Source organism: Rhizobium sp. BR 317 (assembly GCF_047445835.1).
GTDB classification, from domain to species: Bacteria; Pseudomonadota; Alphaproteobacteria; order Rhizobiales; family Rhizobiaceae; genus Rhizobium; species Rhizobium paranaense.
On sequence record NZ_JARWLB010000014.1, the window covers coordinates 115,344 to 172,594 of the forward strand.

Genomic DNA, 57,251 nt, shown 5'->3' on the forward strand with positions numbered 1-57,251 from the left:
CTGAGATTGAAGTGCCAGTTTGTGTTTTCTCAGTTGTGGTATCCGCTCTTCGCGCTGTTCATGTGCCTGATGTTCGTGATGCCAATTCTGGCGCTTGCCTTCCATCAGAACTTCGTTGCAGTCACCTATCCCGAATTTTTCGCTCACTGCGCGCCGCTCTCCATCGTGTTGATGCTGTTGGCCTATCGGTGGCGCGCCAGCGGCTCATTCCGGCCGTTCGATGCCAAGATCTTGAGCTGGGAGGGAGTATTTTTCCTCTTCGCCCGCTGGCCCTGGGCGGTCGCTGGAACGGTCGCTGCTGTCAGGGACTGGATGACCGACTCCTATGTCGATTTTCGCATCACGCCCAAAGGTGCGTCTGAAGTGGATCCGTTGCCTTGGCGAGTTCTATTGCCCTACGGGTTTCTGTCCGTTGCTTCCGTTCTGCCGGTTCTGCTTGTCGATAGGGCTGGTGACACGCGGGGTTTCTATATCTTCGCGATTATCAACTCCGTGCTCTACACACTTCTGCTGCTGATCATCGTCACCCAGCACGCTCGGGAGAATGTCGTCAGAATTCGAGCAAGACTGTATCGGCCGGCAATGGCTGCGGGCCTTCTTTGCCTCATCGCGGCCCCTGGCTTTGCCACCATCGAACGCGGATCGGAAGGGCTGGCGTCCCTGACGTGGGGCACCGGGCGCTTCCGGCTCTATGAAACGCGATATGCGGTGGCCGGTGCCGGCTGCGGGCGGCAGGACCTTCAAAAGCTGACGTTCAAGCCACACTGGTTGGCCGACACGTCGAAAATCGACCTTTCGCAAGATGAAACATCAGATCCGAGCTAGTCGATCAGACTAGTGGGCAGACGTTGCCGGTGTGTTGTTGACAGGAGGAAAAACCAATGAGCAACAGGAAAACCAAAGCAGCAGTAATCGCCTTATTCGTAACCTTGGCGACGACGGGAACAATCTTGGCGGCGAGCATACCCCGCGGCATCCCGGTCGGCGGAGCGGCTCATCCCGAACCGATCACCGACAAGCGGCCGCTGATCGGTCCTGACTCGGTTACCTTCGGCGCATATGATCCGCATGGTGACTTCAAGGACGACCCGAATTCGAAGATCGAACATATTTTCCTTCCTTGGGAAGATGTCGACCTGGGAACTTTGTCGCTCGCCGATGATTACGCCCAGAAGCGAGGTCGGAAGCTTTTGATTACGGTGGAACCGTGGTCTTGGGCGTCGGATTGGCGATCGACATCCGAAGCGCTGCTCCAAGGCATTCTGGCCGGCAAGTATGATAGCAACATGGCTGCCGTCTGCTCGACTGCAGCCTCGCTAAAGAGCGAAGTGACCATTCGCTGGGCGCAGGAGATGGACGAAACCKACAACCAATTCACCTGGTCGCACTGGAAACCCAGCAGCTATGTCGCCGCTTATCGGCGGATGGTGAATGTTTGCCGCCAGCACGACAAGTCGGCGGAATTCATGTGGTCGCCCAAAGGCGAACCCGGCCTTGCCGCCTTCTATCCCGGCGACGATGTTGTCGACGTCATCGGCCTTTCGGTGTTCGGCTTGCAGCAGTTTGACCGGGATCATTTCGGCGTAGACCGGACGTTTGCCCAATTGCTGACGCCCAAATACAAGCTGGTCCAGGCCTTCAACAAGCCTGTCGCGGTCGCTGAACTCGGCTATGAAGGCGATTCCACCTATGTCGCCAACTGGGCCGCGAACGCTGCCAAGCGATATGCGGAATTTCCGAAGCTAACGGCCGTTGTCTACTTCAGTGACAAGGAACTCTATCCTTGGCCGAAGCCCTATGGACTTCCCAATTGGCGGGTGGTCAAAGAAGCGAGCTTCTGATCGTGAAGTTTTTCGACTTAAGCGCGCAGGATGATCTTTTACGCGAGGCTCCGATCTATCATAATATATAGGTGTCGGGGCCTCCACTTTTGGTCATCTTGGTTATCGATCAAAATTTTCGTAGAAGGCAGGTGTGATCGTTTTGACGTCGAAATACCTGCTTGTAGTAACGGAAGCTGACCGTGATGAAAATCGAGCAACTGTCTAATTACGACGACAATTCGATCATTGCAGCGGACCTCGTAATCGTAGGGGCTGGCCCCGCCGGGCTGACGATCGCAGCCCAATGTGCGAAAGCAGGCAGAAAAGTACTCATCGTCGAAAGCGGACTTGAACTTGAAAATCCGGCACATTCGGCGCTGAACGAGGTCGAGAGCGTCGGCCAGCCTCAGTCGGAGGCGCAGTCCCGCAAACGGATCGAATTTCACAGCCCGCAAGCCAGGTTCTGGTCCCAGGAAGCCCAGCCCTTCGGCGTTCGCTGTCGCGCGCTTGGCGGATCGACCCATGCCTGGGCCGGGAAGTCTGCACCTTTTGATGGCATTGACTTCAAGGTTCGCTCCTGGGTTCCCAATTCCGGGTGGCCGGTCGATCGCGAACAAATGGATTCTTATATTCTACGCGCAATGGATGTGCTGAATCTCAGCCCCAAAGAGCCGCCGGGCCGTTTCGACAAGGAGGGGCTTCATTCCTTCTATTGGCAGTTTGCCCGCTCGCGCGTGGATCGGCTCGACGTCATGCGCTTCGGCAGCGAATTCATGGCGCAACGCCCGGACAACGTTGACGTTCTTCTGAATGCGACCGTGACGCGTGTCGGCCTGAGCCCGGACGGATCGCGTTTCTCATACCTCGATGTCGCAAGCATTGAAGGCAAGCGCGCGCGCATCCGGGCCACACAATGCGTGCTGGCCGCAAGCGGGATTGAAAACGCCAGGTTGCTGCTGGCGTCCAACGACGTGCATTCAAATGGAATTGGCAATCACCACGATGTCGTCGGGCGATATCTCATGGATCATCCCGGAGCGCGCGTCGGTGCCATCCCGCCCGACCAGATAGCCGTGCTCACCAAGCTCTTCGGCTTCTTCGGTGTTCATCACAATGGCCGGGCGCACATGTTCATGCATGGCTTGGCGCTGACGCCGGAGATACAGGAGCGCGAGAAGCTGCTGAACGCCGCTGTCTATTTCTCCACGGAGCGCGCACCCGACGACCCATGGGATGCTTTGAAGCGGCTGGCCCGCCGACATAGTACAAAAGTCGGACGCGATCTGCTTACGGTTGCGGCGGGCTCCGGACTTATCGTCAAGGGACTCGGAATGAAGGTCCTTTCTKACGGCCGAACGCCGAAGGCCCTCAAGGATATCGTCATCAACACCGCAATCAGGATGTCCCCGAACTTGGTCGCCAATGAATTCCAGGATCATGGCGTGCCGCATAAGCTGGTCGGCCTGAGGATCGAGGCGATCTCCGAACAAATTCCAAATCCGGACAGCAGGATCAGTCTCAGCTCCCGCAAGGACCGGTTTGGTGTGCCGTTGGCGAAAGTCGCCTGGCAGATCAACGATGTTGAACGTCAGACGCTGCTCAGAACCGCTGAGCTTTCACGCACAGCCCTGGTGGGCGCGGGCTTGCCTGCTCCTAGACTTGAGGATTGGGCGCTGGAACGGCGGCCAGAGGACATCGTCATCATCGACATGGCCCATACCCTTGGCACGACCCGAATGTCGGCCGACGCGAAGACGGGCGTCGTCGACCAGAATTGCAGGGTTCACGGCTTGCCTAATCTCTATGTCGCCGGCGGATCGGTGTTCCCGACCAGCGGCCACGCAAATCCGACATTAATGATCCTGGCCTTTGCGATAAGGCTGGCCGATCATCTGAATTCGAACGTCGCAGGGTTTGAAGCTTCGGCGTCGGGTTGGGATAGAACGCTCGAAACGCATTAGAGCGATTAAGCGCTCCGTCGCTCTACCTCATTGTTTTTACCCAATTTCCGGACGGAAAACGGCTCACGCACGTTTCCTGGAATTGCTCTAATCAGCCGCCTTCGGCTGTCTCTGCGCGTCGATATAGGCATCGATCCTGTCCGGATCGAACAAGCCGCCGTCGAAGAAGCCATCGGGGCCGAGGGTCAGGCTGGCGTCGGTGGAACCAACCGGCGTTTCCACCCGAAGAGCACCTTCGACCTTGGCGCTGGCGCCGGGCAGGGGCACGCCAAGCGCCTGCAACGCCGATCGGTATATGTCCGGCCTGTAGGTATTGCGGGCAATGGTCTCGTTGTGTTCGTCGTGGGCGACCTGTCCCCAGCGCACCATTTGCGTATAGAACCACAGCGCATGGCTTTTCCACGGGAAGGTTGCCGCCTTGGCGCGGGGAACGAAGAAATCCCTGACGCTCGTGATATGACCGCCTCCGACCTGCAGATCGCCGGAAAGGGCTGGCAACAGCCAATCGACGGGCCGGCCGATGTAGGCGGGCTTGGCAAGGACCGATGCCAAGGTTTCCCTATTTTGCGGGTCGGAGCACCAGACGGCAGAGCGGTACAAGGCCCTGAGAAGAGCGGCCAGCGCGTCGGGGTAATCGTCCGCCCAGCCGGCATTGGCGCCGAGCACTTTTTCCGGGCTGGACTTCCAGATGGCCGCCTTGACCGTTGCCATGTGACCGTTGCCACTGACGACGCCAGCCGTATTCCACGGCTCGCCGACGCAATATCCGTCGATCTGGCCGGCTCCGAGCGCATCCGGCATTTCCGGCGGCGGCAGGATGATGATTTCCATCTCGCGATCGGGATCTATGCCGCTGGCCGCAAGCCAATAGCGCAGTTCGTAGTTGTGCCCGGAATGGGGGTGGACGACGGCGAAACGCAGCGGGCGTTCCGTGCGGCCGAGAACGACCTGATGCAGGGCTTTGCCGTTGCTGCCGGCATCGAGATCATCCGTTGCGCCGGCAGCGGCCATTTCTGCCCAAAGCGCTGACGATACCGTCACCGCGTTGCCGCCGAGGCCGAGCGCCATCGGCACGATCATCCACGGCGCAAGCGGCGTCAGCCCGAGATTGCAGGCAATCGGCATCGGGGCGAGCATGTGCGCCACATTGTAGCGGCTGACCGCCAGCCGGTCGCGAATATTGGCCCAGGAGACCTCCCGCACGAGCTGGAGGTCGATCGCCTCGGCCTCGGCGAAACCCTTTTCCTTGGCGATGACGAGCAGGGCGCTGTCGAGAAGGGGCAGGAACCCGGCGATGATCTCGTGTTTCTGCGTCATGCATTTTCTCCTGGATCGAGCAGGCCGATCGCGGTTACCAGACTTTGCGCAATGTCTATGATCTTGCGGTTCTGGTTCATGGCCGTCCTGCGCATCAGCGCATAGGCCTCGTCTTCCGAAATGCCCCGCGATTTCATCAGCAGGCCTTTGGCGCGGTCGATCACCTTGCGGTTCTCAAGTTCGCCCCGGGTCTCTTCCAGCTCGCGATTGAGGCGTGCGAACGCGTTAAAGCGGCTGATGGCCATCTTCAGGATCGGCCGCACTCGCTCCTGCTTCAGCCCGTCGACGATATAGGCGGAAACGCCGGCATCGACGGCCGCTTCGATCGAGGCTTCGTCAGACCTGTCGACGAACATGGCKATCGGCCGTTTTACGGCGCGCGAGAGCTGAAACATGTTTTCGAGCATGTCGCGATTGGGATTTTCCAGATCGATGACAATCACATCCGGATTGATCTCGCTGATCCTGCGGGCGATGCCATTGATGTCATGGACGACCGTGACGTTCTCATACCCGGCCTCACGCAACCCGGCCTCGATGATCGAGGCGCGAATGCGGTTCTCGTCTATGACCAATACGGCAAGGGTATGGGATTTCATCGTCGCATATCGCCTCCGGCCCAAGCTCACAGGTTGAAGCGTCATTCAACTGCTAGAGCCGCCGGTGCTTCCTTACGATCGGTTCGCCGCAATCGCAACGGCAAAGGGGGCCGATAAGGTCCAATGCCGGGGAATTTGTACGTCAATGTATTAAAGTGAAGAACGAGGATTGCATCCGGCAATCCTCGTTCCTTTGGCATATATTACCACTTCTTGCTGAGCTTGAAGGTGATAGTCCGCGCATCGCCGTAGCCGCAGACATTTTCTCCGGCGCAACCCGAGACGTATTCCTTGTCGAATAGGTTGGCGACGTTGAGCGAGGCGCCCCAGCCCTTCTTCTCGTAGCGGATTGCCGCATCGAAGAGTGTTGCCGACGGCACGCGCAGCGTATTTGCCTCGTCCGCCCAGGATTTGCCCTGATAACGGACACCCGCTCCGACGCTCAGGCCCTCGAACGCGTCGCTGGTGAAGGAATAGTCCAGCCACAGCGATGCGGTGGAATTCGGCACGAGATAGGGCGAGTTGCCGACGACGGTGGGATCGATATCCTTTGTTATTTCCAAGTCTGTGTAGGAATAGGAGCCGAGCAGCTTCCAATTGTCGTCGAGATTGACCTTGCCTTCGAATTCGACACCGCGCGAGCGCACTTCGCCGATCTGCCGCTGCAGGAACGTGACGGGATCGGTCAGCGCCATATTCTTGCGGTCGATCTGGAAGATCGATGCCGTGAACAGGCCGTCGATGAAATCCGGCTCGTATTTGACGCCGGCTTCATACTGCGCGCCTTCTTCCGGAACAAGGCCGCCGCCGGTGACGCTGGTGCCGACCTTCGGATTGAAGAAGGTGCCGGCGCTTATATAGGGCGTGATGCCGTTGGCGAATTCGTAGGCGAGACCGGCACGGCCGCTCGCCGCCTGGTCGGTGGAACGATAGGTGGTGCCGACGGTGGCGTCGGAGTTGGTATCGACAAAGTCGTAGCGACCATTGAGGGTAACAAGCCAGCCGCCGCCGAAGCGCATCTGGTCCTGGGTATAGATGCCGATCTGCTGCTGCGTCAGCACCTGATCGAGATAGACGAAATTTGCGCCTTGCGGCGTGCCATAGACCGGGTTGGTGGCGCTGATCGGATTGGAGCCGCAGCAGGCCTGGATTTGGTCCAGCCGATAGATCGAATAGTCCGAGCCGATCATGAAGTTATGGCTGACCGCGCCGGTATCGAATTCGTTCTGCGCGCGCGTATCGACCGAGAAGGTATCGACCTTCGATCGCTCATAGAAACCGATACGGTTGAGCATATAGCTCGGATCGTCATAGGAGGCATCGAGCGGATTGCCGTCAACATAACCGTTCAGATACGGGCCTTCCTCGCGCTTGTAGAGATGGCCATAGCGGGCATTCTGCGACACGGTCCAGCCGCCGTCGAATTCGTGCGAGAACTCGTAGCCAAGCATCTGCTGGGCGTATTTCAGGTTGTCGATATCCGGTTCGCCATAAAAAGCCTTGCGATCGATCTTGCCGAAGGGAGCGTTGACCACCGTTCCGACATAGGGAAAGAAGCCGTTGCCGCTATGAACCTCATCGAGGCCGCTGACCATGCCGTAGACGGTGAGCTTGGTGGATTCATCAGGCGAAATGGTGAGCTGCGGCATGATGAAGCCGCGCTTGTCGTGGGTATAGTCGCTATAGGTATCGCCGCCCGCGATCTTGCCGGTCAGCCGGTAGCGATAGACGCCGTCGGCCGAAAGCTTGTCGGAAAAGTCGAAGCCCAGGAAGGCGTTGCCGATATTGTTGATGCCGATCTCGGTATGATAGTAGGGATCGTCGGTCGGCTCCTTGCGCACCATGTTGACGATGCCGCCCGGATTGGCGCCGCCATAGAGCACCGAGGCTGGACCCTTTAGCACCTCGACGCGTTCGAGCATGAAGGGATCGATCTGGAAGCCGCCGAACCCATAGCTGTAGAGCGTCAGCCCGTTCAGGAAGACGCCGGTCTGCGTCGCATCGAAGCCGCGGATATAGAACCAGTCGGTATCGCCGTCATTGCCAAAGGGCTGCGTGGTGACACCAGGCGTATAGCGCAGCGCCTCATCGACCTTGTTGGTGATGCCGCGATCATTCATTTCCTGCCGGCCGACAACGGAGACCGCTTGCGGTACCTCGGTGATCGGCATATCGGCCTTGGAGCCGGTCGTCGTCTTTTTGGCGACATAGCCTTTGACCGGGGCGGTGCCGCTCGCTTCGGTGTTGTCCTGCCCGGATTGGACGACGAGTGGTTTCAGCTCTGTCGGGCTCTCCCGCGCCGCAGCCTGCGAGCCCAGCATTAGTGCCGCGATGGCAACGCCCATTGCCAATGCCCGTTTCATCGATACGTCTTCAGTCATTCCCTGCATTTCCGTCGCCAGCTCCAACTTCGCAACATCCGGCCGAAGCCAGGTGGTCTTCCTTCACAATAAGATGAGCAATTAACTCATATTAATCGTGGCGGCTTGTCTCGAATGCGGGAAATTGAACGTTCTTGGGCAATTCTCCACAATGCCGGCAATTGCCCGCAGGATGTGGCTTTTAGGCAATCCGGCTGCGTTTCCAGTTTGCCGGAGTAGTGCCGACATTCTTGCGGAAGACGCGGGTGAAATGCGCCTGATCGGCAAAGCCGGTCTCGACGGCGATGTTGGTGAGCGGCGTATCGCCGTTCAGCAGCAACTGCTTGGCCCGCTCAAGCCGCGCCTTGGTCTGCCATTGGTGCGGCGGCAGGCCGGTCGACGCCTTGAAGGCGTGGCTGAAATGCGATTGTGACAGGCCGGTCAGCGACGCCAGCTCTTCCAAGCGGATGTTTCGGAGGCAGTTTTCCTCGATGTAATCGACCGCCCGGCGCAATTGCCAGGTGGCGAGCTCGCTTCGCTTGCGCGGCTGGGATCTTCGAAGCTGCAGCACATCGATCAGCAGCGAAAGCGTCAGGCCATCGCCATAGAGATCGTGCAGAGGCTCCGGATTCTCGCATTCGGCAGCGATCAACTCTGCGAACGCCATGAGCCGAGGGTCGGAGAAATGCAGGCGCGGGCTGTCGAGGCCGGACGGATCGATATCCCCCATCAGCCGCTGGCTGATGACCTCGGCGTCGAAGTGAATATCGAGATGGCGGACGAAATCGATATCGGCGAGATCGGCCCAAAGCTCCATCCCCGCCGGAATGTAGGAAATCCTTTCACGCTCAAACTCTTGCTGCCGGTTTTGGACGCGTGGCGAGAGCCTGACGCTGCTGGTGCCGGAGCCGCGCTGATCGAGCAGAATGAAAAGCCTCGGATCGTCGGCGATGTAGTAGCCGCCCGCGCGGGCCGCACAATTGACGTTCCAGACGTCGGCAACGATACCGTTCCATCGGCGTCGACGAACGCCGCCAATGACGGAGAAGCCGCCGATCTTGTTTTGCATCCTTGGCTGAAACGTCATCTGAGCTGCCAGTTCCACCTTGCATTAAAATCCTTCGTGACAAACTCAAGTTATTATATCAGCGAAATTCCCATGGCAATGCGCGCCGATTGCTGAAGGCCGGCAGGGAGGACGACACTCGCTACCAGAAAACACCCCAATTTTGAGCCTTTGGGCGATCGGACTTTGTCTCGTGTTCGTAATGGCTTGCCGATAGTTTTGCGGTAGCAACGTGAGTCTCACGCCTGCCGCTGACAAAACAGCACACAACCGACGCTGACCAGGACCTCTCCATGAAAAAAACGCTTCTCATCGCCGCGGCATTCGCAGCTTTCCCGCTTCTTGCTCACGCCGAAACCATACAGTTCCCAAGCGAGGAACCGATCGCCGAAGTTTCGATTCCACATACCTGGGGCCCTAAGGAAACGGAAACCGGCGTTGACGCAACGTCACCGGACTCCGCGATCTATTTCTCGATCGATATCGCCAGCGACAAGACGATTGATAAGACCCTCGACGACGTCATTGATTTCCTGTCGAAAAACGGCGTCGAGATCGACGCCAAGTCCAAGCATGAATTTCCGGATTCCGTGCTCAACGGCATGAAGATGGCGCATCTTGAATGGGATGGCAAAGACAAGGACGGCCCGGTCGATGTCGAACTCGGCCTGCTCGCGCCGTCCGAGCACAAGCTTCTGGTCGTCACCTACTGGGGATCGAAGGAAACTCAGGACAAGCATGACGAAGCGGTGCAGGGCATCATGCATTCGCTGAAGCCGCTCAACGACTGAATCGTCGTAGGCAAATGATGGCAAAGGCAGCGGCATATGCCGTTGCCTTTGTTTTTTCGCGGTCATGTGGGTTCGCCCTTCGAATGTTGCTGTTGCGATGAGGCGGTCGCCCGTTCAGTCTGCGGAGTCCTGTTCCATCGGAGGGCCCAGCGCTTCCAGTCGTTCCAGGAAGGGCAGTTGGCTGCCGAGGATCTTCCGGCGGGCATCGGCAAGAGCGAACCATTCGGCGCGATCGACCTCGGGAAAAGACTGAAGGCGGCCGCTTCCAGGTGGCCATTCGATTTCGAACAGATTGCTGCACAGGGTCGCCACGTCGAATTCGCCTTCGAGGGCAAAGGCGGTTACGTGTTTTCCACCCTTCTGACGCAGTTCGCCGAGCGGCTGCAACTGGCCTTCGGGAAGATCACCCATTTCCTCGGCAAATTCGCGTCGGGCGGCAGTCTMGGCCGCTTCGTCCTCCGGATATTCGCCTTTTGGAATGGACCAGGCGCCGTCATCCCGTTTGCTCCAGAAGGGACCGCCGGGGTGAACGAGCAGCACCAATATGTCGCTTTGCGTCCTTCTATACATCATGATGCCGGCGCTTTTCTTCATCGACGCTCATTCCCGCAACTGGAGCCATAGCGGTCCTTTTATCGAACGCCACAACAGCTTCATCGCCACGTTGCCGAAGCAGCTTACCAGAACTCTTGTTTGCCGGCCGGACCGGCCCGTCCGTGATTCAGGTCGCTGTCAGACGGCGGCTATAGGTTACCGCAGATAACTAGGTAGATCGATGAAAATGGCACACCAGATCGTCGACAGCTACGAGATGAAGACGATTGTCCTCGGACCGGATATGCGGACCATCTACGTCGTCAGCGGCGCACTGCCGGAAGAAAGCGCAGTATTCCCGCACTGGGCGAATGAACGGGTTGTCATCGCGCAGGTGATGATAGCCTATATCCAAGGAGAGGCGCATCGTCTCGATATGGTCCAGGGTTATTTCGAGGATCTGGACGAGACCGGCAAGCTGAAAAACAATTCGCAACTCAACCTGTTCCACACGATCGCCAAACAATTTTTCTCGACGATTTCGGGTTCACGGCCGGCAGCGATTGGCGACGTGCTGGAACAAGCGATGTGGCACTGCAATCCGCGAGAGAATGCAAAGATTTACGAGCGGCTGCTGGCCTATTTCGTTTATGGCCGAAGAGATCCGTTTATCAGGCAATTTCCTACCGCAGGGTCCATCCAGCCAACACTTCATTGAGATGCAGGAAAAAAACCGCCAGGCAGACGAATTGCGGCCGAAATCGGCGGGCAGTTCGCCTGCTAGCACGGATGACGCTCTTGAATTTTTGCGCTTCTTCCGCCACCTCTTCCGCGCGACTTTCAATATTCTCAGGAGATCAGACGCCCATGACGACGACCACCGCAGAAAATCACGCTGAGAGCCACGTCTTCGAGGCCGACGTCGCCCGCCTTCTGCACATGATGGTTCACTCGGTCTATTCGGATAAGGATGTTTTCCTACGAGAGCTGATTTCAAATGCGGCCGATGCCTGTGAAAAGCTTCGATATGAGGCAATCGCCACGCCTGCGCTGCTGGCGAACGATCCCGACAGCCGCATTGTACTAACGCTCGATGAGGAAGGCGGCAGGCTTCTCGTCGAGGATAACGGCATCGGCATGAGCCGCGACGAGATGATCGAAGCGCTCGGCACGATCGCTCGCTCCGGAACACGGGCGTTCATGGAGCGCATTGAGGCCAACAAGCAGGGCGAGGGCGCGCAGCTCATCGGACAGTTCGGCGTCGGCTTCTATTCCTGCTTCATGGTCGCCGAGCGCGTCGATGTCGTATCCCGCCGTGCGGGAGCGGACGATGCCTGGCTCTGGTCCTCCGACGGCAAGGGCGGCTATAGCGTCAGCCCGATCGATGTCAGCGAGGCGCCGGCGCGCGGCACGCGCATCACCTTGCATCTGATGGACGACGCCAAGAATTTCGCGTCTCGCTGGACCATCGAGCGGATCGTCAAGGAGCAGTCGGGCCATGTGCCGGTTCCGATCAGGATCGCGGAGAAGCCCGGCGCTGAAGCAACGCAGCTAACCGACGGCACCGCGCTCTGGACCAAATCCAAGAATGACATCACGAGCGAGGAATACACGGACTTCTATCGCGGGATTTCCGGCCAATACGACTAACCGGCCCTGACGGTGCATTTTCGCGCTGAAGGCCGTCATGAATATTCCGCGCTCGCCTTCGTGCCCGGCTCCCAGCCGTTCGACCTCTTCGACCCCGATCGCAAGGGTCGCATGAAGCTTTACGTGAAGCGGGTCTTCATTACCGACGACGCGGAATTGCTGCCTCGTTATCTCCGCTTCGTGCGCGGCCTTGTCGATACTGCCGACCTACCGCTTAATGTTTCGCGCGAAATGATCCAGGAAAGCGCAATCCTTGCGTCGATCCGCAAGGGCGTCGCCAACAGGATCATAACGGCCATCGAAAAGCTCTCCGAAAGCGATAACGACGCCTTCCTCAAGCTTTGGGAAGCCTTCGGAAGCCTGATCAAGGAAGGCATCTACGAAGACTTCGAGCGGCGCAGCCAATTGATGGCACTGTCGCGTTTTCGCACGACCGCGTCCGGCGAGGGCTATCGCTCGCTTTCCGATTACGTCAAAGACATCAAGGACGGCCAGCAGGCGATTTATTATCTGGTCGGCGACAGCCTGGAGCAATTGAAGGCATCGCCGCAGCTCGAGGGTTTTCGCGCACGCGGCATCGAAGTTCTACTGCTGACGGATTCCGTCGACAGCTTCTGGGTCACCAATGCCCCGGAATTCGAGGGCAAGAGCTTCAAGTCGATCACCCAGGGTTCCGCCGATCTCGCGCAATTCAGCAAGGTCGAGCAGGGCACGCCGGCAAGTGAGACGGCACCCGCGGAGGTTCAGGCGTTCATCGATTTTGCGAAGGAGAAGCTCGCCGATCAGGTATCGGACGTGCGCGCGTCGGATCGCTTGATTGAAAGCGCCGTCTGCCTGGTCGCTCCCGAGCAGGGCTACGATCGGCAACTCGAAAAAATTCTACAGGGCGCCGGCCGTCTGCAGGGCGGCGCAAAGCCGATCCTGGAAATCAATGGCGACCATCCGGTCGTGAAAGCCGTTGCCGCCAGAACCGATCAGCCATCCCTGCGCGATGACGCTGCGTTCCTGCTGCTCGATCAGGCACGCGTTTTGGACGGCGACAAACCGGCCGATCCGCGCGCTTTCGCCGAGCGGCTGGCGCGGCTGATGGAAAAAGCGCTGCGGTAAGTGAGAGCGTAGCGGTTTCCGCTATCAAAGGTTTCGCAGCGGGTAGGGTCGTTTTTCCATCCGCTGCGGATTTATAGGCCGTATGGCTAAGCCGATTTGAGGCCGCCAAGAAGCGTCGGAATAAGTTCAGACACGGTGGGATGGATCGGCACGGCCCATTTCAGCACCGGATAGGGCGTGCGCGCATGCATGGCGTCGATGAAGCCGTGGATCGCCTCGTCGCCTTCGACGCCGAGGATTGCGGCGCCCAGGATCTGTCCGGTTTCAACATCGGCGACGACCTTCATCAGGCCTTGCGTTTCGCCCTTTTCGATGGCGCGTCCGACCCGGCTCATCGGCATGGTGGATGTGGAGATTGATCGTCCCTTTGCCCGCGCCTCTTTCTCCGTCATTCCGACGCGTCCGAGAGGCGGATCGATATAGAGCGCATAGGCAGGAATACGCTCGCTCAGCTTCCGGTCTTCGCCGTCGAGGAGATTGGCCGCGACGATCTCGAAATCATTGTAGGAGGTGTGCGTGAAGGCGCCGTGGCCGTTGCAATCGCCAAGTGCCCATATGCCGTCGACATTGGTGGAGAGGTGATCGTCGACGACGATATAGCCCTTGCTGTCGAGTGCCACACCGGCCTTTTCGAGGCCGAGATCGTCGGTGTTCGGCCGCCGTCCGGTGGCGATGAGAAGATGGCTTGCTTCGACATCCGGATTGCCGTTTGCGGTCGAGATGCGGATGCTCTCGCCGCTCTTCGACAGTTTGATGTCTTCAGCATTCGTATGGATCGATATGCCTTCGGCGCGAAGAACATCACCGATCCCCTGGCAGATATCGTCATCCTCTCGCGGGGCCAGGCGCGGGCCGCGTTCGATGATGCTGACATCGGTGCCGAAGCGCCGGTACATCTGCGCGAATTCGAGGCCGATATAGCCGGCGCCGATGATGGCAAGATGAAGGGGCAGGGCCGTCAGGTGGATGATGGAGGTACTTGTCAGGTACTCGATGTCCGAGAGCCCAGGCAGATCGGGAATGGCCGGCCTTGCGCCGACGTTGAGAAATATGCGCGGCGCAGTCAGCGTTTCATCGCCGACGCTGATGGTTTTCGCGCTCTCGAAGCGGGCATGTCCCCGTATCAAGGAAATTCCATCGGTGGATGTGAGCCAGGCGGTGAGCGAATTTCTGGTGTTGTTGGTGACGGCTGCCGCACGCCTCTCGACGGCCGCCATATCCGTCAGCATCCCGCCACCCCTGCGGATGCCATAATCCGCGCTTCGCCGTATCACATGGGCGGTGCGGGCGCTGGCGACCAAGGTTTTGGTCGGCATGCAGCCGGCATTGACGCAGGTCCCGCCGACGAATTTTCGTTCTATCAGAGCCACCGTCATGCCGGCGGCCGCAAAACGCCCCGCCAGAGCCGGCCCCGCTTGCCCGGCACCGACGATAATTGCGTCGAAGGTCCTCATGCTCATCCMTCCCGCAGTTTGATGTCTGTTTTTAATGTCCGGTTGAACTGGATGCCGACGCCCAGCMTCTTCCAGTTTAGCAGAGTTGGGCGGACTCAGGTCGAAAACCTGGAAGGGCGGCGGTAATGAATTTTGAAGAGGCCCCTTTCTGCGGCAAATCCACGCAATGACCGCATCCCGGTCTGCACTTAAGCGGTGCGCAGCCTTGACGACGAGCGCCGCTAGACCATGTCTGGCCGCATACCTGCCGTAAGGGAACACATGTGCCGTAAGGAAACAGAGTGCGAAACGCTAGACATCCGGCAAGAGAAAGGCCTCGACAAACTTTCAGGGCATCTCTGCTACGCGCGACGATAACGTAAGGATTTAAGCAACGTGCTTGCTGTCCCGAAAGAACCACCACAAAAGTTCATCTCGCTGATGCTGTCTTCCCTTCGAAAGGCGTTTTTCAGCATTGCCATTGCGAGCGCCGCGATAAACATGCTGGCGCTGACCGGCTCCTTTTTTATGCTGCAGGTCTACGATCGGGTTATTCCGGGCCGCAGCCTTCCAACGCTCGCCGGCCTCGCACTCATCGCTGCGACCCTGTTCATATTCCAGGGGGCCCTGGAATTGCTGCGTTCGATGCTGCTCGCGCGTGTGGGGGTCGCTCTCGATGAGCGGCTGAACCAAAAGGTTTTCGGCTCGCTGATTTTTCTGCCAACAAGAATGCAGGCGCCCGATGATGGGCTCCAGCCCGTCCGTGATTTGGAACAGGTCCGGTCGTTCTTATCCGCAGGCGGGTCGACGGCGTTGTTCGATCTGCCCTGGATGCCTTTCTATCTCATTCTATGTTTTCTGTTTCATTTCTGGATCGGCTTTACCGCCCTTTGCGGCGCCATCCTGCTCATCGTCCTGACGGTGCTGGCAGAGGTGCTGTCTCAAAAACCAGCCCTGCAGGCTGCGAAGTCTTCCGCCGCTCGTCTCGGCTTCGCACAGGCGGCGCGGCGAAACTGGGAGGCCGTGGTCGCCATGGGCTTCAGCGGCCGCCTGACCGAGAAATGGACGGCAATGAACGAGGAGTATCTGGGAAACCAGCTCTCCGCCGGCAACATCGTTGGCACGCTCACCACGATCGCAAAAATTTTGCGGATGATGCTGCAATCCACCGTGTTGGCGGTCGGCGCCATCCTTGTCATCAAGCAGGAGGCGACGGGCGGCATCATCATCGCCAGTTCGATCATGGTCACCCGTGCGCTGGCTCCGGTGGAGCTTGCAATTGGGCAATGGAAGGGCTTCGTCTCCGCCCGCCAAAGCTGGTCGCGCCTCGCCAAGCTGCTGGATGTCGCTCCTGGCGAACACCGGGCCGTGGCTCTGCCGGTGCCGCAAAAGGAGCTTTGCGTCGAGAATATAAGCCTCACATCTCCCGGCAGCCGCGATTTCATCCTCCGCAATATCGCATTCAAAATATCGGAGGGGACGGTACTGGGCGTGATCGGCCCCAGTGCTTCGGGAAAATCGTCGCTTGCCAGAGCCATTACCGGATTGTGGCCGGTCGTGATCGGCTCAATCAGGCTCGATCAGGCGGCTCTATCGCAGTGGGAACAAAGCGATCTCGGACGCCATATCGGATATCTGCCCCAAGATGTCGGTTTGTTCGACGGCTCGATAGCAGAGAATATTTCCCGCTTCGCAAAGGACATGCAGCCCGGACCGATTATCGCGGCGGCAAAGGCGGCCGGCGTATACGACATGATTGTCAAGCTGCCCGAAGGGTTCGACACGGTCATCGGTGAGGGCGGCTCGCGACTTTCCGCCGGTCAAAGGCAGCGCATTGCCTTGGCTCGAGCCCTTTATGGCGATCCGTTCCTGGTGGTTCTTGACGAGCCGAACTCCAATCTGGACGCCGAGGGCGAGGCATCCTTGACCAAAGCCTTGATGGGTATCCGGGCACGCGGCGGCATTGCCATCGTCGTCGCTCACCGGCCGAGCGCTCTGGCCGCCGCGGATAAAGTCGCGATCATTGCCGACGGCAGATTACAGGCATTCGGACCCAAGGATGAGATTCTTGGTCCATCCACGAGGCATTTAGGGACTGGTCCGGTGCGTTTGATGATAGCCGGCGAGGATGTGAGCGGATGAAAAACACGGGCTTGTCTTCCACGGAACGCGCGATCCGCCGCCTTTCGATTTTTATAGTAGCGACAATTCTTCTTCTTTTCGGCGTGCTGGGCGGTCTTGCGGCAGCAACGAAGATTTCGGGGGCAGTCATTGCCTCCGGCACTCTCGTCGTCGACAGCTATGTAAAGGCCGTCCAGCACCTCAAGGGTGGGATCGTTGGCGAAATCCGTGTGAAAAATGGCGACCACGTCGATGCCGACCAGATATTGATCCGGCTGGACGATACGCAGACCAGAGCCAATCTCGGCATTATCAGAAAGCGTTTGAACGAGCTTTCCGCCAGAACGGCGCGTCTGGTTGCAGAGCGCGACGACAAGACCGCGATCACCTTTCCGGCAAATCTGTTGTCCAATGCCGGTGACGATAGCGTCGCGAGCGTACTTGCCGGCGAGCGGCAACTGTTCAGCGACCGATTGGCATCGCGACAGGGCCAGAAGTCTCAGTTGCGCGAGAGAATCCAGCAGTTGAAGCAGGAAGTGGACGGCCTCGTTGCGCAGGAGAAAGGGAAGCGGATCGAGATCGAGCTCGTCAACAAGGAGCTAGGCAGCCTTCAGCGGCTGTTCGATCAAGGCATCGTTCCGGCGGCAAAGGTCTATTCGCTGCAAAGAGACAGCGCCCGCCTGACGGGAGAGCTTGGTAACCTTGTTTCGTCGATTGCCCAGATCAATGGCAAAATTACCGAAACCGAACTACAGATCATTCAGATTGACACCGACCACAGCTCCGAAGTCTCTGACCAACTGCGGCAGGCCGAAAGCGATACCGGTCAATTTTCCGAGCGGTTGATCGCTGCTGAGGACGATCTCAAACGCGTGGATATACGGGCGCCGCAGGCAGGCATTGTCGATCAGTTGAATGTCCACTCGGCAGGTGCGGTCATCGGGCCGAAAGAAGCCATCATGCAGATCGTCCCCGACAAGGATGCGCTCGTCGCCGAACTTAAGCTTCCGCCGCAAGATATCGACCAGATCGCCGTCGGGCAGGTGGTGGCATTGAGATTTTCCGCCTTCAACCAGCGCATCACACCCGAACTGAACGGGCATGTTGAAACCGTTTCGGCAGATCTGACGACCKACCAGCACTCGGGGCTCGGCTATTATATTGTTCGCACCAAAGTGCCGAAGGAAGAATGGGATCGGTTGGGAAAGCTGGCGCCTCTTCCCGGCATGCCGGTGGAAGCATTCATGCAGACCAGCCAAAGAAGCGTTCTCGCCTATCTGACCAAGCCGATGACCGATCAGATAGAGCGCGCCTTTAGAGAGGATTAGGACACTCCTCTAAGGTGTTGCATAAGCGAATGTGCCAAGTAGAAGCGCAGCCGTTATGAACGACTGCGCTGAGCTTAAAGCCCTATCAGATATGCCAGTCCGGAGTATGGGCAGCCGCAGCCGCGGCTGTCTGGGTGAGATGGTCGTTTAGCTGATAGGCTTTGATGTAGTCGATTTTCATTTCCGAGTCTGTCAGGCTGGCCGTCGGAGTGCCGGCTGTGCCGCCAACGGCTTGATCCACCAGCATATACATTGGGCTGTGCATATCGGCCGGCGTTGCGGTGTGCGCGATGGCCACGTCGTCGAAATACCAGACGATCTGATCCTGATCCCACAGCACACCATAATTGTGAAAGCCATCGGTGCTGGGAACTTGCACTGGAATGGATTGCTGCGTGTGCTGACCCGTTTCGTTCGTATGAAGCGTGACATTGACCGTGTTCGGATCCTGCCCGCGCATTTCCACCACATCGAGTTCCGGCGGCCAGGAACCGTCTTCCGGCAGAAGCCAGAAAGCCGGCCATGTGCCTTGATCATGCGGCATCTCGGCTCGCATCTCGAAATATCCATAGGTCTGGGCAAACGTAGAATGGGTGGTCAGGATGCCGGACGTATAGTTATGGTTGTCCAGCAGTGATTTCAGTGAATCGGGCGTCGGTTGAGCTGAAATCGTCAATACACCGTTCGAAACGGAAAATGGGTTGACCGATGCGGTCGGGCCGTAAGACGGATTGATATACCACTGCAGCTCGCCGGTCATGCTGCTGCCCTTATCGGGCGCCCACCAGTATTTCGCATCCCAGGTGCCTTGCGTTCCCTGATGGAGCGAAAGCGTGTTGAAATCGTCCGAAAAGGTTTGCGTGAGGTCGGAGCGGTCGAGCCCGAGCTGGAACTGGTCGGCATGCAGGTCGGCAGCGGTCTTATTGGCGAAAACCAGGCTCTCCCCGTTGCCGAGATCCAGATGCAGATTGGCGCCCTGCTGCGCAAGATGACTGAGGACCTGATCGAAGGATGTCAGCCCGTATTGGTTCAGGCGCACCTTGTCGTCGCTGCTGAAATCGGTGATCAGGTCGCTGCCATTACCCTTGGTGAAGATGAAGGTGTCTGCACCGCCGCCGCCGGTCAGAACGTCGTTGCCCGCCCCGCCATCGATGGTCTGGCTGCCTGTGCCCCCGGTGATGATGTTGTCGGCGCTGTTGCCGAAGGCGTGGCGGTTATTGCCGGTCACCGTAAGATTCTCGAAATTATCGGGTAGCGTGTAGTCCATCCACGTGTTGATGGTATCTACGCCCCCTCCAGGCGCCTCGGACGCATGGTTTAAGCTCGAATAGAGATAATAAATATCGTCTCCAGTGCCGCCGACCATCGTCACGTTAACGGACGCGTCACCCCATATCGAATCATTTCCAGCCGTGCCGTAAAGCGTCGGGCCAGAGCCCGTGGCGGAAAACCAACTTGTCGACGTGCCGCTGTAATAGAGCGTTTGGCCTAGGGCATTGAGAACTGAATTGGGCATCGGAAACCTCTCTCCGTTGTGCTTGGCTGTCTCCTCCACAGAGCCAACATTCCTTCGCGCTTACGTTAGAAAGATAACATTTTCCGCGTCGCAGCATAGCCCCCTGCGACGTTAATTTCAGCTTTGCGTAATGTTTGTCCGGCTAAAGATCTCTGCGCTCAATCTCAAGCTGTGCTGGCCCATAGCCATAAATAAAAGCCCGCCGCAGACCGGGAGTCGAGTGTCGCGGCGGGCTCACGCTCCAGCGGCCGGCGTGGTACACCGTGAGCTGCGGGCAAACGTCCCGCTGGCATGAAACCAAGAGGAAGCGTTTAGGTTCCCTGAGTCGTGATGCCTTGCGACAATTCGTAGCAGGCCGAAGGTCGCGCGCGACGTAGCAGACCGCTCCCCAGAAGATGAGGAGCGGCTTAAGACCTCATTGCAGCAGAGCTACGCCGGCCTCTTCCGCCGCCTTGATGAATGCTTCTCGCGCGGCTTCTACACAGACCACACCCATTATCGCATCAAGGCATATTCGTACCGCGGTCACATATTCTTCGCCGTCTTCAATCGGCCAGTGTTCTAGCAGCGTCTCCGTCGCATCCTGTACCGAATTGATCCGCCGATACCCCTCCGCGCCTCCCATCACGAGCGTCACGGCGGAGAAGGGCCGCAAAGTGTTTCGTTTCAAAACGCACTACCTCCGAAACATATAGACTTCGGTAACCTTGCAAAAAGCGTTCCGCGGAAGGCGGCGCGATCTATTCGCCTCCGCGTAGCGGGCGAAATTGCCAGAGCATGGTATCGGGGGAGCCGAACATGCCCACGCCAGAATGCGACGACAGGCAGGGCATGGCGCGGCTTAGGGTGACCAAAGCGCTAGCTCTGTTGGGGAGGGATGTCGGTGAAGCCTAAAGCGGCTTGCCGTGCTCCGCGTCGTGGGTGGCGAGGAGCGATCGGCAAATAACCTCAGCGGCGAGCCAGAAGCGCCTCGAGGGAGGCCATTTCAAAGGCGTCACGCGCTTCGCTCGCCGTACATTCGTGCTCGAGTGCGGCGCTGCAGACCTTCTTGGCTTCCCTTAGAAAGACGCCATCGGCAATCGGCCATTCCCTTTCCAGGCATCCCACAGCTTCGGCCGGGCTTTTGACGGCCTTGTGTTTCCCACTGCTGACAATGACGGAAACGGGTGCCGTCCATGCGAGAGCGCTCATTCTGATCCTCCTTTGTCTTTCATGTGAAGTTAGGCAAACGATGGTTTTGTCACTCGGTTCCAAGAGTGAGATCAAAAAGTTCCATCTGCGCACGAAAAAAACTGCACAGAGAAGCAAAATTCCAATCGGGATACCCCGCGATGCCCTGTCAAAGAGCATCGATCATTGGACGGCCGGACTTAAGGCTACTGGCGTCCAGATTTTCTGCGATGATGCTTGCAAGCACAATGTCAGTGCTGGCGACTGTGGCTATATTACGCGCCGTCGGCTCGCCTGTGAAGCTGTCAAAACTCCGCGACCTCGCCCCAGACCGAGCCATTCAGCCGATMCGGATGATAGGGCTTCGGGTCGACGATCGGCTTCGCGCCGGTGACGAGATCGGCGACGAGATGGCCGGCGCCCGGGCCGATCCCGAAGCCGTGGCCGCTGAAGCCTGCCGCCAGGATCAATCCGCGCAGCATCGAGATTTCGCCGATCCCAGGGACACCGTCGGGTGTGCTGTCGATATAGCCGGCCCATGCAGCGGAAACCGGCGTATGGGCAAGCGCTGGAAGCAATGCCCGCGCCCGCTCAAGGGTCAATTCGATCTGCTTGTGATCCGGACGGGGATCGAGAATGCGGTTCCGTTCCATCGGTGTCGGCCGATCGAGCCGCCAGCGCGACAGAGTTTCATGCCCGTTCTTTAAACCTTCGAGACCACCGGGAGCGAGGCTGCGCCAGCGCTTGGCGAACATCGGGACAAAATGGCGGGCGAAACGAAGCTGCTGCAATGTTGGATCGATGCGGGCGCGGCCGCTGATCGCCAGAGTATAGCCGCCGTCGCCTCTGCGTGTGGCCGAGACCGCGGCAGTATGCAGGGCCGCCGGCAGGCCTTCGGCACCGGGCGCGACCGAGAGGATCGAGGCGCGGGTCGATGCCTGCGGAAAGCGAATGCCGAGCTGCCGGCAAAAGGACGATGTCCATGCGCCGCCGGCCATCACCACCGTTCGGGTACGGATCGTACCGGCCTCGGTCACGACGGCGCTGACATGGCCGCCTTTGGTCTCAAGACCGCGGGCTGCGCACATCTGATGAACGCTGCTGCCGAGCGCCATAATGGCGCGGGCGATCACGGGGGCAGCGCGAGACGGATCGGCCGTGCCGTCGGTCGGCGAGAAGACGCCGCCTTTCCAGCGCCGGCCGGTTGCGGAGCCGAATTCACTTGCCTGTTTTTGGTCAAGCATATGGGTGGTGACACCGACACCGCGGGCGAACTCGCCCCAGCGTGCCCAACCGGCAAGTTCCGTGTCGTCATTGCTCAGATAGAGCAGGCCGCAGCGGCGGAAGCCTGTGTCCTCTCCACTTTCCTTGCCGAATTCTTCCCAAAGGGCCAGGCTTTTGGTTGCCATCGGCAGTTCGCGCGCATCCCGGTTCTGCTGCCGGCACCATCCCCAGTTTCGGCTGGACTGTTCGGCGCCGATCCGCCCCTTTTCGAGGAGCGCGACCTTCAAGCCTCGCCGCGCGAGATAATAGGCGGCAAAGGTCCCGACAATGCCGCCGCCGATCACCACGACATCAGCCTCTTTGGGTAGCGCTGGGGTGGTTTCGATATGAAGAAGGGGGGCAGGCATGGCACTCTCCGGTTACAGGCGAGCATTTTAGTCGAGGTTTCCCAGGGCAAATGCTGCAGATCGCCGTCAGACAGCATTTCCTTCGGTCGAATACGGCCATGGTGAATACTTGTGCTAAGATGCGGATTTTACGAGGTTATATTGACGTTATAGGGTTCGATTTCGCTTGCTATGCAAGGCTTTCCGCATAAAATGACAAAAGATTATTCCGCCATGCAGCGCTTCGCTGCCCGCGAAATGGAGCGCGCCGATGAAACTCGACCGGATCGACATCAAGATCCTTTACGAATTGCAGAAAAACGGCCGCATCACCAATGTGGAACTCGCCGAACTCGTCAATCTCTCGCCCAGCCCCTGCCTGATGCGGGTCAAGAAATTGCAAGCCGAAGGGTATATCATCGGCTATTCGGCGCAGATCAACATCGCCAAGCTCGGGCAGACGCTGACGGTGTTCACAGAGGTCACGCTCAAGAACCATCGCCAGATCGATTTTGCTCGATTCCTCGCGGCGGTCGAGAAGGTGGACTCGGTGGTGGAATGCCATCTCGTTTCCGGCGGCTACGACTATCTGGTGAAGTTCGTGACCGCCGGCATTGCCGAATACCAGACGACCATGGAACGGCTGATCGACATGGAAATCGGTATCGACAAATATTTCAGCTTCGTCGTGCTGAAATCGCCGATCGTCAAAGCGCATATGCCGCTCACCAGCCTGTTTCCGGTCTAATCCCTTTTCCCGGCTGTCTATTCGCCGAACCGCGGCTCAGCGTTTCGCAAAGGCGCCCACCAGCTCGGGATTTTGTTCCAAACTATCCAGCCAGCCGGTGCTGAGCTTCGGCACCGAGGAGAAGAGCAGTTTGGAATAAGGATGCTTGGCGCCGCGGGCGAGATCGGCGGATGCGAGTTGCTCGATCTTCTCGCCTGCATACATCACCGCAATCTCGTCGCAGATCGCTTGCACGGTCGATAGATCGTGGCTGATGAAGATGTAGGAAAGCCCGAGCTCGCGTTGCAGTTCCTTGAGAAGGTCGAGGATGGCGGCGGCAACGACCGTGTCGAGGGCCGAGGTGATCTCATCGCAAAGGATGAGCTTCGGCTCGGCCGCAAGTGCGCGTGCAAGGTTGATGCGCTGCTTTTGGCCGCCAGACAGTTCCGGCGGGCGCCGATGCTTGAGAGCCTTGGGCAGGTGGACCATGTCGAGTAGCTGGTCGATGCGCGCCTCACGCTCCCTGCGGCCGAGATTGTGATAGAAGGCAAGCGGCCGCCCGAGTATTTCACCGATCGACTTGGCAGGATTGAGCGCCGTATCGGCAAATTGAAAGACGATCTGCAGCTTTTGCAGCTCTTCGCGCTGGCGATTGCGGGCATCGGCGGCAAGCTGTTTTCCGTTGAACACGACGTTCCCGGAAACCGGCGGCAGGATGCCGGCTATGGCGCGGGCAAGCGTCGATTTTCCGCAGCCGGATTCGCCGATGACGCCGAGATTGCGGCCGGCTTCGAGCCTAAGGCTCACGGATTTGAGGGCGGTCGCAGCCGGTAGGCCGTTCGGCTGGATGGGGCCATAGCCCGCCACGACGTTGGTCACCTCCAGTAGGGCGGGTGTCTTTTCCGGTTCTGTCGACGCAGGCGAGGCATAGAGTTTTGGTTCGAAGGCACCCAGCAACTGGCGTGTATAAGGATGCGCGGGTGCGGAGAGGATCTGTTCGGTCTTGCCGATTTCCTGGACTTCCCCGCCCTTCAGAACGACGATGCGGTCGGCGACTTGCGCCACGACGGCGAGATCGTGAGACACATAGACGCCGGCAATACCGCCCTTTTTCATCACCGATTTGAAAGCCCGGAGAACCTCGATCTGCGTCGTGACGTCGAGCGCTGTCGTCGGTTCGTCGAAAATCATGAGTTTCGGATTGCCGATCAGTGCCATGGCGGCTGAAAGGCGCTGTAGCTGGCCTCCGGACACCTGATGCGGATAGCGCGCGCCGATCGTATCCGGGTTCGGCAGGCTCAGCGCCTTGAAGAGCTCGACGGCACGCGTCTTTGCCTCCTCGGCCGGCATCAGGCCGTGGATGCGGGTGATTTCGATCACCTGCTCCATGATCGTCTGCGCTGGATTGAAGGCTGCCGCAGCACTTTGCGGGACATAAGCGACCTCGGTTCCGCGGATGCGAGCCCTGGCCTTTTCGGGCAGGCTTGCCATGTCCTTGCCGGCGAGCAGGACCTGGCCGCCGCTGATCCGGCAGCCCTGCCGGGTATAGCCCATCAGGGTCAGTGCGATCGTGGTTTTACCCGAGCCGCTCTCGCCGATCAGGGCAACTATTTCCCCTTCCTGGATATCGAAGCTGACGCCGCGGATGATGTCGACCTGGCGGCCGGCATCCGTCTTGGCCTCGACCTTCAGGTCGCAAATTTCGACGAGTTTGGCCATCAATTGCTCCGGTCTCGGATCTTCTGGGGGAGGTTGTCGATCAGCAGGTTAACGCTGATCGTCAGACTGGCGATCGCGATGCTCGGGAACATCACTGCCGGCGCGCCGAAGGGCAGGCCGCCGATATTTTCGCGCACCAGCGCGCCCCAATCCGCATTCGGCGGCTGCACGCCGAGGCCGAGGAAGGAGAGTCCCGACAGGAGCAGCACGATGAAGACGAAGCGCAGGCCGAGATCCGCCATGACAGGCCCAAGGATGTTGGGCAGGATTTCAGAGCGGATGAGATAGAGCGCCCCTTCGCCGCGGGCGCGGGCGACCGTGATGAAATCCATGGTGTTGATATTGACCGAGAGTGCCCGCGAGAAGCGATAGGCGCCGGGCGTGTAGATGACGGCGAGCGTTATGATCAGCACCGGGATCGACGAGCCGACGCCGGCGACGACCACGAGGCCGAACAGCTTGCTCGGGATAGAGTTCAGCGCATCGAGAAAGCGGCTGAGCACACTGTCAAACCAGCCGCCGATCACCGCTGCGATCATGCCGAGCGCGACGCCGACGAAGCAGGCAATGCAGACGGCGGCGAGCGAGATGCCGACGGTGTAGCGCGCACCCATGAGGATGCGGGAGAAGATGTCCCGACCGAGATAATCGGTGCCGAGCCAGAACTTGGCGGACATCGGCCCGAAATAATCGAAATCGACGATGTCGCCGATCGGGTAGGGGGTCAGCAGCGGCGCGAAGATGGCGACCAATGCCCAGGCGAGGATGACGGCTAAGCCGAGCATGCCGACGATATTGAATCGGAAGCCGAACCGGCGAGGGGTGAGTGCGGTAAGAGCCATGGTCAGCGCAGCCTCGGATTGGACATGATAGCGATGATGTCGGCAATGGTGATCAGCAGCAGATAGACGAGGCAGAAAATCATGGCGCAGGTCTGGATGAGCGGCAGATCCCGGGTGGCGACAGCGTCCACCATCAGCTTGGCGATGCCCGGATAGTTGAAGATGGTCTCGACGATGATGACGCCGCCGAGCAGGTAGGAGAGCGAAAGTGCCACGGCATTGACGATCGGGCCGAGTGCGTTCGGCAATGCGTGTTTCAGGACCATGCGCGGGCGCGAGGCGCCTTTCAGGAGCGCCATTTCCACATAGGGTGTGTTCAGCGTCTCGATGACGGCTGCGCGGGTCATGCGGATCATCTGCGCCGAGATCACGAAGCTCAGCGTGATGACCGGCATCGCGAATACACGCAGCATCTGGGAAAAGGAGTGGATCTCATTGGCGAAAGCGAGTGCGGGCAGCCATTTGAGATAGACGGCAAAGATCAGCACCGCAGAAGTCGCGACCATGAATTCGGGCACGGAAATCACGCCGATCGAAACCACGGTAACAATGCGGTCGTAGAGGGAGCCGCGCAGCATGGCCGCGGTAATGCCGAGCGTGAGAGCGATCGGCACGGAAAACAGGGTCGTGGCCGCCGCAAGCTTCAGCGAGTTTCCGAGCCGGGCGCCAATCAGATCGGCGATCGGCATGTTGTTGGCGTAGGAAATGCCGAGATCGCCCGTGGCAAGGCCGGCGAGCCAGCGAACGAAACGCAGGATGGCCGGGTCGTTCAGATGCATGGCGGCGCGCAGGCCCGCGACTGCTTCAGGGGTCGCGGCTTGACCAAGGAGGATCTGGGCCACGTCACCGGGCAGCATTTCTGTTGCCGCAAACACCGTGAACGATACGATGAGCAGCGTGATCAAGGCTACGATCACGCGGCCGAGCACGAGAGAAAGAACGTGGCGGTTCATGACAGATCCCCATCGCGAGAACGGAAGTGCCGACTATACGGCACTGTACCCGACAAGTGGTGCCGAGGCACCACCGGTCGGGTACGAAGGCAGGGATCAGGCTTCAAGCCAGACATATTCCGCGAAGGCATAACCCATCATGCCGCCGAGCGGATTGGCCTCCAGGCCGTGCAGCTTCGAAGAAATTGCGTCGACGTTGGAGATATAAGCCGGGATGGCAGTGCCGGCCTCTTCCGCGATCATCGCCTGCATGTCGCCGTAGATCGCCTTGCGCTTGGCCTGATCGAGCAAGCCACGCGCCTCGATCAGCATGCTGTCGAATTTCTCCGACTTGTACTGGCTTTCGTTCCAGGGAGCCTGAGAGGAATAGAGCAGCGAGAAAAGAATATCCGGAGTCGGACGCGGATTGATGTTGCCGAAGTGCATCGGCGCCTTCAGCCAGTAGTTCGACCAGTAACCGTCGGAGGGCACGCGCTGGACATCGAACTTCATGCCGATCTCGGCGCCGGCCTGCTGCAGCACCATCGCCATGTCGACAGACGAGGTTGCGGCCTCGGAAGCGACCACGGGAATGGACTGGCCGAGCAGACCCGACTTCTGGAAGTGGAACTTGGCCTTCTCCGGATCGAAGGCTTTCGGCTTCAGATCGGCATTATGGTAGATGTTGGAAGGAGGCACCGGCTGGTCGTTGCCGATTTCGGCAAGTCCGCGCAGCGCCGACTTCTGGATGACTTCGCGGTTCAGGAGATATTTGACGCCTGTCACGAAGTCCTTGCTGTTGCCTGGGCTCATGTCCAGACGCATGTTGAGGTCGGTGTAATTGCCGGAGGTGGTCTTCGACAACGTCACGCCCTTCTGGCTGTCCAGAAGCCGCATGGAGCGCGGATTGATGGAGGCAGCGAGCTGGATATCGCCCGAAAGCAGCGCATTGACGCGCGCGGAGTCGTCCTCGATCGCGAAGAACTCGAAGGAGTCGAGATGCGCACCACCCGACTTCCAATAGTTCTTGTTCTTGACGGCGACGGAGCGGACGCCGGGTTCGAAGCTTTCGCAGACGAATGCGCCGGTGCCGTTGGCCTTGCTGAAATCCGTCGTGCCATCGGCAATGATCATGAAGTGATGGATGGCAAGGATGGTCGGAAGGTCGGCGTTCGGATTGGCAAGGGTGATCTCGACTGTCTGCGGATCGACCGCCTTGATGCCGGTCATCTGCTTGGCGATCGCATTGACCTTCGAGCCAACTGCCGGATCAAGATGGCGGTTCAGCGAATAGACGACGTCGGCGGAAGAAAGCGTCTTGCCGTTGTGGAACGCCACGCCCTTGCGAAGCTTGACGGTCCACACTTTGGCGTCGGCGCTTTCGATGCTTTCGGCAAGTTCCATCTGCGTGACGCCGTCCTTGTCGAGGAAGGACAGACGGTTATAGAAGGCGCAGCAGCGGACATAGTCCGTCGAAAGCGATGCCTTGGCCGGATCGAGCGTGTCGGCCGTCGACGACGACCAACCGGCTGCTTTCAGCGAGCCGCCCGAGACCGGCGTTGCGGCGAAAGCCGCCGAGGCGCGGCCGAAGATTGCGCCGCCGGCTGCGGCAGCGATGCCGCCGGCAAGGAACATCTGCAGGAGATCGCGGCGGGTGGCACCGCGGCGAATGGCATTTTCGACCATGGCATCGTCTGCGCTGGTCCAATTCGTGATCTTGTCTTTCATTTGCGTTCCCCTTGTTAAGGTTTGATTGGTGCGCCTCGTCTTTTCACGCGAGGTCGGTACCGGATAGTCGTCGCTCAGGCGGCCCTGACGGCCTCCACCGCATCGGCAAGCCCTGCCATGGAGGTGAAATGGAAATCGGGCCTGGTGAACTCCTTGGGCTCGATCGTGCCGCCATAACCCTTCTGGGCATGGCGTCGCTCGATCCAGCAATTGGTCATGCCGAGCCGGCGCGAAATGCCGATGTCGTGATACTGGCTCTGCGCAACATGCAGAATGTCGTCCTTCGAACCGCCTTCCTTCGCGACAAAGGCGAAGACCTGCTCGAAGAAGGCCGGATCGGGTTTTTCCGTGCCGGTATCGTCGGCGGTGAATGCGGCATAAAACGGGTTGCCGAGTTCTTTGGAAAAGTGCTCGAAGGCCCAGCGGCGGGCATTCGTCATGGCGATAAGCTTGTAACGTTGCGAAAGGCGCTTGAGAGCTTCGGCGCTGTCGGGAAAGCCTTTCCAGCTCTTGCTGGAATCACGCAGGCGCTMGCCATATGCCTGTTCAACCGGCAGCCCCAGCTTCGGCGCGATGGCCAGATAGACACGGGCCAGATCGTCGGGAAACAGATCGGCATCGTCGGAATAACGTTCGGCGCGATAGAGGGCGAGCGCTTCCTCGCCATCGACGGAAACACCGGCTTCGTCGGCGATTGCCGCCAGGCAATCCTTGATGCCGCCTTCGAAGTCGATCAGCGTTCCGACGACGTCAAAGGTGAAGTATTTGAAATCCGCTAGGCTCTTTGCCAAGTGTCTGCCCTCGCCAATGTCTGTTCTTGATCGAGTGCATCCAGTTCCGATCGCCGGCTGAATGCAGAAGAAAATGCTGTCCTCATTCTGGTTGGGATTTTCGCGAATCTCCCGAAAATCCCGGTTTTTCGGCCTTTGAGCATCTGCAGTCAGCTCAGTTTCGCAGTAAAGGCTCACCGGATTCTCTGAATGGGAGAGCTGCGGCGGCACAATATTGCGAATATGAGCGCAAAGCGGTATTTCGCCGCTCCCTGCGAAGGCCCGTTTTCGCACTCAAGCGTGCACCGCGCGTACATCAGGGTCTTCCAGGGTCTGGTCCAGCGTCCTGCGCGTGCGTTCGATGATCGCATCGATCTCCCCATCGGTGCAGCAGAGCGGCGGTGCATAGCCAAGAACACCGTTGCCGAAGGCGCGAATGACGAGCCCGTTGTTCCAGGCACGATCGAAGATCCGCCGCGCCGGCTCGGCAGCCGCGGGCAGGGGCGTCTTGCGCGCCTTGTCGACCACCAGTTCTACGGCCGCGAGCATGCCGCGCCCGCGCACGTCGCCGACCAGCGGATGCGAAGAGAGATCGCGAAGACCGGCCATCAGCCGCGCTCCGGCCTTGACGCCGTTTTCCAGCAGACCGTTCTCGTAAAGGCGTAGCACTTCGAGACCGACCGCGGCGCTGACGGGATGCGCGGAATAGGTATAGCCATGGCCAACCGCAGCGGCGCCGGCACCGTCGGCAATCGTGTTATAGACCCGCTCCGTCAGGAAGACGGCTCCCATCGGCACGTAGCCGGAGGTAAGCCCCTTGGCGGTGGTCATCAGGTCGGGGACTATGTCGTCATCCGAACAGGCAAACAGCGGACCGGTGCGTCCGAAACCCGTGATCACCTCGTCGGCAACGAACAGAATGTCGAGTTCGCTGCAAAGGTCGCGCATTGCCTTCATCCACCCGGCCGGCGGCACCAGTACGCCGCCCGAACCMTGGATTGGCTCGGCGTAGAAAGCCGCCACGCGCTCGGCGCCGAGTTCCACGACCTTAGCGCGCAGTGCGGCCACTGAGGCGGCGATAATCGCCTGCGGATCGGTGCCGACGGGGTTGCGATAAGCATAATGCGAGGGAATCTTGTGCTGCCAGTCGAGCGGCATGCCGAAGCCGGCATGGAAGACCGGAAGCGCCGTCAGGCCGGCACCGACGGTGGATGAGCCGTGATAGCCCTGTTCGAGGGAGATGAACTGATCCTTCGTGGGCTTGCCGAGCGCATGGTAATAGTAGCGGATGAAGCGGACCGTGCTGTCGACGGCATCGGAGCCGCCGAGCGTGAAGTAGACATGGTTGAGGTCGCCGGGTGCGCGATCGGCCAATTCGGCGGCGAGCCGGATGGCTGGTTCGGAGCCGAGGCTAAAGTAGCCGGTGGCATAGGGCAGCTCGCGCATCTGGCGGGCGGCCGCCTCCACGATGCTGTCATGGCCATAACCGGCATTGACGCACCAAAGACCGGCAAAGCCGTCGATCATCTGATGGCCCGACGCATCGGTAACGGTCGCGCCCTTGGCGGATTTCAACACGCGGACGCCGGCCTGCTCATGCCCGCGATAGGAGGCGACGGGGTGAACGAGGTGGGCGCGATCAAGTTCGATAAGGGAATTGCTCAGCATGATGTCTCTCTTCAGCCCAGAGCCTGGCTGGCCAGGGCAAATGTGTGAACGCTGGGAATGGATGAAGGGGCAGATKACGCTGCGCGGCACATGGTGATGCCGCCGCCGACATGGGCCAGACCATGTTCGAGGAGGAACGGAGCAAGGCCGGTTTCACTCCCGGTATCGACGCGCATGAATGCGCCTGACCGGGCGGCGAACAAAAAGCTCAGAAGGTCCTCTGCATTAGCAGCGGTTTCCGCGACGACCGGGCCGCAGAGTTCGCCACGGCCGAAGGACCGCAAGGCCGCATAACCGCGGAGTGTGTCGGCTTCGCGGAGAGCCGCCAGCCGACCCGCCTGGAAAAGAGCTTCGATAAGTGCGTCGCGATCAACCCCGAAAGCGATGCGGTCGAGGGCGACGATCTGGTCGAGATCGGCAGCCGTTGCCCAATCCACCGTCGATGGCGCAATGCATGCGCGCAGCGGGCCTTGGTGTTGAACGATGGTGCCGGTCTTTTCGAAGCCGAGACTTTCATAAAGAGGCAGACCATCGGCGGTCGCAATGAGCCGGCACTCACGGTCACCGACGATCTCCAGAGCCGCCTGCATGATCCGGCGGCCGATGCCACGCCCACGCATCGATTCGTCGACGATCACCATGTTGATCGTTGCGACGTCGTCGCCATAGGGAGTGACGAAGATTGTCGCAACGACCTTGTCGTTCTCGATAGCCACAAGGCCGCGGCTGAGTTCCAGCAGCATCTGCCACTCTTCCAGCCGGTGTGGCCAGCCTGCCTGACGCGACAGTGCCAGGGCCGATTGAAGGTGAGAATGGTCGAGGGGGCGAAGATCGATCCCGGTTGCCTGCACAGGCTTTTTCTCCCGTTCGTTGCTTTTCTTTTTGATAGACCCGTAGCGGAAGAAGATCGTCCCGACGAAAGGGCGGCAGCGGTATCTTCCACCGTCCGCCGGCATGCGCGCCGCATCTTATGCCGGGCGGCCGGCGTCGCAGGCTGCGATTACGGATTTCGGCGGCAAGGCGCCTGTGACGACGCGCAACTCTCTGCCAAACCAGAGCGGCGATACAAAACATTCTGCTTCGTGACGGCTTAAATGCGGTGAACCGATGGAAGAAGGCTGCCTATGATGTCCTCATTCATCAGCGCCTGCGCGGCATTCATGCAAGGACCAAAGACATGACGAAGTTCCGGCCGAAATATATCACCTTCGACTGCTATGGCACTCTGACGAATTTCCAGATGGCCGAAGCTGCCCAGAAGATCTATGGCGGCCAGCTCGATCAGCCGCGCATGACGCAGTTCATCAAGAATTTCGCGGCCTACCGGCTGGATGAGATTCTGGGGGACTGGAAACCCTATAATGAAGTGCTCCACAATGCCGTCGAGCGGACCTGCCGCAAGAATGGCGTTGCCTTCCGTGCCGAGGATGCCCGTTCGATCTATGAAACCGTGCCGAGCTGGGGACCGCATCCGGACGTGCCGGCAGGCCTTGCAAAGGTCGCCAAGGAAATCCCGCTGGTCATCCTGTCGAATGCGATGAACGAGCAGATCATGCACAATGTCGAAAAGCTCGGTGCGCCTTTCCATGCCGTCTTCACGGCGCAGCAGGCCAATGCGTACAAGCCGCGCTTCAAGGCGTTCGAATATATGTTCGATATGCTCGGCTGCAATCCGGAAGACGTGATGCATTGCTCCTCGTCTTTCCGCTATGATCTGATGTCGGCCTATGATCTCGGCATCAAGCACAAGGTCTGGGTCAACCGGGGTCACGAGCCGGCCAATCCCTACTATGAGTATACCGAGATCAAGGATATTTCCGGTCTGCCCGGCGTCGTCGGGCTCTGACGGGAGGCCGCCATGCAGTTCAAATCCTATTGGCACGACACAGCCCCACGCTTTGCAAAGCAGTGCACCGCGCCGGTCGAAGGTCACTACGACGTTGCCGTGATCGGCGGCGGCTTTACCGGATTAGGGGCGGCGCTTCAGCTCGCCAAGGCCGGTGCTAAGGTGGTCGTGTTGGAGGCGGGCACGGTCGGTTCCGGCGCGTCCGGCCGCAATGGCGGTCATCTCAACAACGGCATCGCCCATAGTTTCATCGCGGCGAAGCAAGAGCTCGGTGTCGAGCGGGCGAAGGCACTCTATCGCGCCTTCGACGATGCCGTCGACACTGTCGAACGGATCGTCACGGAGGAGGGGATCGACTGCAATTTCCGCCGTGCGGGCAAACTGAAGCTTGCCTCCAAGCCGGCACATTTCGACAGCATTGCTCGCAATTTCGAAGTGGTCCATCGCGAGATCGATCCGGATACGGCACTGTTGACCGCTGACGATCTCAAGTCGGAAATCGGATCGGCATCCTTTCATGGCGCCATGCTCTCCAAGAAAAGCGCCATGATGCATATGGGGCGTTATGCGGTCGGTCTTGCTGAAGCCGCAGTACGCAGCGGCGCGGTGATCTTCGAGAATGCCGCCGTGACCGACAGGAAGGTCAATGGCAGCCGGCATGAATTGACGACCGCCCGCGGCAAGCTATCGGCAGACAATGTTTTTGTGGCAACCGGTGCCTATACTCCCGGCATCTTCAGCTATTTCCGCCGTCGCATCGTTGCTGTCGGCAGCTTCATCATCGCGACCCGTCCGCTGACCAAGGCGGAGATCGCTGCGACCATGCCCGGCAACCGCACTTGCGTTACCTCGCTCAACATCGGCAATTACTTCCGGCTCTCGCCGGACAATCGCCTCATATTCGGCGGCCGGGCGCGGTTTTCCGCGACGTCGGATCAACAATCCGATGCCAAGAGCGGCGAGATCCTGCGCGCCAGCTTGGCGGAAATCTTCCCGCATCTGGCTAAGATCGAGATCGATTATTGCTGGGGCGGCTTGGTCGACATGACCAAGGATCGGTTCCCCCGTGCCGGCTATGTCGACGGGCTTTGGTATGCGATGGGCTATTCTGGCCATGGCGCCCAGATGGCGACGCATATGGGCATGATGATTGCCAATGCCATCTTGGGAAAGGCCGATCGCAATCCGGTCAAGGACCTCGAATGGCCGGCGGTGCCGGGGCATTTCGGCAAGCCCTGGTTCCTGCCGCTCGTCGGCATGTATTACAAGACGCTCGACCGGTTCCAATAGCCAAGCTTTCGAAAATCATGCCTTCGAAGGGATACGGGCGATAACCTTGATCTCGAAGTCGAAGCCCGCAAGCCAATTCACGCCGACGGCCGTCCAGTTCGGGTAGGGCGGACCGCTGAAAATCTCTTGCTTGACGGCCATGATTGTTGCGAACTGGTTTTCCGGGTCCGTGTGGAACGTCGTTATGTCCACGATGTCATCGAACGTACACCCCGCCGCGTCCAGCGTAGCCTTGAGGTTTTCGAAAGCCAAACGGACCTGATGTTCAAAATCAGGTTCCGGCGTCCCGTCGGGACGGCTGCCGACTTGTCCTGAAACGAACAGGAGGTCCCCGGAGCGAATGGCGGCCGAATAGCCATGCTCCTCATAAAGGGCATGCCTGCCGGCGGGAAAAATTGCCTCGCGTTTGGTCATTCTCGATCCTTTCTTCATTGTCCTTGCCGGTAGCGGATGAGCATGACGCAATCCGCTTCACACACTGCCGCATCTCATATACGGTACGTATGTGAAGTAACCGACATACGTACCGTATGTCAAGTCCACATACGCAACGTATATGAAATTCGAGGGCAAGATGGCGAAACGACGTGTCGATACGATGGAGGAGAACCGTGCCAAACTCATCGCGGCCGCGCGAAAAGCCTTTGCTGACAAAGGGTATTCGGCTGCCTCGATGGACGAGCTGACCGGAGAAGTCGGCCTGACACGCGGGGCGCTCTATCACAATTTCGGAGACAAGCGCGGGCTTCTCGCGGCAGTTGTCGATCAGATAGACTCGGAAATGGCATCGCAGGCCCAAGAGATCGGCGCACGGGCGGGGGATGATTGGAAGGGCCTGCTTGCCGAAGGCGCCGCCTATATCGAGATGGCGCTGGTTCCGGAAGTTCAACGTATCGTTCTGCTCGACGGACCCGCCGTATTGGGTGATCCATCAAGATGGCCCAGCCAGAGCAGTTGCTTTCAGGACACCAAGCGGACAGTAGAACGTCTTATCGCCAAAGAGATTTTCAAGCCTCTCGACGCGGAGGCCGCCGCTCGGCTTCTTAGCGGCGCCGCGCTCAACGCCGCTCTTTGGGTCGCAGCCAGCGACGATCCGAAGCATGTGCTGCCAAAGGCGATCGAGACCTTCCATGCGTTAGCTGCCGGTCTTCTCGCAAAGCCCGCGTGAATTCCTGTCAGGCGAGGAAGCCGTCAGGATGTCCGCGCTGCATGTCGGTAGGGCGCCCATTTTGGCGCGCCCTTTTTGTTGTCTTTGGCAGGCTCAGGCGAGACCACCGATGTGGAAGGTCTTCAGTTCGAGATATTCCTCGATGCCATGTTGGGACCCTTCACGGCCAAGTCCGGATTGCTTGACGCCGCCGAAGGGGGCAACTTCCGTTGAGATCGCGCCGGTGTTCAGCCCCACCATGCCGAATTCCAGGGCTTCGCCGACGGCCCAGGAGCGCTTGAGGCTTCCGGTATAGAAATAAGCCGCAAGCCCGAAGGGTGTGCCGTTGGCAATGGCGATTGCCTCCTCGTCGGTCTTGAAGCGAAAGAGCGGCGCGACCGGCCCGAAGGTCTCTTCGCTGGCAAGAAGCATGTCGGTGGTTGCGCCCGAGAGGACGATGGGAGCGGCATATTGCCGGCCTTCGGGGAGGCTCGAAGCCTTCGCAACGATCGTCGCGCCTTTTTCGACGGCGTCGGCGACATGGCGCTCGATCTTTTCGATGGCCGCGGCATTGATCATCGGGCCGATGTCGACGCCAGCTTCTGTGCCGGGGCCGACCTTCATGGCGGAAACGCGGGCCGCGAGTTTTGCGGCAAAGGCATCGTAGACCTTATCCTGCACCAGAATGCGGTTGGAGCAGACGCAGGTCTGACCGCCATTGCGGAATTTGGAGGCGATGGCGCCTTCGACGGCAAGATCGAGATCGGCATCATCGAAGACGATGAAGGGCGCGTTGCCGCCGAGTTCCAGGCTGAGCCGCTTGATACTGTCAGCCGCGCCGCGCATCAGGAGCGCGCCGACGCGGGTGGAGCCGGTGAATGAGATCTTGCGGACCGCTTCGTTGCGCATCAACTCGTTGCCGATCTCGGTCGGCAGGCCGGTCACGATGTTAATGACGCCGGCGGGAATGCCGGCGCGTTCGGCCAGAACGCCGAGCGCCAGCGCCGAATAGGGGGTAAAGTCGGATGGCTTGATGACGACCGTGCAACCGGCCGCCAGCGCCGGCGCCACTTTGCGGGTGATCATCGCGTTGGGGAAGTTCCAGGGCGTGATGATGCCGCAGACGCCGACCGGCTCCTTGAGGACGACGATGCGGCGGTCGCGGGTCGGCGACGGGATGGTCGTGCCGTTGATGCGGCGGGCTTCCTCGGCAAACCATTTGACGAAGGAGGCACCGTAGCGGATTTCTCCGCGCGCCTCGGCCAGCGGTTTTCCTTGCTCAGTGGTCAGGATCAGGCCGAGATCGTMGCAATGTTCGATCATCAGATCATGCCAGGCTTCCAGCAGTTGCGCCCGCTCGGCATGAGTCTTCGTCCGCCAGGCCGGGAAGGCGGCACGGGCGGCTTCGATCGCGGCGTGGGTCTCCGTTCCGTCCATGTCGGGAACCGTGCCCATCACCGTCTGTGTGGCCGGATTGATGACGTCGACGGTCTTGCCGGAGGCGGCATTGCGCCAGAGTCCGTCGATCAAGCCCTGTTGGCGCAACAGGCTCCGGTCCTTGAGGTCGATCATTGTTGTCGTTTCCTTGTGGTTCAGGCGAGTGCGTTCAGCACGGCATAGGTGATGGTGTCGGTCTTGTCCTTACCGGGAACCGCGCCGATACCGGCCTCGGTCGCCGCAGCGATGGCATGCATGATCGCATCCGCAGCGGCCTTTTCGCCGAGATGATCGAGCATCATTGCGGCCGACCAGATTGCGGCGATCGGATTGGCGATGCCGAGATGGGCGATATCGGGCGCGGAGCCGTGCACAGGTTCGAACATCGATGGTGCGCTGCGATCGGGGTTGAGATTGGCGGCAGCGGCAAAGCCGAGCCCGCCCTGGATGGCGGCCCCGAGGTCGGTCAGGATGTCGCCGAAAAGGTTGGAGGCGACGATGACATCGAGGCTTTCCGGCGCCATGACCATGCGTGCCGCCATGGCGTCGATGTGATAGCTCGTCACGGTGACATCGGGATATTCGGCGGCGAGCCGTGCTGTGATCTCATCCCAGAACACCATGGAATATTTCTGCGCGTTCGACTTGGTGACGGAGGCGAGTTTGCCGCGGCGCGCGCGGGCCTGTTCGAAGCCGAAGCGCAGGATGCGTTCCACGCCCGCTCTGGTGAAGATCGAGGTTTCCACGGCGACCTCGTTTGCCGTGCCCTGATGCACACGTCCGCCGGCGCCGGAATATTCGCCCTCAGTATTTTCGCGAATGCAGAGAATGTCGAAGTCGCGCGCCTTCAGCGGGCCCTCGACGCCCGGCAGCAGCCGGTGGGGCCGGATATTGGCATATTGCTCAAAAGCCTTGCGAATCGGCAGAAGCAGGCCGTGAAGCGAAACGGAATCGGCTACCTCGGCCGGCCAGCCAACCGCGCCGAGCAGGATGGCGTCGAAATTGCGCAGGGTCGCAATGCCGTCGGCCGGCATCATCGCGCCCGTTTCCTTGTAGTAGGCGCAGGACCAGGGAAAGCTGGTCGGCTCCAGGCCGAAGCCCGCCTTCCCAGCCGCTTTTGCCAATACCTGCCACGCAGCGGTGGTGACGTCCTTGCCGATGCCGTCGCCGGGTATGAGAGCGATCCTGTAGGTCTTCATGTCGGCTCCTCAGATGTTGATCAGCACGGACTTATTGCGGCGATTGGCAAGATAGGCATCCCGGCCGAGATCCTTGCCGATGCCGGAGCTTTTGTAGCCGCCGGTCGGCAGAATATGGTCGCGGGAGCGCCCATAGCGATTGACCCAGACAGTCCCGGCCTGGAGACGGCGCGTGACGCGAATAGCGCGGGAAAGATCGCGCGTGAAAAGCCCGGCCGCAAGCCCGTAGGTCGGATGATCGGCGAGCTGAAGCGCTTCCTCCTCCGTCTCGAAGGTTTGCAGCGTCAACACCGGCCCGAATATCTCTTCGGTGACCGCCGGCGACGAGTGGTCGACCCCGGCAAACAGCGTCGGAGCATAAAAATAGCCCGGTCGCTCCAGCCTTGAGCCACCCGTAACGCATTCCGCGCCGGCGTCGATCGCGGCTTGAACGATGTTGTCGATCCGCCCGATCTGGCGCTCCGAGATGATAGGCGAATATCGGCTGGTCTCATCCCAGGTGGGGCCCGGTTTGATCTGATGCATATGCCTGAGGATCGCCTCTGCGAGAGGCTCGGCAATCGAGCGCTCGGCAATCAGCCGCGAACCCGCCACGCAGGCCTGGCCGGCATTGGAGAGGACGTTGCGGGCAATCGCTTCGGCGGCCAGATCGAGATCTGCATCGGCAAAAACGACTTGCGGGCTTTTGCCGCCGAGTTCCAGCGTCATCGGCTTGACGCCGCTGCGGGCAATATTCTCCATGATCGCCGCGCCGGCCGATGTCGAACCGGTGAAGCTGATCTTGCCGATACCGGGATGGCCGGTGATCGCCGCGCCGGTGGTCGGGCCATCGCCGAGAACGATATTCATCAGGCCGGCAGGAATGCCGGCGCGCACTGAGAGCTCCGCCATGTAGAGCGTCGAGAACGGCGTCATCTCGGAGGGTTTCAGCACCACGGCATTGCCCGCTGCCAATGCAGGGCCGAGCTTCCAGCCGGCCATGGAAATCGGGAAGTTCCAGGGGGTGATCGCGCCGACGACACCATAGGGTTCGCTCATGATCATGCCGAGGCTGTGGTCATCGGTCGGCACCAAATCGCTGCCTTCCTTGTCGGCGAATTCTGCGAAGAAGCGGATCTGCTCGGCGGTAATCGCGATGTCGCCGGCGATGAGCTGCCCGATCGGGCGGGTAGAGGAGATAGCTTCCAGACGTGCCAGCGTCACGGCCTCTGCTTCCATGAGGTCGGCCCAGCGAACCAGCGCCTTCGTTCGCTCGCGCGGCCGGAGCGACGACCAGCCACTCGTCTTCAGGGCCCGGTTTGCGGCTTCGACGGCACGGTCGACCACATCTTTTCCGGCAACCGGACATTCCGCGAAGGCAACGCCGTCAGACGGGCKGCGCATAGTCATGCCGCCGCTGGCGGCGACATAGCGACCATCGATGAAATGTCCGCCTGGGAGATCGAGCGAATCTGGGTCGAAACTAAGGGTCATGGCTGTTCCTTACCGTCGGGCCGGGTAAGTCTATCGGCTGCACCCTGGCAGTTTCGATTGAGTGCTTCCGCTGTTGCGACGGAATATCCCGTTTGCCCTCGGTGTTTCAGCGCAAGATTCGGCGGTTCAGAGAACATCGCGCAGCGTGGCGAGAAAGGGCCGCACAAATCGCGAGGCCGGCCGGGCGTCATTAGTCGCCGCCACCATCTGCATGGCGAGCTGCGGTTCGAAGGGGCGGGCAACCAGGCCCTCGAAGCCGTGCCAGGCAACGAGTCCATCAACCAGGGCGATCCCGAGACCTTCCCGCACCAACGGCACCGCGCCGACCGAGGAGGCAATCTGAATGGCAACCTCGCGCTGCCGGCCGCAGCTTGCGAAGGCCGCGTCCATCGCCGCGCCGATTTCCGCATGGGCGCCGTATGAGATCAGCGGCAAACCATCGAGATCGGGAGGAGCGATCGTTTCCTTTGAAGCCAAGGGATCATCGGCCCGCATCACCGCCACGATCGGAACATCGCTGAGGATTTCGCTGCGAACGGTCGGTGCTTCGATCACCGACAAGGTGACGGCAAGGTCGATGTCGCCGAGAAGCAGAGCCTCGGCGATCTCACGCTTCGGCAGGGCATGGAGATGAACCTTCACTTCCGGATGCTTCGCGCGAAAGCGCAAAAGTGCTCTGGGGAGCACCGAATAGGTGACCGCTAGGCTGATGCCGAGCCGCAAGAGGCCGATCTTCTGCGCTCCGATATCCCGCGCTAGCGATTTTAGCGCTTCGATCTCGCGAAAGACCCGGTCCGCATCCGCAAACAGCAGGTTTGCCTCCATGGTCGGCACGAGCCGCCCGCCGATGCGATCGAACAGCGGGTAGCCGAGCTGACTTTCCAGATGATGGAGAAACTTGCTGGCCGCCGGCTGCGAAATCCCGAGCGAATTCGCAGCCGCGGTCAGCGTGCCGTCGCGGATGATCGCCCGGAAGATTTCTAGCTGGCGTGCGTTCATGAGATCCGCCTTCAGGTTATGGATGTCATAACCAATCGCCGCAGACTGTCAAACGCCATAGCGTTCGCGCATGTCGGCGAAGATGACGCGCATTTGTTCGGCCATGCCATCGCCCGATCCGTTTGAATGGGACGCGACCGCATCGAAGATCCTGTGCTTCAAGAAGAAGCGCCAACCGACCGGCACGCCMGCAAGGAACGCCGTCAGCAGATTGTAGCGCTCCTCCGTCCACACCGATTCAAAGGCGATCCGCTCAGCGGCATAGGTGATGGGATCGGTTTTTACTGATCGCCCAGCCCGCAAGGCCGCCGTCGCCTCGCCGTCGACCACGCCCTCCGATATCGCCACGCCGTAGTCGCGTCGCGCACTTTCCGTCGAGATCGCGCCGCAGCGCACATCTCGGATGACGGTTTCGGCCGGCCGTTCAAACGAATCGCCGTAGCCGCCGGCGCCGGGACCAATGACGCGGATCACATCACCGGGATTGCAATGCACGATGTCTGTATTCCCAAGCGATGTCTCATCCTCTTTGCCGGGATTGCGGATAAAGCGCGAAATCGTGCCGGCATGGCCGCCTGCGAGGCCCCAGGAAGGCATGACCGAGCGATTGCGGTTGCGCGCCGTCACGACTGTTTCCGGCGCCGAGACCTGGAACTCCATCACCGCCGACAAGCCGCCGCGATAGCGACCCGGAGCGCCGGTATCGGCTTCCAATCCGTAACGCAGAAAGCGGATTGGCACCTCCGCCTCGCTGATTTCGATCGGGGTGTTGCGCAGGAAACCCGTGGCGCCGCCGGCACCGTCGCTTCCGTCGCTGATCGGTGTTCCGCCGCCACCGCCACCGACAGGGCCGATCGAGGCCATGACCGGCCGGCCGTTTCTGTCGCTGGTCTTGATGTTCATGATCGCATTGCCGCCGGGAGACGCGGCCGGCATCAACTCTGGAAGTGCCTTCGCAAAGGCGCCGACCGTCACAATCTGCGTCATGGCGCAAGTCAGGGAGCGCATGCCGACAGCGGCGGGACGCTGACAATTGACGATGCTCCCTTCGGGGAGCACCGCGCGCGCCGGCCGGAGCGTTCCGGCATTGAGCAGAAGGGAATTGTCGAGCGTGAACAGGACATAGGTCAGGCCCACCATCACCAGCGGATGGCGCTCGCGCCCACCGGTCGGCATGTTGAGCGACGAGCCCAATTGCGGATCGCTGCCGGTATAGTCGAGTTCGATCTCATCGCCACGGATGCGCAGTGTCAGCGCCACACGGCAAGGCTTGCCGCCGACCGAATCCTCATCGGCATAGTCCGCGAAGAAATAGTCGCCATCCGGTATGCCCCTGAGAATGGCGCGCGTCTGTTCCTCCGCATAGTCGAGAATCTGGCCGACGCCGTCGATGAAATCGTCAAAGCCGAAGCGCGCAATGATCTCCTTCAGCTTGTGCTCGCCGATATTCACGGAGGCGATCTGGGCGTTGAGATCGCCGATGTTCTGATCCGGCAGGCGGACATTGGCGCGGATCGTGCGCAGCACGAAATCATTCAGCACGCCGTTCTCGACGAGCTTGGCCGGCGGAATGCGCAGACCCTCCTGCTCGATTTCGGTGAGCGATCGCGACAGAGAAGCGGGCACGGCCCCGCCCACATCGGTATTGTGGATATGGCCAACAACGAAACAGGCAATCTCGCCGCCGTGAAATACTGGCTTCCAGATATGGATATCGGGGGAATGGGTCGCGACGAAGCCGCTATAGGGATCGTTGGTGATGCAGATGTCGCCCTCGGCATAGTCGTCGAACATGTCGAGGAGCGGGCGGTAATCGATGCCGCTGTACCAGGGGGCTCCGAATTGTCGCGGGCTTGCAAAGGCAAGACCCTCGCGCGTCACCACCTGGCAGGAAAAGTCCTCCGTTTCCTTGACGAAGGCGGAGTGCGCCGTACGCATCAGGGTGAAGGCCATGGCATCGGCGGCGGCGGCACAGAAGTTGGCGAGTACTTTCAGATTTCTGCGATCGATCGCCATGTCAGGCCTCCACGCGGGTGATGACAAGATTGCCGAACCTGTCGACATCGACGGCGAAATCCGGCGGGACGACCGTCGTCGTATCGTCCTGCGCGATGATTGCCGGACCGGTCAGGCGATGTCCCGCCCGCAAATCGCTGCGGTGATAGACTGCCGTCGCAGCAAGGCGGCCGTCGAACCAGGCTTCGACCGGAAAGCGCGGCTGGGCAGGTTCGTATGCCGGGCTGAGTTCGGCGAGATACGGTTTCGGCGTCGCGCCCGATATGGTCAGGCGGAGATTGATCATCTGCACCGGCGAATCCGATGCTGCATGGCCGAAAAGCCGCTTATGTTCGGCGTGGAAGGCATTGACGATGGCATCGGCATCGATCTCTTCGAGCCAATCGCCCTGAAGTGCGACTTCGATCTCGTAGGATTGGCCCAGATAGCGCATGTCGGCAAAGGCCTGGACGACGGCAGACCCGGTGAAGCCCTGTTTTTGCCGTAGCCAATGCTCGGCCTCAGCTTTCAGTTCCCGGTACGGCGCGGCAACATTTGCCATCGCCCCCGGCGTGACATCGCAATAGACGGTGCGGATGAAATCGTTCTTCAGGTCGGCGATCAGGCCGCCGAGAGCCGAGACGACGCCGGGAGTGGGCGGCACCACGACGCCCTTCATGTCGAGTTCGCGAGCCAGGAAGCAGGCCAGCATGGCGCCGGCGCCGCCGAAGGCGAAGAGGTGGAACTCCCGCGGGTCTATCCCGAAACGGGAGATCAGGCCGCTGACCTCGGCATACATGCCCGAGACCGAGATGTTGAGGATGTCGTTTGCCGTCGCCTCGATCGTGCCGCCAAGCACAGATGCAAGCGGAGCAATCGCGGCACGCGCGGCGGCGCGATCGACGTCGACAGCGCCATAGCCGAGCGGCATGTGGCCGATCAGGTTGCAGGCTGCGACGGCATCGGTGACCGTCGGTCTCGTGCCGCCGCGTCCATAGCAGGCAGGACCCGGTGTTGAACCGGCGCTGTCCGGCCCGACCTGCAGCATGCCGAAGGCGTCGACCCAGGCAATGGAGCCGCCGCCCTGCCCCACGGAGCTTACCGATACGGAGGGGATGTGAATCTGGAAGTCGCCGATCAGCTCGCCGACACCATATTGCGGCAGGCCGTCGACGATGACGGCGACATCGGCGCTGGTGCCGCCGATATCGAGGCTCAAAATGCGGTCGAAACCGCTGGCCTTGGCGAGATAGCCGGCTCCGATCACCCCGGAGGCCGTGCCGGAAAGGATCATCTGCACGCAATCGTTTCTCGCCTGGTCGATGCCCATCACGCCGCCATTGCTCTTGGTGATCAGCAGAGGGCAGGCGAGACCCTCCTGTCTCAACACGCTTTCGAAACGGTCGAGGTAGCGGGACACCCGCGGCTGCACATAGCCGCTGATGACAGCCGTGATGGTGCGTTCATATTCGCGGATGATCGGCCAGGTCTGTGCGGAGGAGAAGACTGGCAGGCCGGGTGTAAACCTTTCGATCATCGCCTTGACGGCAAGTTCGTTGGCCGGATTGCGATAGGCGTTGAGGAAGGCGATGACGATGCCATTGCAGCCGGCCCGTTCGGCCGCACGCACGGCCCTCTCCACGTCGTCTTCACGCGGAGCGTCAAGTATATCGCCCGTTGCGGCGGTTCGCTCGTCGATGCCGAACACGCGGTCGCGTGCAATCAGCGGTTCTGGCCGCACCGAATAGAGATTGTGGATCTGCGGGATTTTCAGGCGCGCGATCTGCAGCACGTCCTCGAAATTCCGTGTGGTAAATAGTGCGAGGTCATGGCCGTTGCGTTGGATGACCGTGTTGACGCCGACCGTCGTGCCATGGGTGAAATAATCGACCTCCGCGGGATCGAGCCCGTCGCGAGCTTTGAGTGTCGAAAGACCTGCCGTGATTTCCGCTCCCGGCTCATCGGGCCGGGAGAAGACCTTGAGGGTGGAGATGCGCCCGCTGGCCTCGTCAAACACCGCAAAATCGGTGAAGGAACCGCCGACGTCGACCCCGATGCGATAACCCATGTGCTGTTTTCCTCGTGCTGGCTGGGTGCAGAATGGCGCGGGAACGCCACGGTCGCCAGTAACAAGAGCAGCGCACTCCATAACCGGCGGTTATGGGTTATCGGTGGGTTTTCGGATGCTCATGTAATATTCCGGATGCGGGACCGGCGTGAAGCCGGCTCTCGCGTAGACCGCATGAGCATCGCGCGTCGCCAGCATCCAGGTGCTCACTGTTTTCAGCTCGGGATGGGTGCGGATCGCCGTCGCAAGAAACGTTGCCAGGCCCCGGCCGCGATGCTCCGGCAGGGTGAAGACATCGCGCAGATAGGCAAAGACGGCGAGATCCGTGACGACGCGCGCAAAAGCGGCAAAATCGCCGTTCGGCGCATAGATCGCGACTGGCAGCGAACCGGCGAGCGCCCGTTCGAGCAGGGCGCGATCGAGCCCGCGTGCCCAATAGGATTCTTCCGCGAGATAGCGATGGACCCGATCGGCATCGAGCCGACCGCGATCCGTGCTCAGCGTATAGCCCTCATGTTTGGCCTCGAAGACCGGCAGGTCGGTAAGGCTTGTCATGGACTGACGGTCACATAGATCTTGCGGACAGTCTCTATCGTCCGCCAGACGCCCTTGAAACCCGGCTTCATGACGAAGCTGTCGCCGGCGCGGTAGGTAAACGGCGTGCCACCCTCTTCGATCAGTTCGATGACGCCTTGAAGGATGTGGCAGAATTCGAAAGTTTCGCCCTTGATCGAGCGGGTTTCACCCGGCGTCGCTTCCCAGACGCCGGTATTGATCATTCCGTCGCGTGCGCTGTCCTGGGCCCAGGTTTTGAAAGCTGGATCTCCGGAGATCAGCCGTTCCGGCATCGCCTTGGAGTGTTTCGGCTCGAATGCCGGCTTCGGGTCGATGGTTTTCAACAGAGACATGGAGTTCCTTTCCTATGGATAGTCAGTAGCCGCGGCTGCGGTCGACAAGCCCGATCGGGTCGAGCCCGGCCTCATGGCGGCGAATATTGGCGATGACGGTGTTTGCGGCCGTCTCCGGCTGCGTGATGCTGGCAATGTGCGGTGTCAGAAGGATCTTGGGATGGTGCCAGAGCGGATGTTCGGTCGGCAGCGGCTCCGGTTCAGTGACGTCGAGGACAGCGCCGCCGATATGGCCGCTGTCGAGCGCTTCGATAAGAGCCACCGCGTCGAGCTGCTGACCGCGGCCGGCATGGACTAGGCAGGCTCCTTGCGGCAGAGACTTGAAGAGATCGGCATTCAGGATGCCGCGTGTCTCAAGCGTCAGCGGCAAGAGGCAGACGAGGATATCGACGCCCGCCAAAAACTCTGGCAACTGATCCGTTCCGCTATAGCAGGCGACGCCCTCAATGCTGCGCGGCGAGCGACTCCACCCGCGAAGCGGAAAACCGAAGGGGCGCAGCCGATCGATGACGGCTAGGCCGAGATTGCCGAGGCCGAGTATGCCGACACGCCGATCGGCGGCCTGCCGAACCGGGCGGGAGGCCCATTTGCCTGCCCTCTGCTGCTCGATATAGCCGGGCAGATTGCGATGCAGTGCCAGGACGCAGAGCGTCACATATTCCTGCATCATCCTGATAATGCCGTCCTCCACCATGCGGACCAGTTTCACCTTGTCCGGCAGTGTGGTCAGCGAGAACTGATCGACGCCGGCACCGATCGAAAACAGGATTTCGAGATTGCAATAGCGGTCGAGATCGGCCGGCGCCGTCCAGGTCAGCAGATATTTGACCGTTTCGGGATCAACGCTGGCCGAATCCGTGGCGAAGGGGAGGGAAGGCAGTTCGCGCGCGAAAGCCGCGGCAAAGATTCTTGCCCGCTCGGCATCGGAATTGAATAAAAAAGCCATAGGTTCCTCACGCTTACTTCAAAACATCCCGCTGGGCTTCCCCCGGCAGAATGGATTGAACTGGAGCCTGCCGACCGCATATCGATCCGATTTTTGCGCTTGCACATGCTTGTCGTCGCCAACGATTATCGGGCAAGACGTTCCCCCAGCGCTTCGATCATCCTGACACAGGCGGACAATTCGCTGTCCTCGATAAATTCGTTGGCTTTGTGCGCCCGTCCGATATCACCTGGCCCGCAGATGATMGCCTCCATTCCTGTTGCCTGATAAAGGCCTGCCTCCGTGCCGTAGCTGACGGCGGCAAGCGGGATTTGCCCCGTCAGTTCTTCCAGCAGCAGGGCAAGCGGTGCATCGGCGGCAAGCGACAGAGCAGGATAGCTGCTCATGCTCTCCCAGTGCGTCGCAAAGCCCTTTGCCTTCAAGGCTTCCAGCCGTCCCTTGATCCCCGCGAGTAAGCCGGCCGGATCGACGCCGGCGATCGCCCGCGCCTCCAGCTCGACTGTGCATTCCTCGGGAATGACATTGACGGCCTGCCCGCCACGGATCGTGCCGATCTGCAGCGAGGAATAAGGCGGTTCGAAATTGGTATCGAATGGCCCTGCGGTCAGGTGTTCGGCGGTCATGACTGCTTCACCGAGAATGTCCACCATAGCATGGATGGCATTCAGGCCGAGGTCCGGCCGCGACGAATGGCCGGCTCGGCCGCCGAGTACGATCCTTGCCGCCGCTTTCCCTTTGTGGGCGCGGATGGCGCGCATGCCGCTCGGCTCGCCGATGATGCATCCTTGCGGCTTCGCGCAGAGATCGGGAAGCTTTGCGATCAGATGCGGAACGCCGCGGCAACCGGCTTCCTCGTCATAGGAAAAAGCAAGATGCAGCGGCCGGGCAAGCAAGCGTCCGGCGATGGCCGGGAGCGCAGCAAGTGCACAGGCGAGAAAGCCCTTCATGTCGCTCGTGCCGCGGCCCGCGAGCTGCGTGCCATTGCGCTGCAGGCGAAAGGGGTCACTTGTCCATCCGGGTTCGGTCGCCGCGACCACGTCCATGTGCCCCGAAAGCAGGTAGCCGGGCCGGTCGGCCGGGCCGATGGTCGCAAACAGGTTGGCTCGGTCTCCTTCGGGTCCGGTGAGGACGATCACCTTTGCGCCGGCCCGTTGCAGATAATCGGCGATCCAGCCGACGATCACATGGTTTGGCGTGCCGACTACAGAAGGAAATCCGACCAGCTTTTCGAGGATCTGTTCCGCTGTCATCGCGATCATTACAGCATCCCCGGCTTTCCGAGATCTGTGCCGTCGATCATGCGCTCATACCGATAGGGTGAGGGATCGACGCAGGGCTTTTCACCGCCAATGAGATCGGCGGCCAGCATGCCGGCGGCGGGACCGATTCCGAAGCCGTGACCGCTGAAGCCCGAGGAGACGAACAGTCCGGGCCGCGAAGCGATCGAGGAGATCACCGGTATGGCATCCGGGGTGGAATCCACCATGCCGCCCCAGCATTCGGCGGGACGAACACCGGCAAGCTCGGGGTAGGTCGCCACAAGCCGAGCAATGCCGCGCTCGACAAGCTGGGCATCCGGCAGCGGATCGAGCGTGCGGATGCGCTCGAAGGGAGAAATCCCGTCCGCCTTCCAGCGGGCGATGGCTTCCGGCCCTTCGATAAACTGGCGGCCGAGGGCAAAGGTCAGGCCCTTGCGCCTCGTCTGAAACGTGCGCCAGAAATCGCGGGCTTGCAGCAGGCCGTAGGGCGTGATCTGCAATTGACCGAGACCGCTCAAACCCACGGTATAGCCGCCATCCAGCCGCCGGCGGATCGTCACGTCCTCCATCGCGATCCCGCCGTCGGTCACGGCTGGCGCGGCGGCGGTGTAGAACGATGTGGATTTGACGCATGCCTGCAGGAAGCGGATACCGTGATGCCGGAGGAACATGCCGCTCCAGGCGCCGCCGGCAACCAGAACGGCCGAAGCGCGGATTGCACCCTTTTCCGTGACGACGCCGCTGATCCGCCCCGCTTCGGTTTCGAGCTCACGGGCGGCACAGTTCTGGATGATGATAGCGCCAAGCCGTTGGGCGCCGCGCGCCAATGCCGGCACTGCAAGCTCCGGTTCCGCGCGTCCGTCGCTCGGCGAGTGGACGCCGCCGTCCCAGTGACGACTATTACCGGGAAGCATCGTGGCACATTCGGCTCCCGTCAGCATCCGTGTGTCGACGCCGAACTGCTTGCCAACGTGGCTCCAGCGCTCCCAGGCGTTCAGGTCAGTCTTGCGTGTCGTGGCGTAGACGAGACCGGTGCGGCGAAAGCCGGTTTCTTCACCGAGCTCCGCATTGAGATTGTCCCATCTATGCAGGGCAAGCCGTGCAAGCGGCAGTTCCCTCGGATCGCGATTCTGCTGGCGACACCAACCCCAATTGCGGCTCGATTGTTCGCCGGCGATCACGCCTTTCTCGACGAGGACGACGGAGGTTCCGCGCCGGGCGAGTTCGTAGGCAGTTGCAACGCCGGCCATGCCGCCGCCCAGGATGACGACATCGGCGGATTTCGGGACATCCTGGTTGCTGGCGACGCGACCGACGGGAGGGGACATCAATGGACCTCTGGAGTGTGTGGAAGGAGGTATCCGGAAGCGGAAGGTTTCATTCAGAATAAGCCGCGGCCTGTCGCCTGCCTGCCGAAAGCCCGACGGCTTTGGTGGAATCTTTCGAATTCGCGGGGATCTCAAGCGTATTCTGTTGCGCAATCACCGCTACAACCAAAGCGGGGTGGTCGGCTGCCTGAAACGTGAAAGCCCATCCTGCATGATAGGCCAAGCGCTCCGGCTGGTCCGGGAACGCGCATGTTGGGAGGGGAGATATCCATGGTAAAATCCAGTTCGATCCAACTGGATTCCTTCGAACTGACCCTCAGCGAGATGGAGAATGCCGATCTCGATGCCCTGCATGCGCTTTCGCTGGCGGTCGGCTGGCCGCATCGCGCCGAGGACTGGCAGATCGTTCGTGAGATGGGTCGCGGTGTCGTGGCGCGCGATGCCATAGGCCGTGTGCTCGGCTCCGCCATGTGGTTCGATTTTGCTCCCGACTTCACCACCATCGGCATGGTCATCACCTCCCCAAGATTGCAGATGCTGGGAACCGGCCGCTGGATGATGGAGCATGTCCTTGCGCAGACCGGTTCCCGCGCGCTCGGCCTCAACGCCACCCGCGCGGCCAAGCGGCTTTATCAGTCACTCGGCTTCCGCGCGGAAAAGCTCGACTATCAGTGCAACGGCGAAGCCGTCTCTCCGCCCATCGTGCCGCTGCCGCCACGCACCCGCCTGCGGGCGCTCGATCAAGCCGATCTTGCGGAAATCGCGACGCTGGATCTGGTCGCCTATGGTGCGGATCGCATGCCTGTGCTGACACGCCTCCTGAATGTCTCGAAAGGTCTGGCGCTTATACGCGACGGACGCACCGTCGCCTTTTCGCTTTGTCGCCGCTTCGGGCGCGGTCATGTGATCGGCCCGGTCGTCGCAACAAGCGACGAAGAGGCAATCGCTGTCGTTCGACCGCATGTCGCTGACCATGTCGGCAGCTTCCTGCGGATCGACACCCGCCAGCAGGCGGGTGCCTTTCCGCAATTCCTCGCGCAATCGGGACTGCCGGTCTATGATACGGTGACCAGCATGTCGCTGAGGCGCGCTTGGCTGCCGGAGGACGGCGCCCAGCCCGGCGGCGGAGGGCCGCTCATTTATGGTTTGGCAAGTCAGGCCTTAGGGTAGCCGCTGCAAGACTTATACAAGGAACCAGCATTCGAGCGTGTTCGGATGGTATGATTGGGAACTTGATTCCACCATGACGTTTCCGAGTTGAGCGACGTGGAAAACACCGCCAAGCGAATTCCGAGCAGTTTCCAATCGCAGGCCGAAGCCTTTGACTATTTCGATAGTCTGGGCGTGACGTCGGCCACCCAGCTTGCCGGTCTTTGGCAAGGTCACGGTGTGGCATCCGAACATCCTCTGGACGGCGTTCTGGAAAATCTTGGATGGTACGGCAAACGCTTCACGACCGATCTCAGAGCCGACGCTCTGCTGTTTGCGGCAGGACCTCATCGGCTTGTGGCGATCGATCCGTCGATGATTCCTCTGAAGCTTGCTCTTCGCTTCCATCGTTTCGGACGGACCAGAGTCGCGCGCAGCTTGTTTTCGTCCCTGCGGAAAATGTGGCGAGCAAAGGGGCCCGTTGCCTCTCTCAGATTAATGTCCTTCAGGGGCAAGACGAGCGCGGCAATGGCATATGACAGGCAGCCGATCACCGATCATTTCCGCAGGGTTGACGATGACCGGCTTCTCGGCGTCATGGCTGTCGAGGGAGATAGTCGGCATTATTTTTTCATCCTCACGCGTGCAAAGACAAAGTCTTAGGACGCAAGACCTGGTCCGCCTTCGGCAATCGGCCCATCGCCGGTAGCGTCAATGGCGGGTTTCGCGACAGCCCTATCGGCTGGTGCGCCGCACCACTTGGCAGCATATGGGTGTTCTCCGCAAATGCCTGCGCTATTTAGCTTCTTAACGGGCATAGAATTGGTCACTTTCATGGTTCCAGCTTGACACCGGATGAAGGGGCTAAGTATGCCCCGTGATCAAAGTGACTAGATGAATAGCTCGTTCGGGTGGCATTCAGGTAAGTGCTGTATGATCCCCGTCGATATCGCCGACATAGGAGGAAGCGAAAGATGTTTGGACGTTTCACAGGAATTTCTTGCATTGCGATGGTCGCAATGGCCGCAGTGCAATTGCTGCCTTCGGTCGCCATGGCGCAATATTACGACGACGATAACGGCCCGCCGCGTTGGGATCACCAAGATCAGGACTGGGGTCGTCCGCGCGGGGATTGGGACCGCGGTGGCTGTGGCCGGCGCGAACTTATGCGAGCTGCTCGTGAAGAAGGTTTCCGACGCATCGATTCCGTTCAAATGAATGGACGGCGCATCGTCGTCCGCGGTTGGAACGACGGTGGCCCCGACCGCATGATTTTCGCCAATCGACCGGGTTGCCCTGCTCTCAACTAGCAGGCGGATCGCGATCTCATCGCGCGCCGATGTATCGGCCGGCACAGGAAAAAAGGCCCGGCATGGGATGCCGGGCCTTTTTTATGGTTAGTCGCAACGCCGGATCGTCTTGGTTATCCGGTCGCCGTCTTCATTCATGCGGGTAATGGTTCTGGTATAGCAGCGGTTGCGGTCATAGTCATAGTAGCGCTCGCGATGAACCCTACCGACCGCAATGCCGTGATCGCTGATGATCACGCCCGCGCGGTTGCGATGGTGATAGTAGCCGTCATCGTATGACGGGCCGCCAATTACGATGTCTTCTGCAAATGCAGGCACAGTAACGGAACCCATAGCAAGAACCGCCATTGCGCATCCGATGATTGCATTGCGCATATGCTTATCCTCCTTAATTGCATATTGAGGCAACGATTGAGGAGGGACATGGTTCCAATATAGGACTTCAGTCCAACAGCAGGCTGTAATGGCTGACAAGCCGCCCAAGAGGCAATTGCCGAGGAGTAAAGCCTTGCCGAGCGGCTTCAGCGCCAGCCAAGGGCAGGCGCGACGTGAGTCAGGATCGCTTCGATAACATGCGCGTTGTACTCCACGCCGAGCTGGTTGGGAACGGTGAGTAGCAGCGTGTCGGCCTCGGCAATGGCTTCGTCCTTTGCCAGTTGCTCGATGAGTTTATCCGGCTCTGCGGCGTAGCTGCGACCGAAGATTGCCCGGGTCTTCTCGTCGATAAAGCCGATCTTGTCTTCATTCTGGTTGCCGTCCCCGAAATAGGCGCGGTCGCGCTCGTTCACGAGTGCGAAGATGCTGCGGCTGACCGACACCCGCGGCTCGCGCTTATGGCCTGCCGCCTTCCATGCTTCGCGAAACACTCTGATCTGGTCGGCCTGCTGGATATGGAACGGAAGCCCCGTCTCGTCGTCCTTAAGCGTGGAACTCTGCAGGTTCATCCCCAGCTTTGCCGCCCAAGTTGCGGTGGCGTTCGAGCTGGCGCCCCACCAGATCCGATCGCGCAGACCTTCGGAATGCGGCTCGATGCGCAGAAGGCCGGGCGGGTTTGGAAACATCGGCCGTGGATTGGGCTGGGCGAAACCTTCGCCGCGCAACACGTCGAGCAGGACCTCGGCATGGCGCCGGGCCATCTCAGACTCAGTCTCGCCATCGGCCGGCGCGTAGCCAAAGTGGCGCCATCCATCGATGACCTGCTCGGGAGAACCGCGGCTAATGCCGAGCTGCAGGCGTCCGCCGGCGATGATATCGGCGGCACCGGCATCCTCGGCCATATAGAGCGGATTCTCGTAACGCATGTCGATGACCGCCGTGCCGATCTCGATACGGCTGGTCTTCGCGCCAACGGCCGCCAGCAGCGGGAACGGCGAGCCAAGCTGGCGGGCGAAATGATGGACGCGAAAATACGCCCCGTCGGCGCCCAGTTCCTCAGCCGCGACGGCGAGCTCAATAGATTGCAGAAGTGCGTCGGATGCCGACCGCGTCTGCGATTGGGGCGAGGGCGTCCAATGCCCAAACGATAGGAAGCCGATTTTCTTCATCGTCATGTAGCCTTAAAATGTGACTTGCGTAGCTACCTCTTGGCACAATTCCGGGTCGAAATACAGGGTCGGTGCCGATGTGGCAGCAAGAGATTATGATATGGGAGTCAGTCATGCGGCGCATCATCCTTCTTGCAACGATTGGTCTGATCACTTGCTCATGCGATCAGACGAGCACGTCTCATACAGGCAGCTTTTCATTGAAGCCGATTCCGGGAAGCATCACCTATGGCGGCCAGCCGAGGATGAAGCTCACGAAATCCCCCATTGGAAGCCAGGTTCCGCACCGTTTCACCGATCAGTGGGGAGATGATGTCTACGAAACCTATATCATCCAGCCGGATCGCAGCCTCAGGCTGGTTGACCGGAAAATCATCGAGCGACGGTTTTAGGGGCGCGCATCCCTTATACTTGAGTCTAAACTAATATTTTGGATGATTTTGCGATACTGGCAGTATTTGTCTTTCTACCGTAAGCCGAATTCAAAACAAGTTGGCAAATGACAAAAAATTAAGCATGTTTTGTGTATCCTCGTATTCGATTTTTTCGGGGAGGGTACCCATGGCGTCAATTCAGCATAAAATCATCATTGCAAGCGTCGCAATTTTCGCGCTGGCAGGCGGCGCGACGGGCGTTGGCATATGGTCGGCATCCACCCTGTCTGGAAACAACGCCGAAGTTGGCCATTCCGCACAAGTGCTTCGCAACCATATGCAGGCCGATATGATGCATGACGCGCTTCGCGCGGACGTGCTTGCAGCTCTGCTGGCATCCAACCCGGCGGCAGGTCTGGCGGCCGACACTGTGAAGGCGGATTTGGCGGAACATGAAACGTCATTCCGGGAGATGATAGCGGCCAACAAAGCGCTCGCAACCGATGCGGCCACGCAGCGCGTGGTTGCCGACATCGAGCCGCCGCTTCTTGCCTATATAGACAGCGCCACGAAGATAGTCGACCTTGCTCTCAAGGATCAGTCGGCGGCCATGAAATCACTGCCCGAATTTATGAAGCAGTTTTCCGCGCTGGAAACTGTGATGGAACAGGCCGGGGATCAGATCAATGCGGTCTCCGAAGACATCACAAAACGCAGTGCCGAAACGCAAGCTCTTGTCGACACGCTTTTGAAAGTGCTTCTCGGGTTGACCGCACTGTTCTCGATCAGCCTCTACCTGCTGACTCAGAAGACAGTCACCACGCCGATGCTTGCACTCTCCAGCGATATGGAGAAACTTGCCGGTGGCGACACCAACATTACCTCTGCAGGTGCCGGTCGTTCAGATGAAATCGGAACCATGGCATCGGCGGTGGAAGTCTTCCGCAGGGCTGCAATTTCCAACAAGCAGCTCGAACAACAGGCCGAGGCAGCTCGCGCGGAAGCCGAAGTCGACCGCATCGCGGCACGAAAGCAGGCCGATGAAGATGCAGGCGCGCGCCTGCGTGCTGTCACGTCGGACCTCGGTGCCGGGTTGAAAAGGCTCGCGGCCGGCGATCTTGCCTTCCAGATCGATGTTCCCTTCTCGCCCGAATTCGAGAGCCTTCGACACGATTTCAACACCTCGGTGAAACAGCTCGGAGATACGCTCGGCGCTATCTCAACGGCAATCACAGCGATCGATGACGGCACCAGGGAGATTGCATCGGGCGCCAACGACCTTTCCAGACGAACCGAGCAGCAGGCGGCGTCGCTTGAAGAGACTGCCGCGGCACTCGATCAGATCACCGTCAATGTGTCGAATTCGAGCAAGCGCACCGACGAGGCCCGTGCCGAGGCGACAAAAGCGAACGATAGCGCCGCAAAGTCCGCTGAAGTGGTGTCGCATGCGGAAGAAGCGATGCGCCGTATCGAGGCTTCTGCAGAACAGATTTCCAGTATTATCGGTGTTATCGACGAAATCGCCTTCCAGACAAACCTCCTGGCGCTGAACGCCGGCGTCGAAGCCGCGCGCGCCGGTGAAGCCGGCAAGGGTTTTGCCGTAGTTGCCCAGGAAGTGCGTGAACTCGCACAAAGATCGGCTCAAGCCGCGAAGGAAATCAAAGGACATATTCAAAAGTCCTCTGCCGAGGTCGAAAGCGGCGTGAAGCTGGTGCTTGATACGGGCCAGGCTCTAAAGACCATCAGCGGACAAATCGCCGGCATCAGTCAGCACATGAACGCAATCGCCACCTCCGCTAAGGAGCAGTCGACCGGGCTTGCCGAAGTGAATGTCGCGATCAATTCCATGGATCAGACAACACAGCAGAACGCGGCAATGGTCGAACAATCCACGGCCGCGTCGGCCAGCCTTGCTCAGGAAGCGGCCAAGCTTCGCGATCTCGTCGCTCAGTTCAAGCTGCAGGCGGCCGCGATGCAACCCGTCGCTCAGCGTCGCACGAGGCACGAGATGGCGGCATAGCCGCCTTCTCCTCCACAGGTATCGTCAAGGCTCAGCCGGCTGTTTTTTTATCTCGAAGGCGGTCGCTCCAAGCCCGCACGGTCTCGCCGACCGTCCTCAGATGGTCGGCGGCCGTCAGACCTGAAACTGCCTTGCGCGGCTTCAGGTCATGATCGCCATCTTCGAGCCAGACTATGTCAATGGCGTCCGACAGCACATAGTGGGCCACTTCCTCGCGAGTGCCGAATTGATCTCGCGTGCCCTGACAGATCAAGGTCGGGGTCTTTAATCCGGCTAGGTGCGCTGTGCGTAGATTTTCGGGTTTGTCCGGCGGATGAAAGGGGTAACCCAGACATAGCAATCCGGCGATGTTGCCGTCTTCGTAGAGGCCATCGGCGATCATGCTTGCCACGCGGCCGCCCATCGATTTGCCGCCGATAATGAGTGGACCGGTAGCGCCGAGTGCGGCGATCGCCGCCAGATATTCACTCTTCAGTGTTTCCGCCTTGGGCGCAGGTTTCCGCAAACCGGAACTGCGCCGGCCAGCCATATAGGCGAACTCGAAACGAGCGACACGAAAATTGCGCTCCGCCAGGGCGCCGGCGACTGCGTTCATCGAGGCCGAATCCATCGGTGCACCCGCGCCGTGGGCGAGGAGAATGGTGATCTCGGCGTCTTCCGGACCTTGAAGAAGAAACGTGTCGTTTGCGGTTGTCATGCGGCTAGTCTTCGCCCAACCTCCCGAGTTTGGCAATCGCGCTCTGGCAAAATCCGGGTCGATCATTCACGAGAAAGTTCCGGCCAAAGAGCGTAGTGTTATCGACGTTCGTTTTGCGCCTCCAAGGAATCTCTCCTCGGTTCGAACGAACTTGTGTCCAGTGCGTTGAGGGAAGTGCGAATGGTCAAGGAGGAAACCTTATGAAAAAGCTTGCTCTTATTGTCACCGCAGTTTCGCTCGGGCTCGCCGTTCCTGCCGCCAATGCGGCAACGGCGCATCATCCGCAAAAGCACCCCCACAAGGAAGAGGCCGCGAGGGGGCCTAAGGAACGTCTTGGCACCCTGTCCTGCCAGGTTGCGGGAGGCGTCGGTATGATTATTGGCTCCAATAAGGCCGTCGATTGCCGGTTCAAGCGGAGTTCGGGTCCGTCAGAGCATTATGTTGGCTCAATCGGTAAGCTCGGCGTCGACATCGGCGTGACAGGCAAGTCCTATCTGAGCTGGGTTGTCTACAGTATCCAACCAACCCGCGCCGGAGAGGGCGCTTTGGCCGGTGATTATGTCGGTGCATCTGCCGGCGCTGCCGTGGGCGTCGGTTTGGGGGCAAACGCACTCGTCGGCGGGACTTCGAAAAATTTCGGCCTGCAGCCGCTGAGTGGMGAGGCAGGAACGGGGCTTAACGTCGCTGCCGGCGTGTCGAGGCTGCAATTGCGCCCAGCCAAATAGTGCCTTGAGCAAGACATTCGCCGGGGCGAGGATAGCCGCGACCTCCAGATAAAGAAAAACCGCCGGGTTTATGCCCGGCGGTTGAGATCGCTGTTGCGTTCCCGCTTTAAGCGGCGTAGMGGTTCTGGGCAGCCGGACGACCGTCGTTGACGCGGAAGCCGCGGATCAGCCCGAGCAGGTCCTCGGTGTCGGCAGCGAGTGTCTCGGCCGATGCCGTCGTCTCTTCCGCCATGGCGGCGTTCTGTTGCGTGGCGGCGTCGAGCTGGTTCATCGAAGACGAGATCGAGCGCAGCGTCGTATCCTGTTCGGAGGCGCTGTGGGCGATCTTCGAGACGATCTCGTTGGGCCGCCTTGATCTGGTCGGAGATGCGCTTCAGCGCTTCGCCTGCCTCGCCGACAAGGCGGACACCCTGGTCGACCTGGCCGGAGGAGCGGGCGATCTGGTCCTTGATCTCCTTGGCGGCGGCGGCAGAACGCTGCGCCAGTTCGCGCACTTCCTGGGCGACGACGGCAAAGCCCTTGCCGGATTCACCGGCGCGTGCCGCCTCGACGCCGGCATTCAGTGCCAGAAGGTTGGTCTGGAATGCGATCTCGTCGATGACGCCGATGATCTTGCTGATCTCTTCCGATGACTTTTCGATGCCGCTCATCGCGTCGATCGCCTGGGCGACKACGGCGTCGCTGCGCGAGGCTTCGGTCAAGACKGCATGCACGCGTTTGCTGGCCTCATGGGCGCCTTCGGCGGTCTGGCGCACGGCGACGGTC

General features: G+C 60.1%; 49 protein-coding genes and 2 pseudogenes (1 of these 51 only partly in view). 18 read left to right on the forward strand and 33 right to left on the reverse strand.

Features of this window, described 5'->3' with window-relative positions; genetic code table 11:
- The 3 genes from QD357_RS21365 to QD357_RS21375 all read left to right on the forward strand — a co-directional run.
- Window positions 1–825 carry the final stretch of a glycosyltransferase family 2 protein gene (locus QD357_RS21365; protein WP_183939663.1) on the forward strand. Its footprint begins 1,038 nt before the window's first position, so the window shows 825 of its 1,863 coding nt (coding positions 1,039–1,863); its start codon lies beyond the left edge, outside the window; its stop codon occupies window positions 823–825.
- 56 nt (window positions 826–881) lie between these two features.
- Entirely contained in the window at window positions 882–1,841 is a 960-nt protein-coding gene (locus tag QD357_RS21370) for a glycoside hydrolase family 26 protein (RefSeq protein WP_414124983.1), read from the forward strand.
- Between the two features lie 185 nt (window positions 1,842–2,026).
- On the forward strand, window positions 2,027–3,784 hold the full coding sequence (locus QD357_RS21375; RefSeq protein WP_414124984.1) for a GMC oxidoreductase: 1,758 nt from the start codon (window positions 2,027–2,029) through the stop codon (window positions 3,782–3,784).
- Window positions 3,785–3,871: 87 nt separating this feature from the next.
- On the opposite strand, the gene QD357_RS21380 is transcribed toward QD357_RS21375, so the two are convergent.
- The 4 genes from QD357_RS21380 to QD357_RS21395 all read right to left on the reverse strand — a co-directional run bounded on the left by QD357_RS21380 (window position 3,872) and on the right by QD357_RS21395 (window position 9,147).
- Window positions 3,872–5,101, reverse strand: a complete 1,230-nt coding sequence (locus QD357_RS21380; RefSeq protein WP_414124985.1) for an ABC transporter substrate-binding protein — start codon at window positions 5,099–5,101, stop codon at window positions 3,872–3,874.
- Entirely contained in the window at window positions 5,098–5,700 is a 603-nt protein-coding gene (locus tag QD357_RS21385) for an ANTAR domain-containing response regulator (RefSeq protein ID WP_414124986.1), read from the reverse strand. The genes QD357_RS21380 and QD357_RS21385 overlap by 4 nt, the downstream gene beginning before the upstream one ends.
- A 203-nt stretch (window positions 5,701–5,903) precedes the next feature.
- Window positions 5,904–8,090, reverse strand: a complete 2,187-nt coding sequence (locus tag QD357_RS21390; RefSeq protein ID WP_414124987.1) for a TonB-dependent siderophore receptor — start codon at window positions 8,088–8,090, stop codon at window positions 5,904–5,906.
- Between the two features lie 172 nt (window positions 8,091–8,262).
- Entirely contained in the window at window positions 8,263–9,147 is an 885-nt protein-coding gene (locus QD357_RS21395; protein ID WP_414124988.1) for a helix-turn-helix domain-containing protein, read from the reverse strand.
- A gap of 272 nt (window positions 9,148–9,419) precedes the next feature.
- On the opposite strand from QD357_RS21395, the gene QD357_RS21400 reads away from it, so the two are divergent.
- On the forward strand, window positions 9,420–9,917 hold the full coding sequence (locus QD357_RS21400; protein ID WP_183939676.1) for a histidine kinase: 498 nt from the start codon (window positions 9,420–9,422) through the stop codon (window positions 9,915–9,917).
- Between the two features lie 114 nt (window positions 9,918–10,031).
- On the opposite strand, the gene QD357_RS21405 is transcribed toward QD357_RS21400, so the two are convergent.
- A complete protein-coding gene (locus QD357_RS21405) occupies window positions 10,032–10,511 on the reverse strand; it encodes an NUDIX domain-containing protein (protein WP_414124989.1) in 480 nt (159 codons plus the stop codon).
- Between the two features lie 187 nt (window positions 10,512–10,698).
- On the opposite strand from QD357_RS21405, the gene QD357_RS21410 reads away from it, so the two are divergent.
- On the forward strand, window positions 10,699–11,169 hold the full coding sequence (locus tag QD357_RS21410; RefSeq protein ID WP_183939680.1) for a hypothetical protein: 471 nt from the start codon (window positions 10,699–10,701) through the stop codon (window positions 11,167–11,169).
- A gap of 149 nt (window positions 11,170–11,318) precedes the next feature.
- Window positions 11,319–13,208 (forward strand): annotated as a pseudogene (gene htpG / locus QD357_RS21415) (molecular chaperone HtpG).
- A gap of 86 nt (window positions 13,209–13,294) precedes the next feature.
- On the opposite strand, the gene QD357_RS21420 reads toward htpG, so the two are convergent.
- The gene (locus tag QD357_RS21420) at window positions 13,295–14,662 is read right to left on the reverse strand and encodes an FAD-containing oxidoreductase (protein ID WP_414124990.1); all 1,368 of its coding nucleotides are present in this window, start codon (window positions 14,660–14,662) and stop codon (window positions 13,295–13,297) included.
- 375 nt (window positions 14,663–15,037) lie between these two features.
- On the opposite strand from QD357_RS21420, the gene QD357_RS21425 reads away from it, so the two are divergent.
- On the forward strand, window positions 15,038–16,783 hold the full coding sequence (locus QD357_RS21425) for a type I secretion system permease/ATPase (protein ID WP_414124991.1): 1,746 nt from the start codon (window positions 15,038–15,040) through the stop codon (window positions 16,781–16,783).
- Window positions 16,780–18,090: an HlyD family type I secretion periplasmic adaptor subunit gene (locus QD357_RS21430; protein WP_414124992.1), complete on the forward strand. Its 1,311-nt coding sequence runs from the start codon at window positions 16,780–16,782 to the stop codon at window positions 18,088–18,090. The genes QD357_RS21425 and QD357_RS21430 overlap by 4 nt, the downstream gene beginning before the upstream one ends.
- Before the next feature lie 85 nt (window positions 18,091–18,175).
- Here the strand turns inward: QD357_RS21430 and QD357_RS21435 are convergent, their stop codons facing one another.
- The 4 genes from QD357_RS21435 to QD357_RS21450 form a co-directional block, all read right to left on the reverse strand.
- Complete coding sequence (locus tag QD357_RS21435) at window positions 18,176–19,606, reverse strand: family 16 glycosylhydrolase (protein WP_414124993.1); 1,431 nt, start codon at window positions 19,604–19,606, stop codon at window positions 18,176–18,178.
- Between the two features lie 415 nt (window positions 19,607–20,021).
- Window positions 20,022–20,276: a DUF982 domain-containing protein gene (locus QD357_RS21440; protein WP_183939691.1), complete on the reverse strand. Its 255-nt coding sequence runs from the start codon at window positions 20,274–20,276 to the stop codon at window positions 20,022–20,024.
- Window positions 20,277–20,554: 278 nt separating this feature from the next.
- Window positions 20,555–20,797, reverse strand: coding sequence for a DUF982 domain-containing protein (locus tag QD357_RS21445; protein WP_183939693.1), 243 nt, complete (start codon window positions 20,795–20,797; stop codon window positions 20,555–20,557).
- A gap of 284 nt (window positions 20,798–21,081) precedes the next feature.
- On the reverse strand, window positions 21,082–22,407 hold the full coding sequence (locus QD357_RS21450; RefSeq protein ID WP_414124994.1) for an NAD(P)/FAD-dependent oxidoreductase: 1,326 nt from the start codon (window positions 22,405–22,407) through the stop codon (window positions 21,082–21,084).
- A gap of 250 nt (window positions 22,408–22,657) precedes the next feature.
- Here QD357_RS21450 and QD357_RS21455 point away from each other — a divergent pair, with 250 nt between their 5' ends.
- Window positions 22,658–23,134, forward strand: a complete 477-nt coding sequence (locus QD357_RS21455; protein WP_183939697.1) for an Lrp/AsnC family transcriptional regulator — start codon at window positions 22,658–22,660, stop codon at window positions 23,132–23,134.
- Between the two features lie 36 nt (window positions 23,135–23,170).
- On the opposite strand, the gene QD357_RS21460 is transcribed toward QD357_RS21455, so the two are convergent.
- From QD357_RS21460 to QD357_RS21490, 7 genes are all read right to left on the reverse strand, one after another.
- Complete coding sequence (locus QD357_RS21460; protein ID WP_414124995.1) at window positions 23,171–24,832, reverse strand: ABC transporter ATP-binding protein; 1,662 nt, start codon at window positions 24,830–24,832, stop codon at window positions 23,171–23,173.
- The gene (locus QD357_RS21465) at window positions 24,832–25,674 is read right to left on the reverse strand and encodes an ABC transporter permease (RefSeq protein WP_183939701.1); all 843 of its coding nucleotides are present in this window, start codon (window positions 25,672–25,674) and stop codon (window positions 24,832–24,834) included. The genes QD357_RS21460 and QD357_RS21465 overlap by 1 nt, the downstream gene beginning before the upstream one ends.
- Window positions 25,675–25,676: 2 nt before the next feature.
- Entirely contained in the window at window positions 25,677–26,627 is a 951-nt protein-coding gene (locus QD357_RS21470) for an ABC transporter permease (RefSeq protein WP_183939703.1), read from the reverse strand.
- A gap of 96 nt (window positions 26,628–26,723) precedes the next feature.
- On the reverse strand, window positions 26,724–28,334 hold the full coding sequence (locus QD357_RS21475; RefSeq protein WP_414124996.1) for an ABC transporter substrate-binding protein: 1,611 nt from the start codon (window positions 28,332–28,334) through the stop codon (window positions 26,724–26,726).
- 74 nt (window positions 28,335–28,408) lie between these two features.
- Window positions 28,409–29,125 (reverse strand): HAD-IA family hydrolase, encoded by a 717-nt coding sequence (locus tag QD357_RS21480; RefSeq protein WP_414124997.1) that lies wholly within the window; start codon window positions 29,123–29,125, stop codon window positions 28,409–28,411.
- 273 nt (window positions 29,126–29,398) lie between these two features.
- Window positions 29,399–30,772 (reverse strand): aspartate aminotransferase family protein, encoded by a 1,374-nt coding sequence (locus QD357_RS21485; RefSeq protein ID WP_414124998.1) that lies wholly within the window; start codon window positions 30,770–30,772, stop codon window positions 29,399–29,401.
- An 11-nt stretch (window positions 30,773–30,783) separates the two neighbouring features.
- Window positions 30,784–31,623, reverse strand: a complete 840-nt coding sequence (locus QD357_RS21490) for a GNAT family N-acetyltransferase (RefSeq protein WP_414124999.1) — start codon at window positions 31,621–31,623, stop codon at window positions 30,784–30,786.
- 326 nt (window positions 31,624–31,949) lie between these two features.
- Between QD357_RS21490 and QD357_RS21495 the strand changes: the two genes are divergently transcribed.
- Window positions 31,950–32,618 carry a haloacid dehalogenase type II gene (locus QD357_RS21495; RefSeq protein WP_183939712.1) on the forward strand — a complete coding sequence of 223 codons (669 nt, stop codon included), beginning with the start codon at window positions 31,950–31,952 and terminating at the stop codon, window positions 32,616–32,618.
- Window positions 32,619–32,630: 12 nt separating this feature from the next.
- Complete coding sequence (locus tag QD357_RS21500) at window positions 32,631–33,908, forward strand: NAD(P)/FAD-dependent oxidoreductase (protein ID WP_414125000.1); 1,278 nt, start codon at window positions 32,631–32,633, stop codon at window positions 33,906–33,908.
- Between the two features lie 15 nt (window positions 33,909–33,923).
- Here the strand turns inward: QD357_RS21500 and QD357_RS21505 are convergent, their stop codons facing one another.
- Window positions 33,924–34,322: a RidA family protein gene (locus QD357_RS21505; RefSeq protein ID WP_183939716.1), complete on the reverse strand. Its 399-nt coding sequence runs from the start codon at window positions 34,320–34,322 to the stop codon at window positions 33,924–33,926.
- A gap of 160 nt (window positions 34,323–34,482) precedes the next feature.
- Between QD357_RS21505 and QD357_RS21510 the strand changes: the two genes are divergently transcribed.
- Window positions 34,483–35,076 carry a TetR/AcrR family transcriptional regulator gene (locus tag QD357_RS21510; RefSeq protein ID WP_183939718.1) on the forward strand — a complete coding sequence of 198 codons (594 nt, stop codon included), beginning with the start codon at window positions 34,483–34,485 and terminating at the stop codon, window positions 35,074–35,076.
- 93 nt (window positions 35,077–35,169) lie between these two features.
- On the opposite strand, the gene QD357_RS21515 is transcribed toward QD357_RS21510, so the two are convergent.
- The 11 genes from QD357_RS21515 to QD357_RS21565 all read right to left on the reverse strand — a co-directional run bounded on the left by QD357_RS21515 (window position 35,170) and on the right by QD357_RS21565 (window position 48,667).
- Window positions 35,170–36,627: an NAD-dependent succinate-semialdehyde dehydrogenase gene (locus QD357_RS21515; RefSeq protein ID WP_414125001.1), complete on the reverse strand. Its 1,458-nt coding sequence runs from the start codon at window positions 36,625–36,627 to the stop codon at window positions 35,170–35,172.
- 20 nt (window positions 36,628–36,647) lie between these two features.
- Window positions 36,648–37,691, reverse strand: coding sequence for a tartrate dehydrogenase (locus QD357_RS21520; RefSeq protein WP_414125002.1), 1,044 nt, complete (start codon window positions 37,689–37,691; stop codon window positions 36,648–36,650).
- Window positions 37,692–37,700: 9 nt separating this feature from the next.
- Entirely contained in the window at window positions 37,701–39,164 is a 1,464-nt protein-coding gene (locus QD357_RS21525) for an aldehyde dehydrogenase family protein (RefSeq protein WP_414125003.1), read from the reverse strand.
- A 126-nt stretch (window positions 39,165–39,290) separates the two neighbouring features.
- A complete protein-coding gene (locus tag QD357_RS21530; RefSeq protein WP_414125004.1) occupies window positions 39,291–40,163 on the reverse strand; it encodes a LysR family transcriptional regulator in 873 nt (290 codons plus the stop codon).
- Between the two features lie 48 nt (window positions 40,164–40,211).
- Window positions 40,212–42,179: a hydantoinase B/oxoprolinase family protein gene (locus QD357_RS21535; RefSeq protein WP_414125005.1), complete on the reverse strand. Its 1,968-nt coding sequence runs from the start codon at window positions 42,177–42,179 to the stop codon at window positions 40,212–40,214.
- Window position 42,180: 1 nt separating this feature from the next.
- Window positions 42,181–44,226, reverse strand: a complete 2,046-nt coding sequence (locus QD357_RS21540; protein WP_414125006.1) for a hydantoinase/oxoprolinase family protein — start codon at window positions 44,224–44,226, stop codon at window positions 42,181–42,183.
- A 90-nt stretch (window positions 44,227–44,316) separates the two neighbouring features.
- On the reverse strand, window positions 44,317–44,781 hold the full coding sequence (locus QD357_RS21545; RefSeq protein ID WP_414125007.1) for a GNAT family N-acetyltransferase: 465 nt from the start codon (window positions 44,779–44,781) through the stop codon (window positions 44,317–44,319).
- On the reverse strand, window positions 44,778–45,134 hold the full coding sequence (locus QD357_RS21550; RefSeq protein ID WP_183939733.1) for a cupin domain-containing protein: 357 nt from the start codon (window positions 45,132–45,134) through the stop codon (window positions 44,778–44,780). Before QD357_RS21550 ends, QD357_RS21545 begins: the two co-directional genes overlap by 4 nt.
- Before the next feature lie 22 nt (window positions 45,135–45,156).
- Window positions 45,157–46,080 carry a 2-hydroxyacid dehydrogenase gene (locus tag QD357_RS21555; protein WP_414125008.1) on the reverse strand — a complete coding sequence of 308 codons (924 nt, stop codon included), beginning with the start codon at window positions 46,078–46,080 and terminating at the stop codon, window positions 45,157–45,159.
- A 125-nt stretch (window positions 46,081–46,205) separates the two neighbouring features.
- Window positions 46,206–47,330, reverse strand: coding sequence for an acetylornithine deacetylase (argE, locus tag QD357_RS21560; protein WP_183939815.1), 1,125 nt, complete (start codon window positions 47,328–47,330; stop codon window positions 46,206–46,208).
- A gap of 8 nt (window positions 47,331–47,338) precedes the next feature.
- Window positions 47,339–48,667 carry an NAD(P)/FAD-dependent oxidoreductase gene (locus tag QD357_RS21565; protein WP_414125009.1) on the reverse strand — a complete coding sequence of 443 codons (1,329 nt, stop codon included), beginning with the start codon at window positions 48,665–48,667 and terminating at the stop codon, window positions 47,339–47,341.
- A gap of 270 nt (window positions 48,668–48,937) precedes the next feature.
- Between QD357_RS21565 and QD357_RS21570 the strand changes: the two genes are divergently transcribed.
- From QD357_RS21570 to QD357_RS21580, 3 genes are all read left to right on the forward strand, one after another.
- A complete protein-coding gene (locus QD357_RS21570; RefSeq protein ID WP_183939739.1) occupies window positions 48,938–49,837 on the forward strand; it encodes a GNAT family N-acetyltransferase in 900 nt (299 codons plus the stop codon).
- Between the two features lie 117 nt (window positions 49,838–49,954).
- Window positions 49,955–50,479, forward strand: a complete 525-nt coding sequence (locus tag QD357_RS21575; protein WP_414125015.1) for a DUF4334 domain-containing protein — start codon at window positions 49,955–49,957, stop codon at window positions 50,477–50,479.
- 311 nt (window positions 50,480–50,790) lie between these two features.
- Window positions 50,791–51,126 (forward strand): hypothetical protein, encoded by a 336-nt coding sequence (locus tag QD357_RS21580; RefSeq protein ID WP_183939741.1) that lies wholly within the window; start codon window positions 50,791–50,793, stop codon window positions 51,124–51,126.
- 87 nt (window positions 51,127–51,213) lie between these two features.
- Here QD357_RS21580 and QD357_RS21585 read toward each other — a convergent pair whose 3' ends face one another.
- Window positions 51,214–51,501 (reverse strand): hypothetical protein, encoded by a 288-nt coding sequence (locus QD357_RS21585; protein WP_183939743.1) that lies wholly within the window; start codon window positions 51,499–51,501, stop codon window positions 51,214–51,216.
- Window positions 51,502–51,647: 146 nt separating this feature from the next.
- Window positions 51,648–52,670, reverse strand: a complete 1,023-nt coding sequence (locus tag QD357_RS21590) for an LLM class flavin-dependent oxidoreductase (RefSeq protein ID WP_183939819.1) — start codon at window positions 52,668–52,670, stop codon at window positions 51,648–51,650.
- A gap of 113 nt (window positions 52,671–52,783) precedes the next feature.
- On the opposite strand from QD357_RS21590, the gene QD357_RS21595 reads away from it, so the two are divergent.
- Together QD357_RS21595 and QD357_RS21600 are read left to right on the forward strand one after the other, a co-directional pair.
- On the forward strand, window positions 52,784–53,062 hold the full coding sequence (locus QD357_RS21595; protein ID WP_183939745.1) for a hypothetical protein: 279 nt from the start codon (window positions 52,784–52,786) through the stop codon (window positions 53,060–53,062).
- 169 nt (window positions 53,063–53,231) lie between these two features.
- Window positions 53,232–55,064 (forward strand): methyl-accepting chemotaxis protein, encoded by a 1,833-nt coding sequence (locus QD357_RS21600; RefSeq protein WP_414125010.1) that lies wholly within the window; start codon window positions 53,232–53,234, stop codon window positions 55,062–55,064.
- Between the two features lie 31 nt (window positions 55,065–55,095).
- Here QD357_RS21600 and QD357_RS21605 read toward each other — a convergent pair whose 3' ends face one another.
- Window positions 55,096–55,761, reverse strand: coding sequence for an alpha/beta fold hydrolase (locus QD357_RS21605; RefSeq protein ID WP_183939749.1), 666 nt, complete (start codon window positions 55,759–55,761; stop codon window positions 55,096–55,098).
- Window positions 55,762–55,961: 200 nt separating this feature from the next.
- On the opposite strand from QD357_RS21605, the gene QD357_RS21610 reads away from it, so the two are divergent.
- Window positions 55,962–56,486, forward strand: coding sequence for a DUF992 domain-containing protein (locus QD357_RS21610; protein ID WP_183939751.1), 525 nt, complete (start codon window positions 55,962–55,964; stop codon window positions 56,484–56,486).
- A 106-nt stretch (window positions 56,487–56,592) separates the two neighbouring features.
- Here the strand turns inward: QD357_RS21610 and QD357_RS21615 are convergent.
- Window positions 56,593–57,251 (reverse strand): annotated as a pseudogene (locus QD357_RS21615) (methyl-accepting chemotaxis protein); the annotation flags it as partial.

Coding starts and splice junctions, on each gene's coding strand:
- QD357_RS21435 (WP_414124993.1), bottom strand. CDS start 19,606: ATGCCCAATTCAGTTCTCAATGCCCTAGGCCAAACGCTCTATTACAGC.
- QD357_RS21540 (WP_414125006.1), bottom strand. CDS start 44,226: ATGGGTTATCGCATCGGGGTCGACGTCGGCGGTTCCTTCACCGATTTT.
- QD357_RS21500 (WP_414125000.1), top strand. CDS start 32,631: ATGCAGTTCAAATCCTATTGGCACGACACAGCCCCACGCTTTGCAAAG.
- QD357_RS21505 (WP_183939716.1), bottom strand. CDS start 34,322: ATGACCAAACGCGAGGCAATTTTTCCCGCCGGCAGGCATGCCCTTTAT.
- QD357_RS21580 (WP_183939741.1), top strand. CDS start 50,791: ATGTTTGGACGTTTCACAGGAATTTCTTGCATTGCGATGGTCGCAATG.
- QD357_RS21570 (WP_183939739.1), top strand. CDS start 48,938: ATGGTAAAATCCAGTTCGATCCAACTGGATTCCTTCGAACTGACCCTC.
- QD357_RS21520 (WP_414125002.1), bottom strand. CDS start 37,691: ATGAAGACCTACAGGATCGCTCTCATACCCGGCGACGGCATCGGCAAG.
- QD357_RS21565 (WP_414125009.1), bottom strand. CDS start 48,667: ATGTCCCCTCCCGTCGGTCGCGTCGCCAGCAACCAGGATGTCCCGAAA.
- QD357_RS21465 (WP_183939701.1), bottom strand. CDS start 25,674: ATGGCTCTTACCGCACTCACCCCTCGCCGGTTCGGCTTCCGATTCAAT.
- QD357_RS21395 (WP_414124988.1), bottom strand. CDS start 9,147: ATGACGTTTCAGCCAAGGATGCAAAACAAGATCGGCGGCTTCTCCGTC.
- QD357_RS21420 (WP_414124990.1), bottom strand. CDS start 14,662: ATGAGGACCTTCGACGCAATTATCGTCGGTGCCGGGCAAGCGGGGCCG.
- QD357_RS21550 (WP_183939733.1), bottom strand. CDS start 45,134: ATGTCTCTGTTGAAAACCATCGACCCGAAGCCGGCATTCGAGCCGAAA.
- QD357_RS21545 (WP_414125007.1), bottom strand. CDS start 44,781: ATGACAAGCCTTACCGACCTGCCGGTCTTCGAGGCCAAACATGAGGGC.
- QD357_RS21445 (WP_183939693.1), bottom strand. CDS start 20,797: ATGAGCGCTCTCGCATGGACGGCACCCGTTTCCGTCATTGTCAGCAGT.
- QD357_RS21400 (WP_183939676.1), top strand. CDS start 9,420: ATGAAAAAAACGCTTCTCATCGCCGCGGCATTCGCAGCTTTCCCGCTT.
- QD357_RS21495 (WP_183939712.1), top strand. CDS start 31,950: ATGACGAAGTTCCGGCCGAAATATATCACCTTCGACTGCTATGGCACT.
- QD357_RS21510 (WP_183939718.1), top strand. CDS start 34,483: ATGGCGAAACGACGTGTCGATACGATGGAGGAGAACCGTGCCAAACTC.
- QD357_RS21590 (WP_183939819.1), bottom strand. CDS start 52,670: ATGAAGAAAATCGGCTTCCTATCGTTTGGGCATTGGACGCCCTCGCCC.
- QD357_RS21530 (WP_414125004.1), bottom strand. CDS start 40,163: ATGAACGCACGCCAGCTAGAAATCTTCCGGGCGATCATCCGCGACGGC.
- QD357_RS21585 (WP_183939743.1), bottom strand. CDS start 51,501: ATGCGCAATGCAATCATCGGATGCGCAATGGCGGTTCTTGCTATGGGT.
- QD357_RS21470 (WP_183939703.1), bottom strand. CDS start 26,627: ATGAACCGCCACGTTCTTTCTCTCGTGCTCGGCCGCGTGATCGTAGCC.
- QD357_RS21380 (WP_414124985.1), bottom strand. CDS start 5,101: ATGACGCAGAAACACGAGATCATCGCCGGGTTCCTGCCCCTTCTCGAC.
- QD357_RS21455 (WP_183939697.1), top strand. CDS start 22,658: ATGAAACTCGACCGGATCGACATCAAGATCCTTTACGAATTGCAGAAA.
- QD357_RS21475 (WP_414124996.1), bottom strand. CDS start 28,334: ATGAAAGACAAGATCACGAATTGGACCAGCGCAGACGATGCCATGGTC.
- QD357_RS21410 (WP_183939680.1), top strand. CDS start 10,699: ATGGCACACCAGATCGTCGACAGCTACGAGATGAAGACGATTGTCCTC.
- QD357_RS21605 (WP_183939749.1), bottom strand. CDS start 55,761: ATGACAACCGCAAACGACACGTTTCTTCTTCAAGGTCCGGAAGACGCC.
- QD357_RS21390 (WP_414124987.1), bottom strand. CDS start 8,090: ATGCAGGGAATGACTGAAGACGTATCGATGAAACGGGCATTGGCAATG.
- QD357_RS21595 (WP_183939745.1), top strand. CDS start 52,784: ATGCGGCGCATCATCCTTCTTGCAACGATTGGTCTGATCACTTGCTCA.
- QD357_RS21555 (WP_414125008.1), bottom strand. CDS start 46,080: ATGGCTTTTTTATTCAATTCCGATGCCGAGCGGGCAAGAATCTTTGCC.
- QD357_RS21460 (WP_414124995.1), bottom strand. CDS start 24,832: ATGGCCAAACTCGTCGAAATTTGCGACCTGAAGGTCGAGGCCAAGACG.
- QD357_RS21600 (WP_414125010.1), top strand. CDS start 53,232: ATGGCGTCAATTCAGCATAAAATCATCATTGCAAGCGTCGCAATTTTC.